General features: G+C 67.4%; 71 protein-coding genes and 1 tRNA gene (1 of these 72 cut by a window edge). 32 read left to right on the forward strand and 40 right to left on the reverse strand.

The window, feature by feature from the left end:
* Window positions 1–371: 371 nt before the first annotated feature.
* On the forward strand, window positions 372–797 hold the full coding sequence (locus tag ACFQQC_RS00005) for an OmpA family protein (RefSeq protein WP_376858465.1): 426 nt from the start codon (window positions 372–374) through the stop codon (window positions 795–797).
* A gap of 184 nt (window positions 798–981) precedes the next feature.
* On the opposite strand, the gene ACFQQC_RS00010 is transcribed toward ACFQQC_RS00005, so the two are convergent.
* The gene (locus ACFQQC_RS00010; RefSeq protein WP_376858467.1) at window positions 982–1,401 is read right to left on the reverse strand and encodes a hypothetical protein; all 420 of its coding nucleotides are present in this window, start codon (window positions 1,399–1,401) and stop codon (window positions 982–984) included.
* Between the two features lie 575 nt (window positions 1,402–1,976).
* Here ACFQQC_RS00010 and ACFQQC_RS00015 point away from each other — a divergent pair.
* Window positions 1,977–2,444, forward strand: a complete 468-nt coding sequence (locus ACFQQC_RS00015) for a hypothetical protein (protein WP_376858469.1) — start codon at window positions 1,977–1,979, stop codon at window positions 2,442–2,444.
* Window positions 2,445–3,189: 745 nt separating this feature from the next.
* Here ACFQQC_RS00015 and ACFQQC_RS00020 read toward each other — a convergent pair.
* The gene (locus tag ACFQQC_RS00020; RefSeq protein ID WP_376858471.1) at window positions 3,190–3,624 is read right to left on the reverse strand and encodes a hypothetical protein; all 435 of its coding nucleotides are present in this window, start codon (window positions 3,622–3,624) and stop codon (window positions 3,190–3,192) included.
* A 40-nt stretch (window positions 3,625–3,664) separates the two neighbouring features.
* On the opposite strand from ACFQQC_RS00020, the gene ACFQQC_RS00025 reads away from it, so the two are divergent.
* Window positions 3,665–4,111, forward strand: a complete 447-nt coding sequence (locus tag ACFQQC_RS00025) for a hypothetical protein (protein WP_376858473.1) — start codon at window positions 3,665–3,667, stop codon at window positions 4,109–4,111.
* Between the two features lie 193 nt (window positions 4,112–4,304).
* On the opposite strand, the gene ACFQQC_RS00030 is transcribed toward ACFQQC_RS00025, so the two are convergent.
* The 6 genes from ACFQQC_RS00030 to ACFQQC_RS00055 form a co-directional block, all read right to left on the reverse strand.
* On the reverse strand, window positions 4,305–5,093 hold the full coding sequence (locus ACFQQC_RS00030) for a phytanoyl-CoA dioxygenase family protein (protein WP_376858475.1): 789 nt from the start codon (window positions 5,091–5,093) through the stop codon (window positions 4,305–4,307).
* A 326-nt stretch (window positions 5,094–5,419) separates the two neighbouring features.
* Window positions 5,420–5,770: a hypothetical protein gene (locus ACFQQC_RS00035; RefSeq protein ID WP_376858477.1), complete on the reverse strand. Its 351-nt coding sequence runs from the start codon at window positions 5,768–5,770 to the stop codon at window positions 5,420–5,422.
* Window positions 5,771–6,004: 234 nt separating this feature from the next.
* On the reverse strand, window positions 6,005–7,198 hold the full coding sequence (gene chrA, locus ACFQQC_RS00040) for a chromate efflux transporter (protein WP_376858479.1): 1,194 nt from the start codon (window positions 7,196–7,198) through the stop codon (window positions 6,005–6,007).
* 246 nt (window positions 7,199–7,444) lie between these two features.
* On the reverse strand, window positions 7,445–7,846 hold the full coding sequence (gene arsC / locus ACFQQC_RS00045) for an arsenate reductase (glutaredoxin) (RefSeq protein ID WP_376858481.1): 402 nt from the start codon (window positions 7,844–7,846) through the stop codon (window positions 7,445–7,447).
* A complete protein-coding gene (gene arsB, locus ACFQQC_RS00050) occupies window positions 7,843–8,895 on the reverse strand; it encodes an ACR3 family arsenite efflux transporter (protein ID WP_376858483.1) in 1,053 nt (350 codons plus the stop codon). Before arsB ends, arsC begins: the two co-directional genes overlap by 4 nt.
* 9 nt (window positions 8,896–8,904) lie before the next feature.
* The gene (locus ACFQQC_RS00055) at window positions 8,905–9,261 is read right to left on the reverse strand and encodes an ArsR/SmtB family transcription factor (RefSeq protein WP_376858485.1); all 357 of its coding nucleotides are present in this window, start codon (window positions 9,259–9,261) and stop codon (window positions 8,905–8,907) included.
* Between the two features lie 38 nt (window positions 9,262–9,299).
* Between ACFQQC_RS00055 and arsH the strand changes: the two genes are divergently transcribed.
* Together arsH and ACFQQC_RS00065 are read left to right on the forward strand one after the other, a co-directional pair.
* A complete protein-coding gene (arsH, locus tag ACFQQC_RS00060; protein WP_376858487.1) occupies window positions 9,300–10,025 on the forward strand; it encodes an arsenical resistance protein ArsH in 726 nt (241 codons plus the stop codon).
* Window positions 10,026–10,228: 203 nt separating this feature from the next.
* The gene (locus ACFQQC_RS00065; protein WP_376858489.1) at window positions 10,229–10,954 is read left to right on the forward strand and encodes a hypothetical protein; all 726 of its coding nucleotides are present in this window, start codon (window positions 10,229–10,231) and stop codon (window positions 10,952–10,954) included.
* A gap of 20 nt (window positions 10,955–10,974) precedes the next feature.
* Here ACFQQC_RS00065 and ACFQQC_RS00070 read toward each other — a convergent pair whose 3' ends face one another.
* From ACFQQC_RS00070 to ACFQQC_RS00110, 9 genes are all read right to left on the reverse strand, one after another.
* Entirely contained in the window at window positions 10,975–11,355 is a 381-nt protein-coding gene (locus ACFQQC_RS00070) for a helix-turn-helix transcriptional regulator (protein WP_376858491.1), read from the reverse strand.
* Complete coding sequence (locus ACFQQC_RS00075; protein WP_376858493.1) at window positions 11,345–11,530, reverse strand: hypothetical protein; 186 nt, start codon at window positions 11,528–11,530, stop codon at window positions 11,345–11,347. Before ACFQQC_RS00075 ends, ACFQQC_RS00070 begins: the two co-directional genes overlap by 11 nt.
* Complete coding sequence (locus ACFQQC_RS00080; RefSeq protein ID WP_376858495.1) at window positions 11,527–11,838, reverse strand: hypothetical protein; 312 nt, start codon at window positions 11,836–11,838, stop codon at window positions 11,527–11,529. The genes ACFQQC_RS00075 and ACFQQC_RS00080 overlap by 4 nt, the downstream gene beginning before the upstream one ends.
* The gene (locus ACFQQC_RS00085; RefSeq protein WP_376858497.1) at window positions 11,835–12,896 is read right to left on the reverse strand and encodes a hypothetical protein; all 1,062 of its coding nucleotides are present in this window, start codon (window positions 12,894–12,896) and stop codon (window positions 11,835–11,837) included. Before ACFQQC_RS00085 ends, ACFQQC_RS00080 begins: the two co-directional genes overlap by 4 nt.
* A 9-nt stretch (window positions 12,897–12,905) precedes the next feature.
* Entirely contained in the window at window positions 12,906–13,184 is a 279-nt protein-coding gene (locus tag ACFQQC_RS00090; protein WP_376858499.1) for a VirB3 family type IV secretion system protein, read from the reverse strand.
* Window positions 13,184–13,504, reverse strand: a complete 321-nt coding sequence (locus tag ACFQQC_RS00095) for a TrbC/VirB2 family protein (protein ID WP_292060178.1) — start codon at window positions 13,502–13,504, stop codon at window positions 13,184–13,186. Before ACFQQC_RS00095 ends, ACFQQC_RS00090 begins: the two co-directional genes overlap by 1 nt.
* Window positions 13,505–14,334: 830 nt before the next feature.
* Complete coding sequence (locus tag ACFQQC_RS00100) at window positions 14,335–15,381, reverse strand: macro domain-containing protein (protein WP_376858501.1); 1,047 nt, start codon at window positions 15,379–15,381, stop codon at window positions 14,335–14,337.
* An 8-nt stretch (window positions 15,382–15,389) separates the two neighbouring features.
* Window positions 15,390–16,031 (reverse strand): DUF4433 domain-containing protein, encoded by a 642-nt coding sequence (locus ACFQQC_RS00105; RefSeq protein ID WP_376858503.1) that lies wholly within the window; start codon window positions 16,029–16,031, stop codon window positions 15,390–15,392.
* 261 nt (window positions 16,032–16,292) lie between these two features.
* Window positions 16,293–16,568 (reverse strand): ATPase, T2SS/T4P/T4SS family, encoded by a 276-nt coding sequence (locus tag ACFQQC_RS00110; protein ID WP_376858505.1) that lies wholly within the window; start codon window positions 16,566–16,568, stop codon window positions 16,293–16,295.
* Window positions 16,569–16,596: 28 nt separating this feature from the next.
* Here ACFQQC_RS00110 and ACFQQC_RS00115 point away from each other — a divergent pair, with 28 nt between their 5' ends.
* The 4 genes from ACFQQC_RS00115 (at window position 16,597) to ACFQQC_RS00130 (ending at window position 20,432) form a co-directional block, all read left to right on the forward strand.
* The gene (locus ACFQQC_RS00115) at window positions 16,597–17,598 is read left to right on the forward strand and encodes a DUF3363 domain-containing protein (protein ID WP_376858507.1); all 1,002 of its coding nucleotides are present in this window, start codon (window positions 16,597–16,599) and stop codon (window positions 17,596–17,598) included.
* 343 nt (window positions 17,599–17,941) lie between these two features.
* Window positions 17,942–18,127, forward strand: coding sequence for a hypothetical protein (locus ACFQQC_RS00120; protein WP_376858509.1), 186 nt, complete (start codon window positions 17,942–17,944; stop codon window positions 18,125–18,127).
* Between the two features lie 473 nt (window positions 18,128–18,600).
* The gene (locus ACFQQC_RS00125; protein WP_376858511.1) at window positions 18,601–19,680 is read left to right on the forward strand and encodes a DUF3182 family protein; all 1,080 of its coding nucleotides are present in this window, start codon (window positions 18,601–18,603) and stop codon (window positions 19,678–19,680) included.
* Window positions 19,677–20,432 (forward strand): alpha/beta hydrolase family protein, encoded by a 756-nt coding sequence (locus ACFQQC_RS00130; protein ID WP_376858512.1) that lies wholly within the window; start codon window positions 19,677–19,679, stop codon window positions 20,430–20,432. The genes ACFQQC_RS00125 and ACFQQC_RS00130 overlap by 4 nt, the downstream gene beginning before the upstream one ends.
* Window positions 20,433–20,466: 34 nt before the next feature.
* Here ACFQQC_RS00130 and ACFQQC_RS00135 read toward each other — a convergent pair whose 3' ends face one another.
* The 6 genes from ACFQQC_RS00135 to ACFQQC_RS00160 all read right to left on the reverse strand — a co-directional run bounded on the left by ACFQQC_RS00135 (window position 20,467) and on the right by ACFQQC_RS00160 (window position 23,260).
* Complete coding sequence (locus tag ACFQQC_RS00135) at window positions 20,467–20,661, reverse strand: hypothetical protein (RefSeq protein WP_376858514.1); 195 nt, start codon at window positions 20,659–20,661, stop codon at window positions 20,467–20,469.
* Between the two features lie 82 nt (window positions 20,662–20,743).
* Window positions 20,744–21,460, reverse strand: a complete 717-nt coding sequence (locus ACFQQC_RS00140) for a RadC family protein (protein WP_376858515.1) — start codon at window positions 21,458–21,460, stop codon at window positions 20,744–20,746.
* Window positions 21,461–21,480: 20 nt separating this feature from the next.
* Complete coding sequence (locus ACFQQC_RS00145) at window positions 21,481–21,906, reverse strand: hypothetical protein (protein WP_376858517.1); 426 nt, start codon at window positions 21,904–21,906, stop codon at window positions 21,481–21,483.
* A gap of 13 nt (window positions 21,907–21,919) precedes the next feature.
* Entirely contained in the window at window positions 21,920–22,252 is a 333-nt protein-coding gene (locus ACFQQC_RS00150) for a hypothetical protein (protein WP_376858519.1), read from the reverse strand.
* Complete coding sequence (locus ACFQQC_RS00155) at window positions 22,249–22,746, reverse strand: helix-turn-helix transcriptional regulator (protein WP_376858521.1); 498 nt, start codon at window positions 22,744–22,746, stop codon at window positions 22,249–22,251. The genes ACFQQC_RS00150 and ACFQQC_RS00155 overlap by 4 nt, the downstream gene beginning before the upstream one ends.
* 97 nt (window positions 22,747–22,843) lie before the next feature.
* Window positions 22,844–23,260 carry a helix-turn-helix domain-containing protein gene (locus ACFQQC_RS00160; protein ID WP_376858523.1) on the reverse strand — a complete coding sequence of 139 codons (417 nt, stop codon included), beginning with the start codon at window positions 23,258–23,260 and terminating at the stop codon, window positions 22,844–22,846.
* 260 nt (window positions 23,261–23,520) lie between these two features.
* Between ACFQQC_RS00160 and ACFQQC_RS00165 the strand changes: the two genes are divergently transcribed.
* Entirely contained in the window at window positions 23,521–23,763 is a 243-nt protein-coding gene (locus ACFQQC_RS00165; protein WP_376858525.1) for a hypothetical protein, read from the forward strand.
* A 118-nt stretch (window positions 23,764–23,881) separates the two neighbouring features.
* On the opposite strand, the gene ACFQQC_RS00170 is transcribed toward ACFQQC_RS00165, so the two are convergent.
* The 3 genes from ACFQQC_RS00170 to ACFQQC_RS00180 form a co-directional block, all read right to left on the reverse strand.
* Window positions 23,882–24,790: an NAD(P)H-hydrate dehydratase gene (locus tag ACFQQC_RS00170; protein ID WP_376858527.1), complete on the reverse strand. Its 909-nt coding sequence runs from the start codon at window positions 24,788–24,790 to the stop codon at window positions 23,882–23,884.
* On the reverse strand, window positions 24,787–25,545 hold the full coding sequence (locus ACFQQC_RS00175) for a histidine phosphatase family protein (RefSeq protein ID WP_376858529.1): 759 nt from the start codon (window positions 25,543–25,545) through the stop codon (window positions 24,787–24,789). The genes ACFQQC_RS00170 and ACFQQC_RS00175 overlap by 4 nt, the downstream gene beginning before the upstream one ends.
* A gap of 294 nt (window positions 25,546–25,839) precedes the next feature.
* Window positions 25,840–27,573, reverse strand: coding sequence for an ATP-binding protein (locus tag ACFQQC_RS00180; RefSeq protein ID WP_376858531.1), 1,734 nt, complete (start codon window positions 27,571–27,573; stop codon window positions 25,840–25,842).
* Window positions 27,574–27,905: 332 nt separating this feature from the next.
* Between ACFQQC_RS00180 and ACFQQC_RS00185 the strand changes: the two genes are divergently transcribed.
* From ACFQQC_RS00185 to ACFQQC_RS00225, 9 genes are all read left to right on the forward strand, one after another.
* Window positions 27,906–28,337 carry a DUF488 family protein gene (locus tag ACFQQC_RS00185; protein WP_376858533.1) on the forward strand — a complete coding sequence of 144 codons (432 nt, stop codon included), beginning with the start codon at window positions 27,906–27,908 and terminating at the stop codon, window positions 28,335–28,337.
* A gap of 98 nt (window positions 28,338–28,435) precedes the next feature.
* Entirely contained in the window at window positions 28,436–29,137 is a 702-nt protein-coding gene (locus ACFQQC_RS00190) for a Crp/Fnr family transcriptional regulator (RefSeq protein WP_376858535.1), read from the forward strand.
* A gap of 22 nt (window positions 29,138–29,159) precedes the next feature.
* Window positions 29,160–29,393 carry a DUF6894 family protein gene (locus ACFQQC_RS00195; protein ID WP_376858537.1) on the forward strand — a complete coding sequence of 78 codons (234 nt, stop codon included), beginning with the start codon at window positions 29,160–29,162 and terminating at the stop codon, window positions 29,391–29,393.
* 67 nt (window positions 29,394–29,460) lie between these two features.
* Window positions 29,461–29,874 carry a BLUF domain-containing protein gene (locus ACFQQC_RS00200; RefSeq protein ID WP_376858539.1) on the forward strand — a complete coding sequence of 138 codons (414 nt, stop codon included), beginning with the start codon at window positions 29,461–29,463 and terminating at the stop codon, window positions 29,872–29,874.
* Window positions 29,871–30,194 (forward strand): hypothetical protein, encoded by a 324-nt coding sequence (locus tag ACFQQC_RS00205; protein ID WP_376858541.1) that lies wholly within the window; start codon window positions 29,871–29,873, stop codon window positions 30,192–30,194. The genes ACFQQC_RS00200 and ACFQQC_RS00205 overlap by 4 nt, the downstream gene beginning before the upstream one ends.
* Window positions 30,195–30,421: 227 nt before the next feature.
* Entirely contained in the window at window positions 30,422–31,033 is a 612-nt protein-coding gene (locus tag ACFQQC_RS00210; RefSeq protein ID WP_376858542.1) for a peptidase S14, read from the forward strand.
* A gap of 51 nt (window positions 31,034–31,084) precedes the next feature.
* Entirely contained in the window at window positions 31,085–31,345 is a 261-nt protein-coding gene (locus ACFQQC_RS00215) for a DUF3606 domain-containing protein (protein WP_376858544.1), read from the forward strand.
* Window positions 31,342–31,545, forward strand: coding sequence for a hypothetical protein (locus tag ACFQQC_RS00220; protein ID WP_376858546.1), 204 nt, complete (start codon window positions 31,342–31,344; stop codon window positions 31,543–31,545). The genes ACFQQC_RS00215 and ACFQQC_RS00220 overlap by 4 nt, the downstream gene beginning before the upstream one ends.
* A 105-nt stretch (window positions 31,546–31,650) precedes the next feature.
* Window positions 31,651–31,956, forward strand: coding sequence for a hypothetical protein (locus tag ACFQQC_RS00225; RefSeq protein ID WP_376858548.1), 306 nt, complete (start codon window positions 31,651–31,653; stop codon window positions 31,954–31,956).
* 40 nt (window positions 31,957–31,996) lie between these two features.
* On the opposite strand, the gene ACFQQC_RS00230 is transcribed toward ACFQQC_RS00225, so the two are convergent.
* Entirely contained in the window at window positions 31,997–32,215 is a 219-nt protein-coding gene (locus ACFQQC_RS00230; RefSeq protein ID WP_376858550.1) for a hypothetical protein, read from the reverse strand.
* Complete coding sequence (locus ACFQQC_RS00235) at window positions 32,212–32,397, reverse strand: hypothetical protein (protein WP_376858552.1); 186 nt, start codon at window positions 32,395–32,397, stop codon at window positions 32,212–32,214. The genes ACFQQC_RS00230 and ACFQQC_RS00235 overlap by 4 nt, the downstream gene beginning before the upstream one ends.
* 199 nt (window positions 32,398–32,596) lie before the next feature.
* On the opposite strand from ACFQQC_RS00235, the gene ACFQQC_RS00240 reads away from it, so the two are divergent.
* Entirely contained in the window at window positions 32,597–33,403 is an 807-nt protein-coding gene (locus ACFQQC_RS00240; RefSeq protein ID WP_376858554.1) for an SDR family NAD(P)-dependent oxidoreductase, read from the forward strand.
* A gap of 117 nt (window positions 33,404–33,520) precedes the next feature.
* Here ACFQQC_RS00240 and ACFQQC_RS00245 read toward each other — a convergent pair whose 3' ends face one another.
* Entirely contained in the window at window positions 33,521–33,979 is a 459-nt protein-coding gene (locus tag ACFQQC_RS00245) for a hypothetical protein (protein ID WP_376858556.1), read from the reverse strand.
* Between the two features lie 169 nt (window positions 33,980–34,148).
* Here ACFQQC_RS00245 and ACFQQC_RS00250 point away from each other — a divergent pair, with 169 nt between their 5' ends.
* Entirely contained in the window at window positions 34,149–34,649 is a 501-nt protein-coding gene (locus ACFQQC_RS00250; protein WP_376858558.1) for a ferritin-like domain-containing protein, read from the forward strand.
* 4 nt (window positions 34,650–34,653) lie between these two features.
* Window positions 34,654–35,256 carry a cysteine hydrolase family protein gene (locus ACFQQC_RS00255; protein WP_376858560.1) on the forward strand — a complete coding sequence of 201 codons (603 nt, stop codon included), beginning with the start codon at window positions 34,654–34,656 and terminating at the stop codon, window positions 35,254–35,256.
* A 64-nt stretch (window positions 35,257–35,320) separates the two neighbouring features.
* On the opposite strand, the gene ACFQQC_RS00260 is transcribed toward ACFQQC_RS00255, so the two are convergent.
* Window positions 35,321–35,533 (reverse strand): hypothetical protein, encoded by a 213-nt coding sequence (locus tag ACFQQC_RS00260; protein WP_376858561.1) that lies wholly within the window; start codon window positions 35,531–35,533, stop codon window positions 35,321–35,323.
* Between the two features lie 110 nt (window positions 35,534–35,643).
* Between ACFQQC_RS00260 and ACFQQC_RS00265 the strand changes: the two genes are divergently transcribed.
* Window positions 35,644–36,246: a DUF4142 domain-containing protein gene (locus tag ACFQQC_RS00265; RefSeq protein ID WP_376858563.1), complete on the forward strand. Its 603-nt coding sequence runs from the start codon at window positions 35,644–35,646 to the stop codon at window positions 36,244–36,246.
* Between the two features lie 36 nt (window positions 36,247–36,282).
* Here ACFQQC_RS00265 and ACFQQC_RS00270 read toward each other — a convergent pair whose 3' ends face one another.
* From ACFQQC_RS00270 to ACFQQC_RS00280, 3 genes are all read right to left on the reverse strand, one after another.
* A complete protein-coding gene (locus ACFQQC_RS00270) occupies window positions 36,283–36,480 on the reverse strand; it encodes a hypothetical protein (protein WP_376858565.1) in 198 nt (65 codons plus the stop codon).
* Between the two features lie 270 nt (window positions 36,481–36,750).
* Window positions 36,751–36,942, reverse strand: a complete 192-nt coding sequence (locus ACFQQC_RS00275; protein WP_376858567.1) for a hypothetical protein — start codon at window positions 36,940–36,942, stop codon at window positions 36,751–36,753.
* A 180-nt stretch (window positions 36,943–37,122) separates the two neighbouring features.
* Window positions 37,123–37,290, reverse strand: a complete 168-nt coding sequence (locus tag ACFQQC_RS00280; RefSeq protein ID WP_376858569.1) for a hypothetical protein — start codon at window positions 37,288–37,290, stop codon at window positions 37,123–37,125.
* Window positions 37,291–37,504: 214 nt separating this feature from the next.
* Here ACFQQC_RS00280 and ACFQQC_RS00285 point away from each other — a divergent pair, with 214 nt between their 5' ends.
* Entirely contained in the window at window positions 37,505–37,804 is a 300-nt protein-coding gene (locus tag ACFQQC_RS00285) for a TonB family protein (protein WP_376858571.1), read from the forward strand.
* Between the two features lie 113 nt (window positions 37,805–37,917).
* Entirely contained in the window at window positions 37,918–38,811 is an 894-nt protein-coding gene (locus tag ACFQQC_RS00290; RefSeq protein ID WP_376858573.1) for an SDR family oxidoreductase, read from the forward strand.
* 34 nt (window positions 38,812–38,845) lie between these two features.
* Here ACFQQC_RS00290 and ACFQQC_RS00295 read toward each other — a convergent pair whose 3' ends face one another.
* Window positions 38,846–40,630, reverse strand: a complete 1,785-nt coding sequence (locus ACFQQC_RS00295; protein ID WP_376858574.1) for a glycoside hydrolase family 15 protein — start codon at window positions 40,628–40,630, stop codon at window positions 38,846–38,848.
* Window positions 40,631–40,807: 177 nt separating this feature from the next.
* Here ACFQQC_RS00295 and ACFQQC_RS00300 point away from each other — a divergent pair, with 177 nt between their 5' ends.
* On the forward strand, window positions 40,808–41,179 hold the full coding sequence (locus ACFQQC_RS00300; RefSeq protein ID WP_376858576.1) for a sensory rhodopsin transducer: 372 nt from the start codon (window positions 40,808–40,810) through the stop codon (window positions 41,177–41,179).
* Between the two features lie 7 nt (window positions 41,180–41,186).
* On the opposite strand, the gene ACFQQC_RS00305 is transcribed toward ACFQQC_RS00300, so the two are convergent.
* The 4 genes from ACFQQC_RS00305 to ACFQQC_RS00320 form a co-directional block, all read right to left on the reverse strand.
* On the reverse strand, window positions 41,187–41,633 hold the full coding sequence (locus tag ACFQQC_RS00305; protein ID WP_376858578.1) for a DUF421 domain-containing protein: 447 nt from the start codon (window positions 41,631–41,633) through the stop codon (window positions 41,187–41,189).
* Window positions 41,634–41,642: 9 nt separating this feature from the next.
* Window positions 41,643–42,125, reverse strand: a complete 483-nt coding sequence (locus ACFQQC_RS00310; RefSeq protein ID WP_376858580.1) for a hypothetical protein — start codon at window positions 42,123–42,125, stop codon at window positions 41,643–41,645.
* A 199-nt stretch (window positions 42,126–42,324) separates the two neighbouring features.
* On the reverse strand, window positions 42,325–43,440 hold the full coding sequence (locus tag ACFQQC_RS00315; protein WP_376858582.1) for an SDR family oxidoreductase: 1,116 nt from the start codon (window positions 43,438–43,440) through the stop codon (window positions 42,325–42,327).
* A 356-nt stretch (window positions 43,441–43,796) separates the two neighbouring features.
* Window positions 43,797–43,873 (reverse strand) — tRNA-Arg (locus ACFQQC_RS00320).
* A gap of 299 nt (window positions 43,874–44,172) precedes the next feature.
* Here ACFQQC_RS00320 and ACFQQC_RS00325 point away from each other — a divergent pair.
* The 3 genes from ACFQQC_RS00325 to ACFQQC_RS00335 are packed head-to-tail and all read left to right on the forward strand — an operon-like array spanning window position 44,173 to window position 48,268.
* Window positions 44,173–46,665: a helicase-related protein gene (locus tag ACFQQC_RS00325; RefSeq protein WP_376860811.1), complete on the forward strand. Its 2,493-nt coding sequence runs from the start codon at window positions 44,173–44,175 to the stop codon at window positions 46,663–46,665.
* The gene (locus ACFQQC_RS00330; RefSeq protein WP_376858584.1) at window positions 46,662–47,990 is read left to right on the forward strand and encodes an MFS transporter; all 1,329 of its coding nucleotides are present in this window, start codon (window positions 46,662–46,664) and stop codon (window positions 47,988–47,990) included. Before ACFQQC_RS00325 ends, ACFQQC_RS00330 begins: the two co-directional genes overlap by 4 nt.
* Window positions 47,987–48,268, forward strand: a complete 282-nt coding sequence (locus ACFQQC_RS00335; protein ID WP_376858586.1) for an RNA-binding S4 domain-containing protein — start codon at window positions 47,987–47,989, stop codon at window positions 48,266–48,268. Before ACFQQC_RS00330 ends, ACFQQC_RS00335 begins: the two co-directional genes overlap by 4 nt.
* Here the strand turns inward: ACFQQC_RS00335 and ACFQQC_RS00340 are convergent.
* Complete coding sequence (locus ACFQQC_RS00340; protein ID WP_376858588.1) at window positions 48,252–48,881, reverse strand: YceI family protein; 630 nt, start codon at window positions 48,879–48,881, stop codon at window positions 48,252–48,254. The two genes, ACFQQC_RS00335 and ACFQQC_RS00340, sit on opposite strands and share 17 nt — an antisense overlap.
* Window positions 48,882–49,034: 153 nt before the next feature.
* On the opposite strand from ACFQQC_RS00340, the gene fdxA reads away from it, so the two are divergent.
* Both fdxA and ACFQQC_RS00350 read left to right on the forward strand, forming a co-directional pair.
* The gene (gene fdxA, locus ACFQQC_RS00345; RefSeq protein ID WP_376858590.1) at window positions 49,035–49,376 is read left to right on the forward strand and encodes a ferredoxin FdxA; all 342 of its coding nucleotides are present in this window, start codon (window positions 49,035–49,037) and stop codon (window positions 49,374–49,376) included.
* A gap of 340 nt (window positions 49,377–49,716) precedes the next feature.
* On the forward strand, window positions 49,717–50,256 hold the full coding sequence (locus tag ACFQQC_RS00350; protein WP_376858592.1) for a CarD family transcriptional regulator: 540 nt from the start codon (window positions 49,717–49,719) through the stop codon (window positions 50,254–50,256).
* A 66-nt stretch (window positions 50,257–50,322) separates the two neighbouring features.
* Here the strand turns inward: ACFQQC_RS00350 and ACFQQC_RS00355 are convergent, their stop codons facing one another.
* Entirely contained in the window at window positions 50,323–50,544 is a 222-nt protein-coding gene (locus tag ACFQQC_RS00355; protein WP_376858594.1) for a LysR substrate-binding domain-containing protein, read from the reverse strand.
* Between ACFQQC_RS00355 and ACFQQC_RS00360 the strand changes: the two genes are divergently transcribed.
* On the forward strand, window positions 50,545–50,605 hold the start of the coding sequence (locus ACFQQC_RS00360; protein ID WP_376858595.1) for a VOC family protein. 335 nt of this gene lie beyond the right edge of the window; the window shows 61 of its 396 coding nt (coding positions 1–61); the start codon lies at window positions 50,545–50,547; its stop codon lies off the right edge, out of view.

Raw genomic sequence — 50,605 nt, forward strand, 5'->3', positions numbered from 1 at the left:
ACCTCGGGAGGCTACCCTAATTCGCTCGAACCGAAGGCGTTTTCACACAGCCTCGACTCTTTGGCGACTTTCGGAGAGTCCGCTTCGTGCCGGTTTGCCAGCGTGAGCCTCTGGCGCTTCGAAGCTGCCCGCACCACCGAAGACCGGAGTTCATTGGTGGCCATTTGGAGTCCGCTTTAATCTTCTGCATGTCCGGGTGATCTGGCGACCACTCGGCAAAATGAACGCATCGTCGGACTAATCGAAGGTCGACCGCTCGCTCAACTCTGACAGCCCGAGCAGGGCCGGATAGGGTTAGGCCTGTGGCTTGGCAGGAGCGGGCTTCGGAGCATAGAATTGGGCACGAGGCGCAGAACTCATACGAGGGACGAATGAAGTCGATCATGCTGGCGATGGCCGTCATCGCTGTGGCCGCATCCCCGGTCGGGGCCGGACAGGCTCAGAACCGCATCGTCGTGGAATTCGCCGCAGACAGCGACGAGGTCTCGACTCAGAGCATGGTGGCTCTCTCTCGCTTCGCGCGGGCACATCCGGACAAGGACCTCCTGATCGAGGGCCATGCGACGCTGGCGGAGTCGGAGAACAGTCCAGACTATGCGACCGGACTCTCGCATCGACGCTCGGCCAAGGTGCGGATGGCGATTTGGGAAGACGATGTGGCACGACGGCAGTTGTCAGGCCAGCGAACGATGACGTCGTCAGGGTACGGAGCCAGTCGCCCTCTCAACGGGATAGCCCCGGACCATCGGCGCAATCGCCGGGTCGAGGTTTCGCTTCGGGGACCGGACGCCGGCTAGTAGCCGCGCGACCCAATGTAGTACCTCTGCTGGGGCCCTGCAGTCGGTATCGGCCATCTGAATAGTCACAGTCCGGTGCCGTGCGAGTACCAATCGCTCCTAAACGCAAACACAGTGTGCTCGACGGACGCGAGCAGGGTGAAGTGGCCCGCCGAGCGTTTGGGATCTGCGGGCGTTCAGACGGCTATGGCGATTTGAAAGCCATCAGGAATTCGAGCAGGTCCGAGCCATCGGTCGCTTCGAGCCTGTAGTCCTGAGCCTGCACTCTTGGCAGGGCGTCGAAGCGGGTCCGTATCGACTGGGCGTGGCCAGCGCTGGTGAGCGTCACGGTGGCGGAGCAAATTATTTGGATCCGGTCCGGGTGTTCGAATTCGATGCGTTGGTCGGAAAAGGAGACAATCATCGCATCGCGTTGGGCGGTGGTGAACTTCCAAGTCGGTAGAAGTCCCTTCACGACAACGCCCGCGCGCGCCCATACGTCAGGGTGAGCGCAGAACCGCGCATCCTCGCGGTCCAGCAGCTCGCGTGCGGACTGGGCGTTCGCAGGGCTTGAGAACAGGGTGAGGTATAGGCCGACGGCCGTTGCGGTAACGATGCGGTGCATTGGAAATCCCGAACTTGGTCCATCGAGACTAAGGGGAGGTGATGAACAATCAACCCTCAGCAACCCGGTTGCCAAGACCCCTGTCGTCAGATGTGATCAGGGGACCAGCTATGGCTCAGCGAAGGCAATCGGGTACTAAGGGGTGATGGCGATGAGGATGATGACGGGTCTGGTCATTTGCGCGGCGCTTGCTTCACCGGATGCGGCGAGCGCCTGTCGGCGATCGCCCGACCCTGGGACACTCATGTCGCGTGAGTACACGACCGTCGCCGTCGTGAGAATCGAGGACGTGATCCCGACATCGCCGTCGAATCCAGAAAACGAGTGGCGGGCAATGGCGACCCGAGTGAGCGTTGTGGAGGGCGCGGAACCCGCCTTGAACCTGCTTCTCGGACATGCGGAAATCCCGAACTGCCGGGAACGTCGGCCGGCTCCGCGCGCCGGCGAGTATTGGGTTGCGTACATGGACGGTGTCGGCGACCCCGATAGTGTCGTGTACAATGCGTGGCCGCTCGATTTCGCCCGTAGTCTCGATCCAAGATTTAGCGGAGCGCCGGCGCGATGAGGAACCGAGCATGATGATATACGCGTCGATCTTCGCCGCCTTGACGGTGCAGTTGGGCCCGCCGCCGCCCCTGATTTCGGTCGTCCAGCTCGCCGACGAAAGCACAACGGCAGACGGCCGCGCCGCTACTCAGACGATTATCGAGAAGCTGCAGCCCGGTTACGTCCGCATCAGACCCAGTGAAGTGTCAGCGGAGGCCCTCGAGGCCTGTCGGACCGACCCGTCGCCCGTTGAAGTGTGTTTGTCAGAGGCGTTGGGCAGGGCGGGTGCAGCCTCGGGACATGTCGTTCTGATGACCCAGGAAAAGGATGGCGTCCTGCACTGGCTGTGCGTCGGGAGGAATGCGGGTCCGTTCACTGCCGCGCGCCAGTCCGTAGAGCTTGGGCCTTTGGCGGATCTGTATTCCGATGGCGAGAGCGAACTTCTCCATCGGGCGGCCGCCTGCCTGACCTATGCCGGCAACCAGAGCGGCTGGTAGGCGTCGAGGGTTTTCTCGGCTGCTGTATTGGAGTTTGGCGTCACGGGGTTGTCGCAGACGATGCCCCGCAAGCTGTCCGCGACGGGGTGGCTGGGTCGGGAAAAACATTGGCGAACAGGGGCGCATTCGATCCGTCACGCCGATCCTCGACACGCCATCGTCCGCGCTCCCCCGGCCGGTCAGAGGTTATGCGCAGCGTATAGGCGCGGGACTCGCCGCTCGACGACGGTTCGCCGGCGGCCTTGAAGAAGGCTCCTGTCTGTTCACCGCCGCGTTGATCGGAGATTCGGGCAGCGACCTGCCCTGCAGGATCGACGACTTCGAGGACGGCGTCGAAATCGGGCGACGAGATGCTCAGCCAGATTTGCTGAGCCGGGGCGAGGCTCGTTCCACTGCGGTGCGACCATCGGCCCGTAGCGTCGCGTACATCATTACAGTCTTCGCCGAGCACGCCTCGCAGACCCGTGCCTGCCGCCAAAGGCGGGGGGCGTCCCGGCATGGGCGGAGGGGTGGGATCCTGTAGTGGAATCGTCAGTCCAAAGGATAGGACTATCGGTATGATGGGAAGCGCCATGAGATTGAAAGCTCCACCGACTGCTGTTTGCCTTGCGTCCAGGGCCTGAACTTATCGACGGGCCGAACAAGCCATCAATACTCAAGTTCGCTAGACCGCTGGAGGTGCTGACGCCCCGATCCAACAGATGGTCACGGCAGCGAGCATCTCTCGGTGACGGTCGACATCCCGCTATCCGACGCCCGCCAACCCGTTGCGCTCGCTGTATTCGGTTCGCGCTGAGCCGGCGAGGCTCGCCATTCGAACCTGCTCCACGATCCAGCGGTCTAGGTCCTTGCCGTCCTCACGCTTGAGTTCGACACCCGCGTTGCGAAGACGCGTCAGGTGAACAGCCGCTCCATAGTTCGCCGCCGACAGCCATTGAAGGCTCTCCAGCACAGCTTCATGGCTCATGGTGACACCAGGCTCCGGGGGCGGCTCAAGCCACCTGTCAAGATGCGCCATGATGGTCTGAAGGGCCTCGTCCAACGCCGGCGTCATCGTCCTCACCGATTGTTCATAGCAGCCGACATCCTGGCCGAAATTACCAAGTCGGCAAAGGTCGCAAACCAGCGACGGCGTCCGGACGGGCGCCCCGTTTGCCCTGCTGGCGTTTCGTCGGCTCACCCTCCATCTTCTTGAGCCTGGGTGGGAGGGGGCAACGTTGATGATCTCCGGTTTTCTGGCCCGCTTCGGCATCGGGCGCGCGCCGTGCGGGGCTTTATCAGTCGCCACGCTGGCGACATTTCATGGCTATCTGAGGATGGAGATCGCTTACGCCTGCGCCGACTTGGATGAACCGGTCATGCTGGAGATCGTCGTCCGCAAGCCGAAGCGGATATTCGTCGTCTGCGAGTCTCTAAAGGGCTGGACTACGGACGGGGCCCGTGGTTGGCGGGCTGTCGCGAAGGCGGACATGGATCGAGCCCGGCAAGTCAGAACTCCGCTGTTGCGCAACGAAGCTTCGGCGCAGGCGACGACCACGGCCTATTTGGCTGATTTTGGCGAAGGGTACCGCCACCGGGTCCCGTTTGGCGAAGTGACTTTCCGGGTGATCGGTGCCACATCCGGCTGGCGCCTGCTGTCTCGGCGGATGACGATCCTGCCGGCTTAGCGAGCCTCAAAATGACTCTGGTAAGCCGAGTTCAGAGCCGTCCGTTCCAAAACCTTCCGGATGTCTGCTTCCGGTCGGCAACTCATCGTCCGCTGATGGCGCTTCTCCGACGGATCGCGGCTTCCGCATGTGTTGGAGAAGGCGAAATCAGGCTCGATGCGCCCGAGGCGAAGATCGCCCCGGGCGCGGCCAGTCACAGGGTCAATCCGCAGGCTCGGCGAATAGCGATCTGGACGGGCGAGGGTGGCGATGCCGGGTCGAACTCGGCCCGAGGAAGCAGGGGTGGCTGGGCCATAAAGCGCGGTTCAGTTCCTCGGTGCGCCTGCGCCGCATGAACGAGGAAAGGATGGCACAGGAACACCGTGCCGGCAGGGCCTGTCGCCAAGCTGACCGGGCAATCGCAGGTGGAAGCAAAGCCGTCTGCCGCCAGCTGCCGCAGGGATGCGCCTCGCTCGCCGTAAGGCAGGAGCTCGCGAGCGATCACGGAGTGCGATCCTCGGCGTATGCGGGTCGGCGCGTCATCGTCACCGACGTCGGACAGCAGGAAGAGCATCAGGAGCGCCCGTCCGCTGCTCTTGATGTTGGCCCTCCATTCCATGAAGTCGGACGAGTCGCCGAAGCTCACGTCGACGTGCCAGCCATCGTCCCCCGCCGATAGCGGCGATGGAAAGCGTATCGGAAAGGTTCCGAGACCGAGTGGGGCAAGCCAGCGCTCATTGCCGACCAACTGATCATAGGCCTTATGCAGCCGTGGGGTATTGGCCGCCTGGACAAAGGGCTCGGACGATTTGGACGCGACCCGGATCACAGGTTGCGTCCACTCTGTGGGGTCATCGGGGGACAGTCCGATCTCCGACCACAATTCGTCACGGCACCGGGCCGCGATATCGGCGCTGAATGCGTTGTCGAGCCTGACGAAGCCGTTGCTGATGAAGTCTTGGATCTGACCCTCGGTCAGACCCTCATGCTCATTATGAGGCACAGTTACTCTCCCTGGCCCTCTCCGGGCCGAATAATGATCTGAGCGGCGCCTACAGGCGCCGGGGCGAACACGCCTCAGATCAGCGGGAAGAAGGTGGCCTTCATCATCATCCCTCGACTATGCCAGCGTTTGAAAGCGGGCGGCAAGCCGAGTGGGAGAGCGGCCTGTTCACAGCGTCTGCCAAGGGACGGGAATGGGCCCTCAAACAGAAGCCCACCTGAACTTCCGGTTCTCGGCGGCAGGTCAATGTCCGCATCTGGCGCAGGGCTGACACCGGCTCGGATATCGCTCGGGAAGTCCGCAATGGGTGGAAAGCAGACCTTCGTTCAGAAGCCATCCGTGGGCGAAGCTGGCGCTGGTGGGGTGTCATTCATTAGGTAGCCTTTCGGCTTAATCCAGAAAAACCAGGCGCAGCCGTTCTGGCTGTAAACGGTCTTCCACTCCGCCCCTTCAAGGAGTTGCAGGTTGCAGCTTCTGCCTCCGGTCACGGCGACCCGGCCATTTCCTTCGATCCAGGAGCCGACAATTCGCTCGAACAGATCAGCGTGGTTGGGAAATGGGAAAAAGTAGGTCCAAAGATCGCCCACTCCAAAGTTCAATTCGTCGAGGTTTTGAAGGCCAAGCGTGATGGGGCGGGAGAGATGTGGCTGAACTGGAAACGTCCAGCAGACCTCCATCGGAACGTCCCCCTCAACTACGAACTTTAAGCCGTAGCGCGTTGCCAAGCGCCCAAAGAGTGCCTCAGCTTCTGGAGTGTAGTCTCTGTCTCTCACTCCTCATTGTGCGGGCCGGATGGGACGTCCGCAATGGGTCGAAAGCGGACCTGAACACGCCGGCCAGCGAGACGTCGGCTTTCGGGCAGTCAGGGATGACCGCTTCTGGCGCTGTCCTGACATGGTTTGCACCAGCGATCATCTGAACACCGCCCATCCGGCCAGAGCCGCCCCCAAGAGGACGACGGCTGGGGCGTAGCGGCTTTTCCAGGACCAGACCGTCGCCAAGGCGAGGCCGAAGATCGCCAATGCGGTCGGCGCCGACGGCACGCGCTGCAGCGTGGCCCAACCCAGCTGAACGCAGGTCGCCGCGATGATGCCTACGACCGCGGCGGCGACGCCCGCCAGTATGCGGTGCAGTCTCTCGTCGGCGACGACCCGTTCGAGCCGCTCGTAAAGGATCATCGAGAAGGCGAACGCGGGCAGAAAGACGCCGGCCGTCATTGCGAGGGCGCCGCTCCAGCCGCCGACAATGAAGCCGACGAATGTGCAGAAGATGACGAGCGGGGCGGGAATGACGCCTGCGAACGCGACGCCGTCGAGGAACTGCCCGTCATCTATCAGGCCGCGTCCGACAGTGTCGGTTCGGACGTAGGGGATGGCCGTATAGGCTCCGCCGAACGTCAGGAGCCCGGCCTTCAGTCCCGTCCAGAACATCGCCAGCGCGCCGACTCCGGCGTCCCCGGCATGGATCACGGCGCCATCGAGCGGGTTGCGGGCCACGGCGACAAGAACGCAGAAGGTCACTGCGGCCATGCCGGCGATGAGGTATCGACCGCCCTTGATCAGGGCATAGGTCGTCCCACCCGCCAGAAGCACGAGCCAAAAGCTCACTCCCGCAAGCGTCGCGACGAAGCCGACCAGGGCGACGCCCCAAAGCCAGCCGTCCTCAAGAATGTGTGAGCCGATCTTGTGCACGGCTCTGGCGATGACGGCGATGACGGCCGACTGAACGCCAAGAAGGGCGCCTGCAAGTACGGTCATCAGCGGAGCAAACTCGACGTAGGCCCAGCCGATCGCCAGCATGATCAGCATTCCCGGTGTCAAGAAAGCCAGCCCCGCGAGAAACCCGCCGAGGCGACCCTTCGCCCGGATCCCGAGATGCACGCAGAGTTCATGGGCTTCCGGCCCCGGCAGAATCTGGAGCACGGCCAGAAGGCGGTTGAAATGCGCGCTGGAAATCCAGCGCTCATCGTCCACCAGATCGCGTCGGATCATGGCGATCTGTGCGACGGGGCCTCCGAAGGCGAGCAGTCCAAAGCGCAGAAAGCGCAGGAAGAGCGCGAGATGGCTCAGTGCGGGCGGTGTCGGTTCACCGTCAATGTTCGTCACAGGCATTGCTCCGGCCCACGCGGGTTAGGCGTGGAAAAAGGAGCGGAGCTTGAACGATCAGGTGTCGGGTCGGGCGTCCGCGTGTGCCCGCCAGCATAGCCTAGTTTCGGCCGGGTCGGCTGCCAAGTCCTGGAAGACGCTCGCCGGCGGGTTGAGACCGATTACAGTTGGCCGAAGCCACATCTACTTTCCGCCGAAGCGACCAGGTCCGCTATTGGCGCTGGTCTGACATCAGGCAAGCGCCCGTCAGCCCGGCCCGACAACCTCTCCGTCTTCCTTGGTGAAAGTCGTCGGCGGGGTGTCGAGCAATCCGAGAACGACTTCCGACGGGCGACAAAGCCGCGTCCCTTTCGGTGCCGCGACAATTGGGCGGTTCACGATGATCGGGTGATCGACCATCGCCGCGATGATCGCCTCGTCGGATACCGCGTCCTCAAGCAGGCCGAGTTCGCGAGCGGGCGTGCCTTTCTCGCGGATGAGGTTGCGTAGCGGCACGCCAATCTCGTTCGACAGGCGCCGCAGCAGTTCCGGGGTCCAGCCTGTGTGGAGATACTCGACCACCACCGGCTCTTCCCCCGACGCCCGGATCATCGCGAGCGTGTTGCGCGACGTGCCGCAGTTGGGATTGTGATAGATGGTGACAGTCACTGGACAACTCCGTTCCGCGCGCGTCGGACGCTCGCGCCGCTTTCGTACCAAGCCTTCGAGCGGTTCACGAAGGCGACCACCGTCAGCATGACGGGGACTTCGACCAGCACCCCGACCACGGTTGCGAGCGCCGCTCCAGAGTGGATGCCGAACAGGGTGATCGCCGCCGCCACGGACAGCTCGAAAAAGTTGCTTGCGCCAATGAGGGCGGACGGTCCCGCCACCGAGTGCTTTTCGCCTGTTGCCCGGTTCAGCACGTAAGCCAGTCCGGCGTTGAAATAGACCTGAATGAGGATCGGCACGGCAAGGAGAGCGATAACGATGGGCTGCCCCAGCAACTTCTCCCCCTGAAAGCCGAACAGCAGCACCAGCATCGCAAGGAGGGCTACCAGAGAGACGGGTTGAAGGATCGCCAATGTGCGATCCAGTCCCCGTCCCGACCGGCCCAGCCACGCACGCAGTCCCTGAGCGATAACGACGGGAACGACGATGTAGAGCAGGACCGACAGCGCCAGCGTGGACCAGGGCACGGTGATGGCCGACACACCGAGGAGAAGCGCCACGATGGGCGCGAACGCCACGATCATGATGGCGTCGTTGAGGGCGACTTGGGACAAGGTGAAGTTCGCATCGCCCTTGGTCAGGTTGCTCCACACGAACACCATCGCCGTACAGGGCGCTGCGGCGAGCAGGATGAGGCCGGCGATGTAGTTGCTGGCTTCGCCTTCCGGGAGCCACGGGCTGAAGATCACCGACAGGAAGAGCCAAGCGAGCAACGCCATCGAAAACGGCTTCACCGCCCAGTTGATGAACAGGGTCACGCTGATGCCCCGCCAGTGTCGCCCGATCTGGCGCATGGCGCTGAAGTCCACCTTCAACAGCATGGGGACGATCATCAGCCAGATCAGGACGGCGACCGGGAGATTGATCGAGGCGGTTTCAATGCGGCTCAGCGTTTCAAATGCGCCGGGAACCCAGGCGCCGAGGGCGACACCGACCGCGATACAAAGCAGAACCCAGAGGGTGAGGTAGCGTTCGAATACCGACATCGACGGGACCTACTGACGTATCGCGGGCGGGCAGCAGATGGCCTTGGAGATGACCTCGCCAAGCGGTGCGCAGACATCCGGCGACCCCTGACAGCAATCTTCCATGAGGAAGGCCAGCAGCGCGGTCATGTGCGCATAGTCGGCGGCGTAGATGATCGACCGACCGTCGCGGTTCGATGTCGTCAGACCTGACCGTGTCAGGATCGCGAGGTTGTTCGACAGGGTGCTGGCGACCATCCCCACAGCCTCGCCCAGCTTCCCGGCAGGCATCCCCTCCGGTCCCGCCCGTACGAGCGTGCGGAAGATGTTCAGGCGTCCCTCGTGAGCGAGTGCGCCGAGAGCGTCGATGGCTGATGACGTTTCCATACTTCACAAATAATCGAAATATGTGGCAAGGGGAAGCCATGACCGATTTCCCCGCCCTGTCCCCTGAGTTCATCGACCAGCCGACCTTGGCGCGGTTACAGCCCGTTGCGTTCGATCATCCGCCGCGTTTCCTTCTGCTGTACGGCTCTCTGCGCGAGCGGTCGTTCAGTCGCTTCCTCATAGAAGAAGCGGATCGCCTCCTCCGGTCGTTCGGGGCCGAGACCCGGATTTACGATCCTCGCGGATTGCCGCAGCCGGATGGGGCCGATCCAAGCCATCCCAAGGTTCAGGAACTGCGTGAGGCGTCGATCTGGTCGGAGGGGCATGTCTGGTGCAGTCCCGAACGCCACGGCGCCATGACGGGCATTTTCAAGTCGCAGATCGACTGGCTGCCGCTGGAGAGTGGCGGCGTCCGGCCCACCCAAGGCCGCACGCTCGCTGTCATGCAGGTCAACGCCGGATCGCAGTCCTTCAACACGGTCAATCAGCTTCGCGTACTGGGGCGATGGATGCGGATGATCACGATCCCCAATCAGTCTTCCGTCGCCAAGGCATACAACGAGTTCGACGACGACGGTCGGATGCTGCCGTCCCCCTATTACGACCGGCTCGTTGACGTGATGGAGGAGCTTTGCAAGTTCACGCTCCTGACCCGAGGCCGGGCCGACTACCTTGTCGACCGCTACAGCGAGCGGAAAGACGAGGGGGGTCCCGTGGCGGGGGCTGAACATCTCGCTTCAATTTCCGTGAAGCCGACGCTCTGAAGGTTTGCAACGGGGCGGAGTCCAAACCGTTTAGCTGTCAGAGTGTCCTTCGCTCCTGGCGCAAAGCTGGCGTGCCCAGCCGGCTTGAAGCGAATGGCGGGATTGCCGCTCAAGCGGTCCCGCCTGGGTCATCTTACAGACCCTGAGATAGTCCTGCTTGCCGCCATGGGCGATAACCCTCAGTTTCGATGCGGGGGGCGGCCATGGATCAGTTCGAGTTCTTTTTTGCGTTTTTCGGGCTGCTTTTGGGGCTTGCCCTAGCGGAGCTCCTGAACGGGTTTGCTGCAATCCTGCGGGAGAAGGTCAGGCCTCGGTGGGGCGTGATCACACCGTTGCTCGGCGTGCTCGTCGTTATCGAGATCGCAGCCACGTTTGTGGACGCCTGGCTTAAGCTGAAAAGCGTCGAGATCAATCTGGTAGGGTTCGCCATCCCCGGCTTGATCGGGATCGCATACTACGTCGCGGCCGTGATGGCCGTCCCCCGGCACACTGAGGACTGGGTCTGTTTAGACGACTATTTCTACGCCCGCCGCCACTGGATCGTTGGACTTCTGATCGTCGCCAATATCGGACACGTAGCGCTTGAGTTGCCGACCTTGGCCCCACGGTTCCAGACGGAAGACCTGCTCCTTGTCCGGTATGTGGTCTTCAACAGCGTCCTGTTCGGATCCTACATCGCTCTTCTCGTGGCCAAGAAGCGCTACTCTATTTCGCGAACTCCTACGGTCTCAAGATCGTCTGATCCTGCTCGGAAGTCCGGTTACACTCGTCCGACACCCGAGCGATGTTCGGATGCCGCGCGTCCTCCGACGTCCGCTTATGGCGCTGTGCTGACATCGACCGAGCAGGGCGGCTGTCAGATCCTTCTCACGGACGTAGGGTGTGCTGCCGTTGAGCGACTTCGAGTAAGTTCGCCATGGCTTCCTTGAGACCGTCTCTCCCGGTCGCATCAGAAGTCGAAGCCGAGTTGTCCCTCTGCGACGGGGATCGTCTTTCGCTTACGCCCGGACGTCCTGGCCCGCGGCTCAGTGATCGACATGTCCTCTATGGCGGGTCGGGGTTCCACACGCTCCGGGACGCTGCGGTCCTCAGGCCGCCGTGCGGGCGCGCGCGGGGGGCGGGGCGGCCGGGAGTGGAGGGGGGCGCCGCGGCTCTCGTTCCAGGCGACGATGTCGCGTTCGCGCCAGGCCACCCGTCCGGGCGAAATCGACACCGGCTCGGGGAAGTCTCCGGCCTGCCGCATGCGCCAGGCCGTCGTGCGACCGAGGCCCGTCAGGTCCCGGATCTGCCGCCAGCCCAGGAAGCGCTCGAGTCCGTCCTCATGGGCCATGACGCTGCTCCAGAAGCGCCGTCGCGCGGTCCCCCAGGACCGAGGCGAGCGCCGCCGCATCGTTGGCCGCGTCCAGAGGATCCCGGCTCCACCAGACCAGCAGCACGGCCTTGAGCGGATAACTGACCGTCGGGTCGTTCATCAGGGTCTCGAGGCTGGGGCGGTCGGGGGTCATGAGCTCGCCTCCCGGGGCCGGGCCTCCCGCCGCAGGCGCTGGCGTTCGCTGGACGAGGCGGCGGGCGCCGTGATCTGGGTCTCGGCCCAGGTCTCCAGCAGGTCCAGCGGATAGTAGGGTTTGTTGCGGATGTGCCGGCAGGGCGGACCGCCCGATCCGGTCGAATAGGCGCGCGCCAGGGTCGTCGGCTTCATCCGGATGCCCTTGCCCTCCAGGAAGACCGAAGCCTCCGCGCGGGTCAGGAGCGTCTCCCGGAGCGACGGGTCGGCCGCCTCCGCGCCGTCATGGGGGGCCGTCGCGAAGGTCACGACCCGGCCTCCGCCGGCGCGCAGTCCCGCGATGACCGCACCCCCTGCCCCGCCGTGAGCGCGAGGTAGCCGTAGGCGCAGGCATCCGAGCCGAGGGCTTCGAGCGCCCCGTCGCACTCGTCGGTCTTGGCCGCCGCATCCGTATCGAGGAGCGGCACCTCCTCCTTGGTGATGGCCTCGCGCAGCAGGACCCCGACGCCCTTGCGCTTGGCGAACCATCGCTTGCGCAGCTTGACCAGCTCGACCTCGGCGTCCGCCTTGTCCAGACCGATCCAGCGCGCGCTCCAGCGATAGGGGAACGGCAGGGCCCCGAGGGCGTCGAGCAGTCCCGGTCGCGTGCTCGCCGGAAGTCCCCGGACCGAGACCACCTTGAGCGTCTGGCCGTCCAGGGTCGGCGACACGCCGCCGAGCAGGGGCGCGTCCGCCAGCCAGGCGTCGAGGAACATCGGCGTCGCGGGCAGTGCGAGCTGGACCGACCTCGGAGACACGCAGTCGTGCAGCCAGGTCAGGATCTCTGCGTCGTCCAGCATCGCGACCTGCGGAAGGGCGTCGGCCAGAAGGTCGACGATCTGCGCGGTCTCGCGGTCGAAGGCGTCCAGGGCGGTGCGCCAGTCCCGGCTCGCCGGATCGGCGCCGTCGAACAGGGCGCGCTCCACCCGGCGTGTCCGGTCCGCCGGCGGAAGCCAGGTCAGGGCCGCCCGATAATCGGTCTCATAGGCCGGCTCGCTGGTCTCGAAGAGCGAGCGGCGCTCGGCGTCGACCAGCCAGGCCGCAGCATTCTCGAAATCGCTCGCGGGATAGGGCTGGGCGGGGCGGCGACGCGCCTCGACATGCAGGCACCATCCGCTGCCCAGACGCTTCAGGGCGTTGTTAAGCCGCGCTCGAACCGACATCAGCTCCAGGTCGGAGGCCGACTCCAGATCCGGTCCCCGGAACCTCAGACCGCAGGTGAACGAACCGTCCTTGTTCAGCACCACCCCGGGGGCGACCATGGCCGCCCAGGGCAGATGATCGGCCAAGAGCGCGGGCCGTCGGCGATGTTCATCCAGAAAGCGCATGATCAGCTCTCACGCATCGAGATGGCCCGGCAGGGCCAGGTGGCGGCGAAGGACGTCGAAGAACCGCTTGTCAGCCCGCGCGGCGTACAGGCCGATTGCGTGGGCGACCGCCCACCACAGGAGGCCCAGCCACCAGATCCGCAGCGCCAGCCCCAACACCACCGCCACGGTGCCCATCAGGACGGCGTAGTCGCGCGGCATCCCCGCCAGGGTGACGGGCTCGGTCAGCGCGCCCGCGACCGGAAGATCCCAGCCGGGCGGACGGTGATCTGAGGACATCTCGGACATCAGGCGATCTCCGCCCCGCCGGCGAAGCCGAAGAACTGCAGGAAGAAGGTCGAGGCGGCGAAGGCGATCGACAGGCCGAAGAGAATCCCGAGGCCTCGCCGCATGGACGAACCGTTCTCGCTCATGGCGACCCCGGCGCCGAACAACACCACCGCCACGACGGCGGCGGCCTGGACGACCGGGCCGGTGATCGATTCCACGATCTGCTGGAGGGGTCCCTCCCAGGGCATCCCGGATCCGCCCGCCAGGGCCTGGCCGGCGAAGAACAGGCCGCAAGTCGCCGTCGCGGCCGAAAGGCCACGTTGAAGTAAACGTCGCATGGTTTGAGTTCCCGTGGTCTTGCCCGAATTTCGGTGCTGACGATCTACAGCAAGCAAAACCATCCACAGGCTGTCAACGCACTCCCCGAATATATTCCTGCGGCGCTGTACTCGTTGATTCGACTTGCGATGACTGAGGTCGATTCCGGCTGTCTGAGAGTTTTTGGGAAGTCGTGGGGGGAGCTCGCCTTTTCCCGCTGCGACGGGATTTCAGGTCTGACGGGTCCGAAGTCGGCCACAATCCCGATCCGTCGCTTCCGCAGTCGTTGGAACACCGCCGCTCCCCAAATGGCGGCCGCCTGTATTCCCGGACCTGAGGCTCCGGCGGAAACCACGACAGCTTTAGCAATCCGCAACGGGCGCCGTGGGCTCGTATGCGCTTGGCGAATTGGACATCCTTGAGTACCTCGCCGACGAGGAGCTCAGCCACGACCAAACCCGACAGCGTCGTTCATCGAGTCGTTAGACGCCGTCGGATTCAGCCCCAGCGCTCGGTGTGGAGCGGAGCCGCTACGCGCCAACAGCCGCCGAAGCGAACTGTTGGGCTCACTCAGCGATATGACGCCTGATCTCTCCACGGACGTCCTTGACGGTGAGCGTCGCGCCGCTGGCGAGGGTTCTCCTGAACCTGGTCCCCACCGCTCCGTGCCCATCCGCTGGGTTGGGGCGTGGCCGCGAGTATTGGCGCGGGCCATCGTCAGACGCGTCCAAGTCAACACCTTGGCCGCGGACCTGCGCAAGTCCGGCGCCTGGATCTTCCCGGATTGGGAAGCCCGTAAACGGGTTCTAGGCGACGGCTACCGCCTTTTCCGAACTCGAGATCCTTGCCGTCAGGCGGCCTGTTCGCTGATCCAGCCGTGGGAGCGCAAATGGTTGAGCGCCGTGCGGATATGGGGCTCGCGCAAGGTCGCCGCCTTGCGCGGGCTCCAGGACCGGATAGCCTCCACCACCCGATCCGGCTCGCGAGCCGCCTCGGCGTCATGGGTCGCGATCCAGTGCACGGTCGACAGCAGTTCCAGACCGTATGGGGTCTCGAACCCTTCGATCAGCTCGGCAACCCGATCCAGCCGCGCTTGGGCGGTCTGGTCGGCGCCGAGGAAGGCCTCGGCCTCTTGCCGTCCGTCGTCGAGCACGGCGATCTCGGCCGCTTGGCTGCGATCGCCATAACCGCGGATGAAATGTCCTTCGATCCGTTGCAACACATGGTTCAAGTTCTCGGCATAAGGGCCGTAGTGATGCTTGTGAAACCCCAGCTTGAGGTCCTCGCCCGACTCTTGGAGGAAATAGGTCAGCTTCTGAATCTCAAGCAGGCTGTGTCGATATCCGGCGGCGCCATAGAGTCCAAGAAGGCTCAGCACCAAGGCCCTGCCCCGGCTCATGTTGGGCCGCGCCGTATTGACCCGCATGCTGTCGACCTTGGGCGCTCCGGAAGGCGGGAATAGCATTACTTCGACATCGTCCAGATCGCCTAAGGCCCTTCGGATCATGGGCTCGACGTCGGCCCAGTCCAAGCCTCCATTGCCGCAACCCAGCGGCGGAACGGCGATGGATCGCACACCAAGAGTCTCGATCACTCGTCTGAGCTCCTTCAAACCCGACGCGACATCCTCGACCCGGGACTTGGCCTTCCAGTGCCCCTTGGTCGGAAAGTTGATGATCCAGCGCGGGTTGATCATGCTGCCGGTGTCAAACACGAACATCTCGCCCAGGCGCACCTCGCCCGCATCGCAGGCGCGCCGGTAGGCTTCATAGTTTCCGGGAAACTCCTGCTTGAACTGCAGGGCGATGCCCTTGCCCATCACACCGACGCAGTTGACGGTATTGATAATGGCTTCAGCGCCGGACTGCAGGAGATCGCCATGGGCGAGTCTAATCATGGCGCGCCTCAATAGTACCAGTCGGGGCGAACGACCACCCGCAACGGCTGCCCGACGCTCGCAGCCATCGCGGTCACCTGATCGGCGCGAGCCTGTGTCTGAACCACGGCTCCTTGGAGCAAAGCGATGGGAAACCGGTCCCTCACGAGGAACTCGGCCTGTTTGCGTCGCTTGCGATCCCCATCTTCAACCGTATCCGCCCATTGACTGGCCGCGATAACGTCCCAGTCGATCTCACCCAGCTGCGCCAGGTCATCGTAAAAACTGGAGTAGGCCATGATTCCATGGCCGTCGCTAAAGGCGAACCCCAGACCGGCCGCCGCGACCGCCTGGGCGTTTGAAACTAGGTGGACGAGTGCACCCTGCCCACCTTCACACGGCACGTTGCCGCGGTTGATCGTGTAGAGCATCGGGCTGCGACGGGTGAAGTAGAACGGCACATAGTCGTGGAGCGACCCGCCAGGCCCGCAAGTGACGACCTTGCCCGCGCGTTGTGCTTGGATGGAGCTGTAAGCGATATTTGTGAAGGCGGCGCCTTGCGCGTTCAGCCGCGCCGTCGCCCGCAACTCCCCGGCAGTCAGGATCGTCTGCAGATTTCCGACATGGGTCATGTGGATAATCGGCGTCGGCTGAGGAATGGTTCCCGGCATCACGATCCCTGATGGCGTCAGCCAGTCCTAACACCTCCGCCGGACGGTTGAAGCCAGGAAATCTACAGCGGCGCACGAAACAAATCAAGAACGATAGGCTGCCTCGACCATCGCCTACTCCACGGCGGGCCTCGGCCGGATAGCTGAAAGCGCGCTTTCGCTTGCCGAGCTCAATGCACCACCAAGCGGCCGTTTCGAACCGCCGCATAGGTCAGTTCCGGTCTCGTCGCGCGGCGCCTCGAGAAGGCGAAGCTACGGAGCTCAGACGCTCCGAGTGGCGTACCCGTCCGCGGAAACACCCATGACCTCCAGGATAGGATCAAGGTGACGTCCGTCCGTCCGCCTGCGGATATGGACGATAAGATTGACCGCATTGGCGATCACGCGATGGCCCAGGGGGGATCCAACCTCCGCCAGTAAATCCTCCAGTCGCGTCACCGCTTCCCCTGCCGAATTGGCGTGGATGGTGGAGAGGCCGCCGGGATGACCGGTGTTCCAGGCCTTGAGGGTTTCGAGCGCCGCCGATCCCTCGCGCATTTCTCCCACGACGATCCGATCCCGACACATGGGCAAGGGGTTCGCGCGGGGCACCGCGCTCGCCGCCCACATCGCCTATCTCGGCCGCATGGGCGCCGGGGCGGACGGCGAGCAGGCGGCCTTCTTCGGACCGGTGCGTGAAGGGGTCGGCGCGGCCGGCGCCACCGAGGGCTGGGCAAAGGACCGGCACCATTTCCGCTTCATCATTTCACCCGAGCACGGCGATCGGATTTCGGACCTCGAGAGCTTCACCAGGACGGTCATGTCGAGGGTCGCCGATGACCTTGGAGAACCGGGTCTGACCTGGATCGCCGTCTGCCATTTCGACACCGACCAGCCGCACGCCCACGTGCTGGTTCGGGGGCGAAGAGGCGATGGTCGCGACCTCGTAATCCCGCGCCACTACATCGGCTACGGCTTTCGCGCCCGCGCTCAGGAAGTCGCTCAGGAGCGGCTGGGGGACCTCAGCCGCCAGGATGCCGAACGACGGGTCTGGCGTGAGACAGAGGCGGACCGGTTCACCGCTTTCGACCGGCGTCTGGTCGCGGCGGCCGACGCCCAGGGCCGGGTGGAGGACGGGGTGGGCGGAACCAACGCCTGGACGGCCCTGACCCGGGGTCGGCTCCGGCATCTTGAGACCCTCGGCCTGGCGACGCGGGAGGGACGACGGTTCCGGCTCTCCCCGGACCTTGAGGCGCGCCTACGCCGTCTGCAACGGTCGAAAGACGTCATTCGCACCCTGAACCAGCGACGACTTGAGGGAGCCCGGAGCATCCATCAGCTCGAGAAAGGGTCAGTACGGGGCTGCGTGGTGAAATCCGGCTTCCACGATGAACTTGGCGGTTCAGCCTACGCGGTGATCCGGGCGTCGGACGGCGCCGAGCACTACGCCCGGTTTGAGGTGGGGCAGGCGCCGCCCCCGGTGGGCAAGACCCTCACCCTCTCGCTGGATTCGCGTGGCTTCGCCCGGATCGTCTCGTCCGTCCAGAAGGGCCTTTCCGAAGATCTTTCGGATCCGGGAAATCGGTGATCAAAATCCGAGCAAACGATCGGCGACCCTGTAGGGTCGCCGGTCTTCCGGTCAGATCGGGCGATGACCCACACCCGCCCGGCGAAGCGACCGGCGGCGATGTCCCGCTCAAGGAGGAGCGCGCCAGCGGGCGCTGCCATCGCCAACCCACCGGCCAAAGCGCAGGACGCCGCCCCGGAGCGAGCAGTGTTCGGAACGGCGCCCGCAGGTTGGGCTCTACCGGAGCCCGGACCCTGTGGTCATTTTATCGAACGTCGGCGGCCGCTGCAAAGGGTTGGGAAGCCGGGCGTCAGACATCGCCCGGCCTCACGAAACCATGCGGCGCTCCCGTGGTTTGTCTCGCATGACCCTTCGCACCTCCAAACCCCGTGTCCTGCGCAGCAAGCGCGGCGTGGCCCTTCTTCTGTTCGCGATCATCGCGCTGTTCGCCGTCCTCTATGTGGCGGTCGGCGCGACGGCGTTCTTGCGGACGCAGGAGCAGGAGCCGACCCACCAGACGCAGACGGCCCCGGACGCACCGCCCCGGTAATGTCGGAGAGAGGCTGCAGCGACGGTCCGCCGGCTGATCGGTCCCGGAGTTGATCGGCGACCGCGCACCGAGATGACCTCTGCAGACGACGCGCACGAAGGCGGTACAGGCGAGGATCGATCGACAGTCGTCAGGTGAGGACGCCCGCACGGAACCTCGGTGAAACGCGTCCGTTCTAGCGCCCGGAGAAGTTCGCATGTCTCCGCCTCGAAGCCCCGGCGCCTTCACCCCTGTCGCGCGCCGGGGCTTCTTCAATTTCAGGGCCTGCTCGGAACGGGATCTCCGCGGCCCTGCCGGTGGAGCGTTGTCCAGGGCCCCTCGACTTCACTCCGCCCTTTATCATCGGCCCGGTTCCTCGCCCGCGCCCCGCCCTCTGCGGCGGCCTGACCCGCCGTTCGGGGGGCAGATCGTCGCTCAAGCGGGAGCCAACCCGCAGACCACGAGTTGCAGTCTGGAACAGCCCAGGTCCGCCCATGACACCGAGTGCGCCCCGCCGACGCGTCGTTCTTCACTCCGGCGAGGACGACCTCCTGTCGGCGGCGCACGACCGCGCCTCCCGCAATGGTCAGGCCGAACGGATCGCCGCCCTGCTGACCGAACCGTCGGAGGCTCACAAGCCTTTTGTCGTGCCCTCCGACACCCTGTCCCTCGAGACGGCGGCCACCCTCGGGGTCGAGCGCGCGGAGGACTTCTTCGGGGGCGCTGTGCCCCTGCCGTTTGTCGGCACCAAGGCCGTCAGCCATGGTCTCGCCTACCGGGGCGCAAAGGCCCCGATCGGGTGGAAGCCTGACCTGGGCGAGGCGCTGGCGGAAGTGACGCTTCCGGGCTTTACCGCGTTCAGCGTGGCGGATGCGCGGGAGGCCGGCTTTCGCCTTCTGGCCTCAGGTCCGGTCCGACTGAAGGACGTTCACGCCGTGGCCGGCCTGGGCCAGACCGCCGTGTCCACGCCGGCCGAGCTGATCTCGGCGCTGGCGGCCAGGGATCCGGAGGCGATCGCCCGGCACGGGTTGGTGCTTGAAGAGAACCTGATGGATCACGAGACCCTGAGCGTGGGATTGGTGCAGGTCGGACACCGGCGCGTCGCCTATTGGGGCGTTCAGCGCACGGTCGTCCGCCCCGATGGCCGGGAAGTCTACGGGGGGTCGGACCTCCATGCTGCAGCCGGCGGCTATGAAGACCTGCTGAGCTTCGATCTTCCCGATTCCGCGCGGGTCGCCGTCACCCTGGCGCGGGCATGGGAGACCGCCGTGTTCGACGCCTATCCCGGCGTTATCGCCTCGCGACGCAACTACGATGTGATTTTCGGCGCCAACCACCGGGGCGACCGGCGCGCGGGCGTTCTGGAACAGTCCTGGCGGATCGGCGGGGCGAGCGGGGCAGAGATCGCCGCGCTGGAGGTCTTCAGCAAGGATCGAAGCGCGGGGCTCGTGCGTACTAGCACCATGGAGATTCCTTCAGTTGAAGCCCGGGTTCCGGCGCATGCGGTGATCTACTTCCGCGGTGTCGACGAGCGCGCGGGCCCGCTCACCAAATACGCCGTGGTCCACCCTTGAGCGCCGCCACGCCGCTGAGCTTCCGCGTCGACGACCAGACGCTGGACGGCACCATCCTGACGCCGGCCCGCCTGATACCGGGCGTGCTGTTTGTCCACGGATGGGGCGGATCGCAGGAAGAGGACATGAAACGGGCCGAGGACATCGCCCAGCTCGGCTGCGTGTGTTTCACCTTCGACCTGCGCGGCCATGCGAAGACGGCGCCCCAGCGTCAGGCGGTCACCCGCGATGATGGGCTGGCGGATGTGATCGCCGCCTACGATCTCCTGCTCAGCCAGCCCATGGTCGACAAGTCCGCCATCGCCGTGGTGGGCACCAGTTACGGCGGGTATCTGGCGAGCCTGCTGACCGCCCACCGACCCGTGCATTGGCTGGCCTTGCGCGTGCCGGCCCTCTACCCGGACAGCGACTGGAAGACGCCCAAGGCTCTGCTCGACCGGAAGAAGATCTCGGCCTACCGGAACCGGTTCCGCAGCGCGCGAACCAACCAGGCCCTGCAGGCCTGCGCCCGGTTCCAGGGCGACGTGCTGATCGTGGAATCCGAGCATGACGATCTGGTCCCGCATCCGACGATCGCCTCCTTCATCTCGGCGTTCACCTCGGCGCATTCCCTGAGCTATCGCGTGATCCAGGGGGGGGATCACGCCCTGCGGGAGGCGGGCGTGCGCAAGACCTACCATGACCTGCTGATCGGCTGGCTGAGCGAGATGGTCCGCGCCGCCCGGCGCGCGGCGACGCCCATGGCCGGGTGACGGGTTCGCGGGCCTGACCCTGCCGGTCGGTGGCTCAGGACCGGTCTGCGCGAGTTTTCGCCTCGTGTTCGCGGGCCGCCTGGTCCTGAAGGCTGTCCTCGCCCTCGGCGGGCCCGGCGGTCTTGGCCGCCTCGGCCAGGTGAGCGCGTTGTTCCGGGTTTTCGTCCGGTTGCGGACTGGAGCCGAAGCGATCGGGATTGGACGGGGCGGGGGTCTTGGCGTTGGTCATGAGGGCTCCTTTTCCGAACAAGAAAGCGCCGGGGACGCGCGCCTGTTCCCGGCTCCCGCTCCGGGCGCCCGCCGCCTCAGGTCTACCCGCTGTGCATGGCGCTGGGCGAGTCCGTCGCCGACGCGGAGCGGCGCGCGACCACGGCGCGCCGGCCTTGACCGCCCGGTCGACCGAGCGCCCGGACCTCGGCCGCCCCGTTCAGCGGGCCGATCAGGCCCGCATCATGGAAGCTGAACACCCGCTTCTGGCCCACCACGAGATGATCGTGGACCGGGATGCCGAACACGGCGCCGGCGGCGACGATGCGCACAGTAGTCTGGATGTCTTCAGCCGACGGCGTGGGATCACCGGAGGGATGGTTGTGGACCAGGATCAGGGCGCTGGCCGACAGCTCCAGGGCCCGGCGGATGATTTCGCGCGGATAAACCGGCGCGTGATCGCGGGTCCCCACGCCCGCCAGTTCTTCGTGGATCAGGCCGTTGCGGCTGTCGAGGTAGAGAACCCGGAACTGCTCCCGCTTCTCTCCCGCCAACGCCGTGGACAGATAGTGTCTGAGCGCCGCCCGACTGCCGAGCAGCGGGCGCGACATGGCCTTCCGACGGACCACCGCCAGAACGAGGCCGTGCAGGTCGGACAGACGCGCGGCGCAGGCCTCGCCGCTCTCGTTGAGGAGCCGCGCCACCTCGTCCTTGGGCGCGACAATGGCCCCGCCGACATCTCCGAACCGGGCGACCAGGGCGTCGACACAGTGAGGGGCGCGCTCGCCGCCGACGACCGGCTCCAGAAGCCGACCGAGCATGGCCCTCTCCTCCGGCCCCGTCACGGCTGCACCGCCGCGCGGGCATAGGGCGCCCGACGCGCCTCGACGAGGCCGAACAGCGCCAGCGCCATCAACTCCATCCAGACGATGATGCGAAAGGTGACGGTAGCCCAGATCTGGGCGTCGGGGTTCATGAACTGGTAGATCCAGGACGCCAGCGAGATGAGCTGGACGCCCGCGGCCGCCAGCAGCCACCAGCGCCGACCGAACAGCGCCAGAGCGGTCAGGGCGGCGGCGAGGGCGAGGCTGATCCCCGCGACGCCCACCCGCACGCCTCCGAGTTCCAGAGGCGCGACGAGCGGGGTCACCGTCTGGGCGATCACCAGCGCCAGACCCGCCAGGCGCTCAGGCCCCCGGCCCTTCCACAGAAGGACCGCCAGGGTGGCGTAGGTGACAAGGGTCAGGCCCCACTGAAGCATCGACATGGGGGAGCCGACGTCAGGCGGCGACGACCGTCAGGCGGCCGGTCGGCGTCGTGATCTTGGGCTCCATGGTGCCCTCCATCCGATAGGGTATGCCGGCGGCGTCCGCGACAGACTTGAGCACGTCATGGCCCGCGATCACGTCGCCACGCACCTGGTTGAGTCGCGCGAGGCCTTCAACGGCGTGATTCAGCGCCTCATGGCCGGTCTGGGCGGCGACCCCGGCTTCGAGGCGACCCTCAACCATCGTCTGGATCATGGCGCTCACCGCGATGATGGCGTGGTCGATGGCGTGCTCGCTGTCCTGGATTTTGCGCGCGATGCGAACGCCGGTCCGGATGTGGTTCATTTATGGGTCCCCGCTGGGTCTGTTGGTTCCAGCGCCGGGGCGGCGGACGGCGCGACCTCCGAGAGGCGAGACACCCCGCCTGCCGTCAGCTGGACCAATCCGGCCGTGAGAACTCCTCCGATGGCGGCGAAAGCGAGGATAAGAGCCAGGAGCTGGACCGGCCGGCGTGGTGGCGCGGGCAGGACCCAGCTCGACGGCGTCCCCGTTTCGCGCCCCGGGGCGAGATCCTCGCCTGGCGCCCCGTCATCCACCTCGTCGGACCGAGGGCGGGCTATGGGAGTGGGGGCGAATTGGGAGATATCTGGGTAGTCGCGCAGGGCGATGGCCGCCGCGACCCGTCGATCCGATGTCTCGAGCTTGGCGTAGGCGTTGGTGAAGTGGTTCTCGACGGTGCTCGGGGAGATGCCCAGCCTGGCTGCGATATCCTTGTTGCTCAGCTCCTGCGCGGCAAGCCTGAGGCACTGGAGTTCGCGGCGACTGAGTCGATTGGACATGTGGTTAACCCCTCGGGCCACACGTACAGCAGGCGGCGCCGGGCGCAAGGCGGGGAACGACGAACCGGCGCGGACGCGGTCTCACGCGCCGGGGACCTCAGCGCTCGAGCGTGTCGGCCCCGGCCATGTCGCGGAGGATGTCACAGGCGAGCTTCTGCCGATCAGGAGACAGGCGCGGAGCCAGCCGTTCGATTTCCACCGTGTAGCGCGTCGCCGTCCGTCCGTAATCAAAGGGCGCGCTTTCTTCGGCCATGCCCGCCGCCTCTTCGCCATAGCCGGCGAAGAGCGACGCGACCTCCACTCTCAGGACCTCCGCGATACGCCAGAGCCGGGAGGCGGAAATCCGGTTCGCGCCCTTTTCGTACTTCTGCACCTGCTGGAAGGTGATGCCGAGCGCCTGGGCGAGGTCGCCCTGGCTGAACCCGAGGGCCAACCGCCGTGCGCAGACCTGGCGCCCCACGTGGCGGTCAACGGGGTGCGGCCCGTTCTGCTGTCCTCTCGGCGTCCTGCTCATGCGCCTTCATGAACGCGTCAACCCCTTCGATCAACAGCCAAGCTGGCGCCGCCCACCCGGTTCGACCTCGCGACCCTCAAAATGAGCCTGTCGACGGATCGATGCACCCGCCTTCGGGCAATCGTGGTTGCACCCGGGCTGGCCCGGACAAACGTTCGACAGGGATCAGCCAGGTCACGCAGGAGGGAACCGGCTGACGAGCCTCCGGTTGGACGGGCGAGGGGCTTCAGCCCGAGGCCCCGTCTGCCGGAGGCCGGGCCATGATCTTCTTTCTCTTTGTTCCCGTCGAGAGCGCCGCTCCCGAGATGGCGGCGTTGACCGCGACCGGGCTGGATGAGGCGATCAAGGAGGCGGAAGCGCTGCCCTTCGCGGGGCGGACAGGCTATCTGTTCGAAGGCGACCGGTTTGTTCAGGAGATCCGCACCGCCGACACCCTTCGGGAGGTCCCCGCTTTCGCCGATCCGTACAGGTCGCCGCCCGCCGCCGCGCTCCGCCCCGGTTAGACAAAGGCCTGGTTCAACACCCCCACGGCGCTTCGGCGACGGCGAGCCCCCGCCCTGATGGTCGGGGGCTTCTTCTGTCTGACGGCGTCGAAGGCGCCCAAGGCCCCTTCTGATCTTTTCAGGCCTCGGCCGTTCCGGTCGATCCCGCCTCCAGCCGACAGAGCACGCCCGGAAGAACGGCGAGGAGATCGGACGCCAGGAAGCCGGTCGGCCCGATGGTCTGCGAGAGCCACTCGCCGGCGGCGGCATGGAGCCGAACGCCCCAGAGCGCGGCCGTCGTGGGGGGCGCGCCCCGGGCAAGCAGGCCGCCGATGATGCCCGCCAGAACATCGCCCGAGCCGGAGGTGGCGAGGCCGGCGACACCGCCGGCGTGTCGCCACAGGCCGCCTGAGGGGCTGGCGACGTGGGTGGTCGCCCCCTTCATTACCACGACGGACCGGAACCGGGCGGCCGCCCATCGGGCGTGTTCGACCGGATCGGCGACCACCGCCGTCTTCTTCACGCCGCGCATTCGCGCCATCTCTCCGGCGTGGGGAGTCAGGATGGCGCGGTCGCGCGCCAGAGCCGAGAACCGTTCGGCTGTTCCCTCGTCCGGGAGGGCCGCTGCGTCGATCACGACGCCGACCTCAGATTGGGTCTCCATCAGTGCGAGCGACAGGCGAACGGCGTCGTCGGCCGCCAGGAGCCCCGGGCCGATGACCAGCGCATCGGCGTCGCGGGCGAAGGCGGCCAGAGCGCGACCGGCCCGACCGGCCAGTTCACCGTCCGGCGTCGACGCCGCGAGAACGATCCGCGCTTCCGGAAGAGCCTGCCCGAGCGCCGTTCCCAACGACCGCGGCGCTGCCAGGGTCACCCGCCCGGCGCCCACGCGAAGCGCGGCTTCGCCGGTCAGCCGCGCCGCCCCCGGCACCGCTGCGCCGCCTGCAACGACGAAAGCCGTGCCGCGGTCGTGCTTGTCCTGTTGTTCCGACGCCGACGGCAAGGGCAGGGCCGCCACGGCCGCGTCGTCGAGCGTCAGGACCGTCACCGCGCGGCCACCGGGGCGTCCGGCGCGGTCGTGACCGCGGCGCCCTCCTCTCTCAGGGGAGCGACGAAATTGTAGCGGACCAAGGTCATGCCGCGCCCATCCGCCGAGGCTTCATATTCGGTGACCCCGCAATTGGCGACGTCGCCCTCTGCGTCGATGGCGAGCAGTTGCGCCTCGTCCAGCCCCTCCAGCAGATAGCGGAAGCACAACACCACCACCTGGTGGGCCACAATCAGCACGTTCTGGCCGCAGTGGTGGAGGCTGAGGGTGTCTAGGGCGCTGCGCAGCCGCAGGATGACGTCACACCAACTCTCGCCCCCCGGCGGCCGATGATAGAATTTCCCCAACAGGGCCCGTGCTTCCGCCTGATCCGGATAGAGGGCCCGAATGCCGGCCGTCGTCAGACGGTCCAGCTGACCGAACTCGCGTTCGCGCAGCCGCTCGTCAAGGCAGGGTCTAACCTCCTCGGCCGTCCCGCCGCCGACCACCACCGCGTCTGCCGTCTGTCGCGCGCGCGTGTATGGGGAGGTCAGGATGACCTGGGGCCGCAGGCCTGGATCGAAGCCTGCGAACCAGTGCGCCAGGGCGGCGGACTGCGCCTCCCCAAGCCCGCTGAGGGGCACGTCGGCGTCGCGCAGGTTCAGGTCTATGCGGGCGTCACCTGCGGCGTGGGCGGCGTCTCGCGCCACATTCCCGGCGCTCTGGCCATGTCGCACCAGCCAGAGTCGGCTGGGCCAGCGATCCGTCTGCGGCATCGGTCCTCCTGCACTGGAAGAAGCGCGCCGGGGTCGGACGGTTCCGACCGGCAGGACCGTCGAGCGCCCGGGCCGCGCTGCGAACGGTGCCTGTAGCGCCTCGTCCATGCGTCCCCTTCGGGCCGGGGCTGCTCCTCCTCGCCTCTCCCGGAGGGCGTCACCGCCGCCGAGGCGGATGCAGCCCAAGGCGTGGCGGAGCCTTGCGAGTGGAACCGTCGGCAAGGCCAAGATCCGGCTCTGCTGGAGCCGGATATGGGCGGCAAGCTTGCACGCGCAGGGGGCCTTGGTCGCAGGTCAGGCTGCCGCGGCGCCGGGCCGACGCAGGACCGGAAGCCGCGACACCATCTCTGCCAGGGCGCCGAAGTCGATGGGCTTGTTCAGATAGGCGTCCGCGCCTGCAGCGAGGCCAACCTCGTGATCCTGGGGGCGCGCCGAGGCCGACAGGATCACAACCGGCGTGTCAGCGTTGGGGCCGGGGTGTGCGCGGATCTGGCGCGTGGCGGTCAGTCCGTCCATGCCGGGCATGTTCACATCCATCAGGATCAGGTCGAACCCCTCCTGCCGGGCCGCAGCCAACCCGTCTTCTCCATCATTCGCTGTCGCCACCGCGTGCCCTTGGGCGCCCAGCCAGGCTTCGATGATCATGCGGTTCACCGGATGATCCTCCACCACCAGCACGCGCAGACGCCCGTCGCCCCCGTCCTCCCCGGGCGCCGCCGATGGAGCGGCCTCGATGTCCCCGAGAGGCTCGACCAGGGCGGTGAAGGTGAAGACCGATCCGACGCCCGGCGTGGAGCGGACCTCGACGTCCCCGCCCATCTGAAGGGCGATGCGACGCGCGATGGTCAGGCCCAGCCCCGTCCCGCCGAAGCGCCGCGTGGAAGAGTCGTCCAGCTGCTGGAACGGCTGGAACAGCTGCGCCTGGCCTTCCGCGCTGATGCCGGGTCCGGTGTCTTCCACGCAGAAGGACAGGCGGGTCGCGCCGCCGTCGGTGTGACAGCCGATCCGCAGCGTCACGCGGCCCTCCTCGGTGAATTTGATCGCGTTGCTCAGAAGGTTCTGCACCACCTGCCCCAGGCGCACCGGGTCCGCGAGAATCCGCGGAGGGAGGCAGGACGCGCAGTCGACGATCAGCTCGAGCCCCTTGGCTTCGGCCTGTGTCTGACAGGGACCGACGAGCCGCGCCTGAAAATCCCGGGTCTCGATCGGTCGCGGGTGCAGTTCAAGCTTCCCCGCCTCCATCTTGCTGACGTCGAGCAGGTCATTGAGCAGGTCCAGCAGCCCCTCGCCGGAGCCCCGGATGATCCGCACATAGTCGCGGTCGCGGGCCGTGAGACCGTCGTGATCCAGCAACTGGGCGGCGCCGAGCACGCCGTTCATCGGCGTGCGCAGCTCGTGGGAGATGACAGCGAGGAAGTTGGACTTCGCCTCCGAGGCGGCATGGGCGCGATCGCGCGCCTGCTCGAGTTCCGCGATCAGCTCCCTCTGGCGATCGGCGACCGCGCTGAGCTCGCGGTCCTTGAGCTGGGTGATCAGCACCTTGATCAGCAGTGCGATGGCCAGAATTGGCAGGGTGGCGAGCACGGTCCAGAACTCGGGCTCCCCGACCATGTCGACGAGGATGATGGCTGTCGCCACGCTGTAGGGGGAAGAGACGACGATCGCTTCGCGCGGCGCCGCGCGCATCTGGGTGAAGACGAGGAAGTAGCCGGCGCAGAGCAGGACCGCGGCCAGGGTGTCGCCGTGCGATCCGCCAAAGAACCAGGCGATCAGGGGCGCTGCCGCCCAGGCCAGACAGGCGAGGGTCGCGACGGCCGTGGCGCTGCCCGCTGGCAGCCGGTCACGGCGCTGATCCACCAGGCCTCGCAACACGCCAGAGACCATGGTGACGCCATACCAGACGGCGACCCAGACGATCGGGATCACGGTCGCCAGGGCGAGCGCCCAGCTGCTGATGATCCAGTACCGGAGCCGTCCGGCGACGACGAACCGTTGCAGCCGAGACAGCTGGGGGGTCGACCCGGTCATGAGCGTTCGCCTCAACGGCCGCTCGATACGGCGACCTCTGAACGCTAGTCCGCAATCGCTAAAAGGCCGTAAAGCACTGATATCTCGCAAAGTCTGGTTACGGACACTGTCCGGTTCCGGACAGTCGGACCGTTTGGTTTCGAACCGCGTGGAGCGACTTGCGCCTTCCGACCAACCGCCAGGCGGGTGTGCTGTTGGACCAAGGGCGCGGCTCATGTTCAACCGCGCGCTCGCCCTGCAACGGGCAGCCAGTCCGAAGCCCTGCGGGCGCCAGAGCCGTTCACGGACGTCAGCGCCCGAGAACCTTGAAGGGCGTTGGCCGTTGCTCCCGAATGGACCTGTGCACCATCGGCTATGAGGGCGCCGCCCAGCCGGATGTCATCGACCGGCTCAAGGCCGCCGGGGTCGACACCCTCGTCGACGTGCGGGCGGTCGCCGCATCCCGACGCGCGGGTTTCTCCAAAACCCTGCTGCGGGAGAGCCTCGCCGCCGAAGGCATCGACTATGTTCATCTGCGGGGGCTCGGCACCCCCAAGGCGGGCCGGGAGGCCGCCCGAAAAGGTCGTATCGGCGAGATGCGGGCCCTGTTCTCCGCTCATCTGCGAGACCCCCAGGCCGTGGTGGAGTTCGAGGCCTTGCGAACCCTGGCGTCAAGCCGGCGGGTCGCCCTGCTGTGTTTTGAAGGCGATCCCCGAGGCTGCCATCGGACGGTTCTGTCCGATCGCCTGGCGCAGGCGGCGGGCTTCACCGTCATCCACCTCTAGGGCCGCCCCGGCCGACGCGCGGCACAACCGCCTATGTCGGCTATTGGACAATCACATCCTCAACTTGGCGCTACACGCTGGAGGGGAAAGGATGCCCGATGACCGGAAACTACTTCCTGGACGCTTTGGAGCCGGAGGATCGTGACGCGGTCGTGCGGCTCCTGAGGCCTGTCGATCTTGCGGACGGCGAGGTGCTCATCCGGCAGGATGCTGCGGTCACCCTCGTCCATTTTCCGGTCCGGGCCCAGTTGGCCAACGTCATCGCCGCGCCGGAAGGCCAGCATCTCGAGACCGCGGTGATCGGCAAGGAAGGTCTGTCCGGCCTGGCGCCCTTCATGGCGGCGGCGCCGAGCGCCTGGCAGGTGGTCTGCACTGTGGGGGGAGACGCCTATGTCATCCCGGCGGAGGCCCTGCGGACGCTATCGGACCGACGGCCGGGTCTGCGTCACCGGCTTCTGGCCCTCACCCATTTCTACCAGGCCCAGGCGAACCAGCTGGCGCTGTGCAACACCTATCACCGCGCCACGGCGCGGCTGGCGCGGTGGCTTCTCACCACCAGCGACCTGACCGGAGCCGCCGAGCTGCGGCTGACCCAGGAGCAGGTCGCCAATTCGCTGGGCGTTCAGCGTACCTCCATGGTGGAAGCGTTCGGCGCGCTGAAGTCGGAGCGTCTCATCCGGCACACCCGGTCGCGGATGGAAATCCTCGATCGGGCGGGCCTCAAGCGGCGGGCCTGCGGCTGCTACGACCAGCTCCACCGGCTGGCGATCGAACTGAAGGTGCTGCCCGGGAACCGCTGACGGGGCGCACGGTTGAGCCCCCATGGACCGCTATTTCATACATATCGTGGATGGGACGATTGTCCGGGACGAGGACGGAGAAGCGCTGCCCGACGTGGCGGCGGCGCGCACCGCGGCCCTTCGAACCCTCGGGGAAATCCTGAGATCGCGCGAGGAGCGGTTCTGGGAAGACGGTCATGTGCGCGTCTTCGTCGAGAACGCCGCCGGCGAGGTCGTCGTGAACGTAGAAACCCGCGACCTTCTCGCTTCGGCGTGAGCGCGCCCAGGGCCCGGTGTCGGAACCTTTGCCATTCCCGGACGCTGCGCCGGGCCGAGGAGCCGTCATGAACCTGGACCTGCAACGCGTCGCCTATTGCAGTCACGCCCTCCGACCGGAACTGGCGTTGCAGACACTGGCGGAGATTCTCGCCGTTTCCGATCGCAACAACGCCCGCGACCGGCTTTCGGGCGTGCTGCTCATCAGCCGCGGGCGGTTCTTCCAGGTGCTCGAGGGCGCCCGGCAGGATCTCGACCGCACGCTGCGGCGCATTGAGGCCGACCCTCGCCACCGGGACATCCGCTTCGTCTCGCGGCAAGACATCCAGACGCGCCTGTTCGACCAGTGGGGGATGGTCGCCGCCCGCATCACGCCCTCCCGGCAGCCGGAGATCGACGGCGTGATCGACCGCTGCCATACCGATCCCGAGGCCGCGATCCAGGCGGCGCGCGCCCTGCTGGACGATCAGCGGGCGGCGTGAGCGCGACCTATCCGGTCACGCCGGACGGCCGCTATTTCGTTGTCCGCGGCCGATTATGGCGGACAACGAATCCGGCGCTGGATGAGGCCGAGCGGATCGCCCTGGTCCGCGACCTCGGATCGGCGCGAAGCGCTGTGCGCCGCGCCCTGCGGGAGGGCCACGGGCTGGCCGCGGCGCGGGGACGGGTCAACGCGGCCAAGATCGCCCTTGGCGAGCGCGGGCCCGTGTGGTGGACGGACGGCGCGCCGGACTACAACCGGCGCCTCGCCCGAAACACCCCTTACGCCGACTGGTTCTCGACGCTGACACCCGGGTCCTGATCGGTTCGGATCGCCGGAACCCGAGGCGACCTCCCGTGTTTGCGCCTCCCATGTCGAGATTCGCCCCCTCATCCCGTTTCGCGTCGAACGTCCGATCACCGGACCATCCAGTGGCTTGAGTGCGAGTTGCACGATGACGAGGGGGTGACGCGCGACGCCATGCGCCCCTTCTTCAGCGCGGAGGCGGCGCGCGCCTGGGCGGTCTCACGCGGCTACCCGGTGCAGGAATGACGACGACGCCCTTGTCCCAGTCCACGCCGGACACCCGACCCTTGAACGGCCCGCTGGACGCCAAGGCGTTCGATGCGCCGCGGATCCAGCTGGCTGGCGTCGTCGACTACGCCATGTACGACCGGTTCCGGCTGCAGCTGGACCAGGCGCCCGCCACCGGTCTTGTGGTGGTCGAGCTGTCCACCCTGGGCGGCGATCCTGAAGTCGCGCGCATGATGGGTGAGGACATCCGCTTTCACAGCGACCTGAATCCGGCCCGGCGCTTCGTCTTCCTGGGGAAGGCCGCCATCTACTCCGCCGGCGCCACCTTCATGAGCTTCTTCGCCATTCCGAACCGCTATCTCACCCGCGGCACGCGGGTGATGATCCACGAGCGCAAGATGGACAAGATGCTGCATGTGGCCGGTCCCCTGACCACCTGCGTCGCCTCGGTGCGCGCCGTGCTGCACGAGCTTGAACACTCGATCGCGATCCAGAACGAAGGCTTCGAAAACCTGGTTCGCGGTTCGCAGATCACCATGGAAGACGTCCTGCGCCGCGCGCCCGAGAACTGGTATCTCGAGGCGCGGGAGGCGAAGGCCAAGGGGATCGTGCACGACGTCCTCTGAGAGTGAAGGGCCGCGACGCACTGGGGCGGACAATCGGAGCTTACCCCGCCAATGTCCAAAACCGACTTAGGAACACAGGCTTGCGGCCAGGTGTTTGATCCGGGCAACGACAGTGTGGAGGCTCTGGACATGCTCAAGGACGCCTGGACGGCCGGGATGGATGGCCGACAGCGCATATCCCTGGAGGGGGCGCATGAGGTTCGGGAATGGGCGACGCGCTTCGGCGTCACCGAAGGCGCCTTACGTCGCGCGGTCGAACGCGTGGGCGATCGGGCGTCGGACGTGCAGCGTGAGTTGGGAGGCCGTCGATGAGCTCCGGTCCCCGTCCCAACGTCATCGAGCGCGCTCTGGCCCTTGCGGCGACAGGCGCCTTTCCGGCGCGCTGGGCGATCGGTCGGGCGTTGGAGAAGGAAGGCTACACCATCGCGGAAGTCAGCCAGTTGGAGAGATCGACGATCAGCCGCAAGCTGACCGCCCTGTGCCGGGCGTCGCGCGCAAAGGCGGCGGCGTGATGGGGCCGGACCCGTCCTGGCTGGCGACGGCGGCGGCGGTCGCCGCGGTGTTCGCCCTGGCGCTTCTGGCGGGTCGGGGCGCACGCGCATCCGACCGGCGCGCAGATGACTGAGCCCGCTGCGCAAACCCATCGCCTCGTCGTCGCGCCGGCGGACACGGGCTGGATCCTGAAGGTGGATGGCGCGGCAAATCCGATGGTGTTCGCCAGTGGTCGCGTGGCGGAGAAGGCCGGGCGGGACCTCGCCTTGCGCCTGGCCTCCGCGGGTGCCGAGGTGCAGCTCGACCTGCGGCTCAAGGGCGGCGCCATCGCCGCGCGGTTCATCTGCTTCCCGCCGACCGAGGGCGAGAACGCGCCCCTGATGTTCGAAACCCCGCCCGCGCCGTTTCGCATGGACCGGACGGCCGCCTGAGACACCGCCCGGAGCGGGGCTCGAGCCGGACGAACGCGACCTAAATCGGCTGGTCGGGATGCGTCTGCGTGCCGGCCGGGAGCCCATCGACCTGCTGAAGCGGGTCCTGGGTCTCCCGGATGCCTGTGATCGCTTCGCCGGACCGGGCCAGGGCGACGGCGGCGTCGCCCGCCTGGACGCCGGTCTTGGAGGGAACCTTGACCGTTCGCTCGCCGCCATCGCGCGCGCGCAGAGTGACCTCGAAGATGCGCATCGTCATGTGCCGAACCCACCGGATCCGCCCGCGCCCGCGGCGCCCTCTCCGCCGGTCGCGGGATCAGCCCGGGTCTTGCCCGGGGCGTCGGTGTCGTTCTGGTCCGGGCGGTTGGCCCCGGCGCTCCGGTTTGTGTCGTCGGCGTCTTCGGGGCGGGTCGCCGGGCCGGGTTTGGGGGTGTCCGTCATGGTCGTCTCCTTCTCAAAAGACCAACCGGAGGCGACGCGGTCTGTTCCCCGTGTCGGCGAACGCCCGCCGCCGGCGTCCAGATCGGGCTCCCGTGTGTCGAGCTCGGCCAACCGGAGCGCTGTCGCTTCGTTCCCTTCCGGTTGTCCGGAACCGGCAGACCGCCCCCCCGGTTGGCTGCTCACCTCAAAGGAGCGCCTCATGACTGACCTCGACTCCACCGCTGCCCAGACCGTCCGCCCGCTCGCCGTCGTCACCGGCGCCTCCTCCGGGATCGGCTACGAGCTGGCGCGACTGTTCGCCGAAGACGGCTACGATCTGGTGGTCGCGGCCGACACCGCCCTGGCCGAAGCCGTGCAGGGCCTTGAGCAACTGGGCGCGCGCGTCGAGGCGGTCCAGGCCGATCTGGCGACCGAACAGGGCGTGCAGATGCTGGTGGACCGGATCGGCGATCGTCCGGTGGACGCCCTCGCCGCCAACGCCGGCCACGGCCTCGGCCAGGGGTTTCTCGACGAGGCCTTTGACGACATCCTGCACGTCATCAACACCAACATCACCGGCACAATCCGTCTGGCCTGGCTGCTGGGTCGGCGGATGCGGGATCGCGGCCAGGGGCGGATCCTCTTCACCGGCTCGATCGCCGGCCTGATGCCCGGCAGCTTCCAGGCCGTCTACAACGCCTCCAAGGCCTTCGTGGACAGCTTTTCCTTCGCCCTGCGCAACGAATTGAAGGACACCGGCGTCAGCGTCACCGTCCTGATGCCCGGCGTGACCGACACCGCCTTCTTCGAACGGGCGGGCCTGTTGGACACCCGGGTGGGGCAGGACGACCACAAGATGGATCCGGCCGACGTGGCGAAGGCCGGTTACCAGGCCCTGATGCGCGGCGACGGCGACGTGGTGGCCGGCCTGGGCAACAAGGTGCAGGCGGCGATGGCGGCGGTCACGCCGCAGTCGATGCTGGCGGAGCAGCATCGCAAGATGGCGGAGCCGGGCGGCGGCGCCTGACCGGGGAGAGGGAACCGTCGCCCCGCCCCAGGGTTGGGGCGCCGGGCGCGTTTCCATCCGCTCCCCAGAAGCTCCGGCGCACATGCCCCCCCATTGCGCCGGAGCTTCCACCCTCCGCTATCCGCCACGCGCCCGGCGCGCCGCCGACAGCCTTCGCCGCAGCGCAGCCCTGTCGCGGTCATGACGCGCGCGCGCGTCGCGCGCCTCGCGCTCCAATCGCGCGAGCGCCTGCGCCCGGTCCGCCTCCTCCACCTGCCAGGCCGCGTCCAGCGCCTCGAGCTCGGCGTCCAGCGCCGCGACCCGGGCGACCTGCGCCGGCGTGGGCCCGCGTCGGCGCGGTTTGGGCGCGCGGGTGATCTTGCCGATGTCGATCGCTTCCCCCCGCCGCATCACCTCGCCCGGTGACGCCATGGCCGCCTCGAAGTCCGGGCCCGACGTCACCTCGCGGGCATATCCCGATTTGAAGAGATCCTGTTCGGCGCCCCAGGCCGCCAGCGCCTTGGCGCGCGAACTGACGGCGACCGGATGGGCGTGAAACCCGTCCGACCAGGTGAACACCTTCAGTCTCGGCGCCATCGCTCGCCTCCCGAATAACCAGAGCCTCGGATCTTGGGCCGCAGGGTCCAGCGAAACAGCGGCGCAGCGGTTCCCACCGGCGACGGGACGTCGAAATCCGACACAGGAACGGGACGCAAGGCGGCGGGTTGTCGGGGCGCCCCTCAACCCCAGGCAGCGGAGACGCCCCATGGCCGACAAGACGCTCGACACCCTGTTCCACGACACCCTGCGCGACATCTATTACGCGGAGCGCAAAATCCTGAAGTCCCTTCCGAAGATGGCCCGGGCCGCCCAGGCGCCCGAGCTGAAGGCGGCTTTCGAGAAACACCAGGCCGAGACCGAAGGCCAGATCGAACGCCTTCAGCAGGTGTTCGAGATCATCGGCAAGGCCCCGCGCGGCAAGACCTGCGACGCGATCGAAGGGATCCTCGCGGAAGGCGAGGAGATCATGGAGGAGTACAAGGACAATCCGGCCCTGGACGCCGGTCTCCTGGCCGCCGCGCAGGCGGTCGAGCACTATGAGATCACCCGTTACGGCACGCTGAAGCGCTGGGCCACGGTGCTCGGTCTCGATGACGCCGCCCGCCTGCTGGACGAAACCCTCGCGGAAGAATCCAGGACCGACGAGGACCTGACGACCATCGCCGACGCCGCCATCAACGCCGAGGCGATGCGGCCGGCGGCCTGACGCCATGGGGGACGGTCTGCGTGACCGCGTCCCGGCCAGCGCGGTCCACCTGTGCGTGGACATGCAGCGGCTGTTCCTGGACGACACGCCCTGGCGCACGCCGTGGGCGAACCGGGTGCTTCCCGGCATCGTCCGCCTGTGCGACGCGCACGCAGACCGGACCTGCTTCACCCGGTTCATCCCGCCCGCCGTCCCCGAAGCGGCGCGCGGAGCCTGGGTTCGCTACTGGACCCACTGGGCGGCGCTGACGGGAGCGCAGATCGACCCCGCGCTGCTTGAACTGCCGTCCGATCTTCAGCGGTATGTCCCGCCCGCCCGCGTGTTCGACAAGGGCGTCTACTCTCCGTGGTTCCACGGCGCCCTGCAGCAGGCGCTCCAGACGGCCGGCGTAGACACCCTGATCGTGACGGGCGGGGAGACCGACGTCTGCGTGCTCGCCACCGTGCTCGGCGCCGTCGATCTGGGCTTCCGCGTGATTATCGTCACCGACGCCCTGTGCAGTTCGGCGGACAGCGTCCATGACGCGGTCCTGGAACTCTACCGGGATCGGTTCAGCCTGCAGATCGAGACCGCCGACCTGGACGAGGTGCTGGACGGCTGGCGCTAGGCGAGACGCGAAGGGGCGCTCCCCCTTTGGGCCGCATCGCGCACGGGGCCATCAGGACGGGCGATCATTTTGCGGCGACGTCCGGGTCCGCCGGTTTCTCCCCGGCCCGCGCCGTTCCAGGCTCCAGGCGTTTGGAATCGCCGGTCTCCATCCCCTGCTCGGTCGAGGGTTTTGTACTCGAGGGCGTCGGCCCGGGGGCGCGCGCGGCGCCCGGATTTACATAAACGCCAGCCAGCGCATAGGCGGCGTCGGCAGGCGTGTCGGCATTGGTCAGCATGATCTCCTCCGGCCGCCCAACCGGCTTCGATGCGCCCGGTTCCTGTGTCGTGAGGCGGATGCAACCGGACGCGCCCGCTGCGGTTGGGTCGGGGTCCACAGGAGGATTCCATGAAAACCCTTTCGTTACTCGGCGCGAGCGCCCTCGTCCTGGCGCTCGGCGCCTGCCAGCAGGAGACCGGCGGCGCCCCCGACCAGCAGAACCAGGCGGTCAACGCCGCCCAGGACCACGCCGCGGGCGTGACCGGCGCTGTCGCGGGCCCGGCGGGGGCCATGACCAGCGCCATGTTCGTCACCAATGCGGCGGTCGGCGGAATGTATGAGGTCGAGGCCGGCCGCATCGCCGCCCAGCGCTCCACCAATCCGCGCATCAAGGCCTTCGGCGAACAGATGGTCGCCGATCACGGCAAGGCCAACGACGAGCTGAAGCCGATCGCCGCCGCCGCCAGCCTCGCGGTTCCCGCGGCGCTGGATCAGCGCCACCAAGGCCTGATCGACAACCTGCGCGGCGCGACCGACCAGGACTTCGACCGCGTCTATCTGCAACAGCAGGAAGCCGCGCATAATGAGACGGTCGCCCTGCTTGAGACCTACGGGCGCGCTGGCGACCACGAGGCCCTCAAGGCCTGGGCCGCCAAGACCCTTCCGGTTGTCCGTCACCATCAGCAGATGGTCGACCAGCTGGATGAAGCCAACGCCGACGCGCCGCGATAGGCGGGGACGGCCGGGACCCGGCGCAGCGTCGGGTCCCTAGCGGTCCGGCGCTTCGCCGCCGCGCGTCAGGTGGGCGATCCGCCGACCGTCGGCGGTCAGCACCTCCGCCTCGCACAGATCTAGGGACGCCTCGAACAGCAGGGCGAGCACGCGCGTCGCCTCGTCATCATCGATCGCCGGAAACCGATCTTCGACGTCCAGACCGTCGTGATAGCGAAGGCGGAGGCGATGCATCGCGCCGATCACAGCACGGCGCGGCCCTCGCCGCGACCGGATGGCCGACATAGCGGCCGGCGCGACCGCCTCGCCTCAGGCAGGCCGCGTCGCCGGCCCGGGCGCAGGCGCTGCACGGCTCTGCAGGGCCGCGATCCAGTGGTCCGCAGTATTCAGCAACGCGAGGCGCCGCACGGCGTCTGGCTCCGCAACAGCGTCGCGGATCGCGGTGTTCGCCGGCCGGGACGTTTGTGAGGCGGATCGGCCCTGGCGCGCGTGCGAGGCTCCCGATCAGGCCGCGGGGTCCGGCTTCCGCTTGAAGGTGTCGCCGACCTCACGAGCATCGGGGCCATCCGGCCCCGCCTTGCGTCGGGATTGCCGCCCGACCTTGAGGATGGCGTCCTCGGGGGTGGTCTCGTCCGGACGGCCGCCGGGCACGGCGCCGTTACGACGACGGCCTTCGGTCTGCTTCTGATCTGTCATCGCCGACATCCTCTCGAAGGGGGAAGGTCGCGTCGGGAGCGACAAGGGCCTGTCGAGCGCGGCGCGGAGAGCGGGGCTGGGCAAGGCGCCCAGGACCCCGCGGTGGAGACGACGACACCCAGCCCGGCGTCGCCGCCCCTGCCCTCACGGGCCAACCGCGCGATGCGCCGCATCCCTATGTCAGTCCGGCGGGGTTTGCACAATGTCTCCGGCCTGATCCGGCCCGGGTCGGTCGGGGGCGTCCGGCGATGTCTCCGGATCCAGCGGACGGCGTTCAGGCCGGGCCGGATCGGGGAAGCGGGCGTCGTCTTCACCGGGAACGGGGTCGGGACCTTGGGCATCCGTCATGGCGGGTCTCCTTTCCGGGCTCAACCGGTGGCCGCCCTCCCTGTTCCCTTCGCGGCCGCCCCGTCGAGGACACGCCTCGCAACCTGTCGAGCGGGCGGGGCGTGGGTCCCACGCGGTCTCTTGGGCGCAGGATCGTGGGGTCCTGCGGACGATCACCAGGCCGGAACGGAAGCGGACGGGCTCCATTAACACCTGTGAACAGGACGTTACGCCCATGATCGCCCTTCTCCTCGCCGCCGCCCTGATGGACCCCGGCGCCCTCCCGCGCCCGACGGTCGTTCCTCCCCCGGAGATGCAGCGCGTTCGGGATCCGGCCCCGATGTTGCAGGCCGTCGCCGTGACGCTGGAGTGCACCGCGCGAGCGGACGGACGCGTCGAGCAGTGCAAGGTCCTGGGCGAGACCCACCCGGGGCTGGGGTTCGGCGAGGCGGCCATCGCCCTCATGCGCGACGCCCGCGTGGCGCCCGGGCCGCGGGACATCCAGTTCGCCCGCACCCTCCAGTTCACCCCCTGACGGATCAGGGACGGCGCCCTGCGGCTGTGTCGCAGGGTCCTGTCGGCGGACCGACGGAACAGGGCGGTCCGGGTCGTGTTGTCTGGCTCCACCCCTCAACCGAAGGAGACGTCATGGCTGACCGCCTGACCCTGCAGGATCCGCGCGAGCAATATCCCAAACCGCCGTTTCCGAAACAGCCGCAGCCGGTCCCGGGCCTGGCCGCAAAGATGGACCCCGAGCCGGATCACGGCGAAACCAGCTACAAGGGCGCCGGGAAGCTGACCGGGCGCAAGGCGCTGGTCACCGGCGGCGATTCCGGCATCGGCCGCGCCGCCGCCATCGCCTATGCCCGCGAGGGCGCCGACGTGGCCATCTCCTACCTGCCGTCCGAGGAGAAGGACGCGGCGGAGGTGATCGCCCTGATCGAGGCCGAGGGCCGCAAGGCGCTCGCCCTGCCCGGCGACATCACCGATGAAGCCTGGTGCCGGGCGCTGGTCGAGAAGACGGTGTCGGACCTCGGCGGCCTCGACATCCTCGTCATCAACGCCGGACGGCAGCAATATCGCGAGGCGATCGACGAGGTCTCGACCGAGGATTTCGACCGGACGATGAAGACCAATCTGTATGCGATGCACTGGATCGCCCAGGCCGCCGTCCCGCACCTGCCCGCCGGCGCATCGGTCATCACCACCGCCTCGATCCAGGCCTATGATCCGTCCGCCATCCTGCTCGACTACGCGACCACCAAGGCCGGCATCGTCGCCTACACCAAGGCCCTGGCCAAACAGCTGATCGAGAAGGGCGTACGCGCCAATGTCGTGGCTCCCGGTCCGTTCTGGACCGCCCTGCAGTCTTCGGGCGGCCAGCCGCAGGAGGCGGTGAGCAAGTTCGGCGAGCAGAGCGACTTCGGCCGCCCGGGCCAACCGGTGGAGATCGCCCCGGTCTATGTGCTGCTGGCGTCGCAGGAAGGCAGCTACCTCACCGGCGAGGTGTATGGCGTCACGGGCGGGTCCGGCGACGCCTGACGCGAGGAAAGGGCCGGCTCGCCGCCGGCCCTTTTCACGTCGCGCGGCGCGCCTCGCCCAGGGTGACCGCGCAGTGCACGATGGCGAGGTGGGTCAGGCCCTGCGGCAGGTTGCCGAGCCAGTCGCCGGTCCCGGGATCGATCATCTCCGGATAGACGCCCTCCTGGTCCAGGGCGCCGATGGCGGCCTCGAACAGGGCTTCGGCCGCCTCGACCTGACCCAGAAGCGCCCGGGCCTCCGCGATCCAGAAGGTGCAGGCCAGGAAGCAGCCCTCCTCGTCGCGCAGGTCGGTCTGCCGGTAGTGCCAGTCGCCCGCGCCGAGCGCCGCCTGCACCGCGTCCAGGGTCGTCGCCAGACGCGCCCGGTCCGGGAAGCCGAAGCGGACCGCGAGCGCCACGGATGCGTCCAGTTCGTCCGAGCCGGCCCAGGCGACATAGGCCTGTCGATCCTCGGACCAGCAGTGGGCGTTGATCCAGTCCCGGACCCGCTGCGCCTCGCGCGACCAGCGGTCCCGGCAGGTCGTCGGCAGGTGCCCGCCGTCCGCGAGTTCGACGGCGCGGCTCAGCGCCTGCCGGCAGCTGATCTTGGACATGGTGTACTGGCGCGGCGCCTGCAGTTCCCAGATGCCCGCGTCCGGCTGCCGCCAGTGGTCGGCGCACCGGTCGGCGAGTCTGGACAGGACGTCGGCGGTGCGGTCGTCCAGGACATTGCCGGCCTCGACAAACCGCCAGGCCACCTCGAACAGGTCGCCATAGACCCCGTGCTGATGCTGGTGGGCGGCGTCATTGCCGACCCGGACCGGCCGCGATCCGCGATAGCCGGGCACGTCGATCTCCCGGACCGGATCGACGAGCCCCCCGTTGAGCGTGAACAGGACGCGGCAGCCATGCTCGCCGACGCGCGCGATCAACCAGGTGAAGGCCGCCTTGGCCTCGGCCTGGGCGCCCAGCGCAAGGAACGCCTTGATGGTGTAGCCGGCGTCCCGCACCCAGGCGAACCGGTAGTCCCAATTCTTGTCGCCGCCGATCCGCTCCGGCAGCGAACTGGTCGGCGCGGCGACGATGGCGCCGGTGGGCGAGTAGAGCAGCAGCTTCAAGGCCAGGGCGCTGCGCAGGATCGTCTCGTGATACGCCTCGCCCATCGCCAGCCGCTCCCCCCAGACCCGCCACTCCGCGTCCGAGACGTCGATCCGCTCGTCGATGTCCGCGAGGGCGGGCGAGACGAGCGGTTCATCGGCGCCCGCCACGATCGCCAGCACCGCCCGCTGCCCCGCCCGCACCGTGACCGTCGCCTCGATCTCGCGATCGTCCCTGCGGGTGACCCGCACCGTGTCGCTGAACCGAAGGAGGCCCAGCACGGCCCCGACATGGAAGAGGACGCCGTTGGCGTTCTCCTTCAGAAACGGGCTGACCGTGTCCGCGCGGTCGCCGAACCGGATGCGGACGGCGAACTCGACCTCGCCCTCCAGCCCCTCCAGTCGTCGGGCCAGCTCGGCCCAGGGCAGGCGCCCGGCGGTGCCGCTGTTCAGCGATTCCGTCAGCCGCGCCCGGCCGCCGTCGGTGATGAACACCGTCTCATGGACGTTGCTGCCCGCCCGGTACCGGCGCTCGACGCGGAACCGGCCCGTCGGCGTGATGGAGAACCGGCCGCCCGCCTCCGGGCTCAGCAGGCGATCGAACAGCGGGGGCGAATCCATATTGGGCACGCACCACCAGTCGATGGAGCCGTCGGCGCCGCACAGGGCCACGGCGCGTCCATCGCCGATCGCGGAATAGGCGTTCAACGGCAGGAAGCCGTCGCGCCGCAGGAGGTCTGTCATTCAGGCTCGCGGATTGAGCCCGTCCAGACGCGCTCGGGGTCATTGAAAGGCGCAGGCGCGCTCCGGTCTAACGCCGCAGGCGGGATCGTGTTCGACGCCAGCGGCGCTTTTTACCAGGACGGAACCTTGGGCAGCCGGCGCCCTTACGGAACGACCCGTCCTTGAGGAGATCACGGCATGAGCGGCATCGGACGCCAGACCTGGGCCATTGCCGAAGGCTATATCCCCGGCGGCAGCCACGGTCCCGAACCGGCCATGACCAGCCATGAAACCGCCTGTCTGCTCAACACCGGCGACGAGACGGCGGCGGTCGAGATCACCCTCTACTTCACCGACCGGGAGCCGGCCGGCCCCTACCGGGTCAGCGTCGAGGCGCGGCGCACGCAGCATGTGCGGTTCAACGACCTGGTCGATCCCGAGCCGGTGCCCCGGGACACCGACTACGCCTCGGTGATCCGCTCCGATCGCCCCATCGTGGTCCAGCACAGCCGCCTGGATTCCCGGCAAGCGGAAAACGCCCTGATGACCACCGTGGCCTGGAGCGCCTGACGGCGGATCAGTCCTTCTGCGGAATGATGCTGATCTCGCCGGTGGTCTCGAGCACGGCGAAGCGGATCTGGTCTAGCCGTTCTAGGCCCTGACGCGAGCGCGCGGCCTCGAGGATGTCGTCGGTGGACAGGCGGGCGCGGGAGAGGGTTCGCGCGTCCGGCTCGCCGTGGCTCAGCAGCAGCGTCGGCTGGCCGTCGAGCCATTTCTCCAGGGTCCCGAAGCGCTGCTTGACGAAGGACAGTCCGATGTCGATCGCGAACAGGGTCAGGATCAGCACGACGGAGTTGACCAGGGAGAAGTCGTCGCCGAGCAGCGCCTGCTGGGTGGTCTCCGCCACGATCAGCAAAAGGACGAGGTCGAAGGGCGTCATCTGCGCGAGGGTCCTCCGGCCGGACAGCCGGATGATGATCAGCAGGACGGCGTAGATCGCGGCGCCGCGGATGACGGCTTCCATGGCAGGGCCTCAGGGCAGGATGACGGAGGTTACGGCGACGGGCGCGCCGCCGTTCAGGCGGACGTCGAAGCGCGCCAGCCCGGGGTTCTCGGCGGTCACGTGAAGAACCACCGTCGAGCGCGCTGAATCCGGCGCGATGAAGATCAGGGCCTGCCCGTCGTCCGTGGCCTCGGTGCGATCCGGCGCGGGCTGGATGTCGTGGACCTGGAAATGGGCGGCGAACCGGTCGGACAGATCGACGCGCGCCAGTCCGTTCTGTCCGGAGAGTTCGAACCGCATCTCGTCGGCGGCGCTCCAGCGGCCGACCCGCGGGCTGTCCACCAGACCCTCGGGCGTGCGGACCTCGGCGCGGGACAGGGGACCGCCGGCCCCGGTGAGACCGGCCAGGGCGGCGACAACAAAGAGGGCGAACACGACCCAGGCGACCCGCTGCACCCGCCAGAACCGCTCCTGGAAGGCTGGATCCGTCTTGAGGGAAAGGGCGTCCGCCATCAGAGGACCTTCTCTCCAGCGGCCCACGACGACCGGACGGAGAGACCGACGCTCTCGTCCGGCCTGGACCCGGACGTCTCAAGGTTGGGCGAATACAGGGCGCAGGCCATCGGCGGTCTCCCGGAAGACACCGTCAACCAGCTGGGCAGGTAAAAGGTTCAGTCGGTCCCGGCGAGCCTCCGCCGCCGGCCCCTCCGGCTCAGCGGGTTGCGGCGCGGAGGCGACTCTCCAGGTGCTGCGGCGCCCTGGCGGCGCGCCTTGACCAGGTCTTCCATCCGGCCGCCACCACAGACGCCGCCGTCTTCGCGCGGCCACGGCGCAGCAACACGAGGCCGACCGCCCCGGCGCCGACAAGGGCGCCCAGTCCGACCAGGCTCACGCCGGGCCTGCGCGCCGCGGCCGTGTACAGGCTGAACCCGCGCCCCTTCTGGGCGCCGTCCGCCCGGCCATTGTCGCCCTGGGGCGCGTAGAGGTTGCCCTCCACCTTTGCGACTGGCGTGTCGCGATCGATGATGCTGCCCGACATCCGGCTGGCGATGCGGTCGAACAGCAGCGGAAAGACGGTCGCCCCGAAGACCTGGAAGCGACCCGCGGCGCCCACCGTGATCGCGCGGCGGGGATGGCGGGCGGCGAACAGGATGGCGTCGGCGACCAGGTCCGGGGCGTAGACCGGGTCGGGCAGGCGCGCCTTGAAGCCGGTGATGTTGCGGCCGTGCTCCGGGAAGGGCGTCCCGATGGCGCTGGGCTTGATCAGGGTCACGGACACGGGCTCGCCCTGCTGGATCAGTTCGATCCGCAGGGAGTCGGTGAAGCCCTTCACCGCGTGCTTCGAGGCATTGTACGAGCCGAGCAAGGCGCTGGGCATGTCCGAATTGACCGAGCCCACATTGATCAAGGCGCCGCCGCCCCTCGCCTTCAGGTGGCGGACGGCCGCCAGCGAGCCGAAGACCACGCCCCAGTAGTTGGTCTGGAAAATGCGCTGGTGGTCGTCGGTGGGCACCTCCAGCGCTTCACCGTACAGGCCGATCCCAGCGTTGTTGACCCAGGTGTCGAAGCCGCCGAAGCGGTCAATGGCGAAGGCCGCCGCCGCCTCGACCTGCGCCTCGTCGCCGACATCCGCGACCACGAAGTCCGCCGTGCCGCCCTGGGCCCGGATCTCATCGCGGACCCGCACGAGCGTCGCCTCGTCGCGGGCCACGAGAACGACGTTGGCGCCGGCCGCGGCGGCCTTCCGGGCCGTGGCCAGACCATGGCCCGAGGTGGCGCCGGTGATGACGAGGGTTTGTTCGCGGAGCGGTTTGAGGGACTGTTTCATGCAGACCCAACCGGCGCCTGCCGGCCCGGTTCGCGGGCGCATCGTCGCATGCCGTCCTGCCATGCGCGCCTTTTCATCCCGATCGCCGCGATCTGCGCGCGACAGGCGCAGCGCGGCTCCGGACTTCGCCCCGGGCGTGACCCGCCAGCTTTGAGGATGAACACTCTCGGCGGGGACCATGAGCTCGAAAGGGTGATCCGAAGGCCAAAACCACTCCCTCGAAACCCCCGGTTTGGCCTCTCACGAACCCGTCTGGACGGCGGTGAAACGCCTCGGGACGAAAAGGTTAATGTGTCCCCAGTGTGTCCCAACTCGGACCGTCAGCCACCTCGAGAGCAGCTAAGTCATTGAAAACATGGCGACCCCGGGAGGACTCCAACCTCCGACCTCGGCTTTAGGAAAGCCTTGCTCTATGCAGCTGAGCTACGGGGCCACGCGGGCCTGACCTAGCGGGTCGGACGCGCGGGGGGAAGCGGCTGCGGGCAGGAAATCAGACCTGTGGCGGTGAGGCCAAACCCTTACCCCCCAAGGCTTCGGTTTTTGGTTGTGGTTAATCGGCCTTAAGATACAATATCTTGTAGGGAACAAAGCCCGAATCGGGCCGAGTCGCCGATTCGGTCCTGATTCGTTTCGCGCCTGTTCCGCTCCTGCACAGCTTCGCATTTACTCCGGTCACGCCTGAGAGACTTCCGCTTGAGGAACCGGGCCGGAGAGGCCACCTTTATCGACAAGATGAGTGACCGCGGCACAGGCAAGACCCCCTCGCGCGTGACGGCGATCCTGGGGCCCACCAACACCGGCAAGACCCATCTGGCGGTCGAGCGGATGCTGGGTCATGCGTCCGGCATGATCGGCCTGCCGCTGCGGTTGCTGGCCCGCGAGATCTATGACCGCATCGTCAGACAGCGCGGCGCGTCCAAGGTCGCCCTTATCACCGGCGAGGAGAAGATCGTCCCCGCCCGGCCGCACTATTTCGTCTGCACCGTCGAGGCCATGCCGCTGGAGCGGACGGTCGAGTTCCTCGCCATCGACGAAATCCAGCTGGTCGCCGACCCGGAGCGCGGCCACGTCTTCACGCAGCGGCTGCTGCACGCGCGGGGTCGCGAGGAGACCATGTTCCTGGGGGCCGGGACCATGGCCCCGCTGATCCGCGCCCTCGTGCCGGATGTGGAGATCGTCTCGCGCGACCGGCTGTCGGTCCTGTCCTATGCGGGCTCCAAGAAGCTGACCCGCCTGCCCCGCCGCAGCGCCATCGTCGCCTTCTCGACCGAGCAGGTTTACGCCATCGCGGAGCTGATCCGGCGTCAGCGCGGCGGCGCCGCCGTGGTGATGGGCAGCCTCTCGCCGCGCACCCGCAACGCCCAGGTCGAGCTGTTCCAGTCCGGCGAGGTCGACTTCCTCGTCGCCACCGACGCCATCGGCATGGGGCTGAACATGGACGTGGACCATGTCGCCTTCGCCGGTCTGAGGAAGTTCGATGGCCGTCGCACCCGCTGGCTGCACGCCACCGAGATCGGCCAGATCGCCGGTCGCGCGGGACGTCACCTGCGCGACGGCACCTTCGGCGTCACGGGCGAGGCGCTGGAGCTGGACCCCGATCTGGTCGAACAGGTGGTCGAGCATCGCTTCGATCCGGTCGAGAGCGCCGAGTGGCGGAACGCCAGGCTGGACTTCGACACCCTGAACGACCTGTTGCGCTCGCTGGTGGTGACGCCGGGGGTGAAGGGGCTGAACCTGACCGCCCCGGCGCTGGACGAGACCCTGCTGCGCCGCCTGATCAAGGACGAGGAAGTGGCCCGCATCGGCCGCTCGCGAGGGGCGATAATGCGCCTGTGGGAGGCCTGCCAGCTGCCGGACTTCCAGAAGACCACGCTGGATGAGCATTCCCGGCTGGCCAAGGACATCTTCCAGGCCCTGACCGGCAAACGCGGTCGCCTGACCGAGGACTGGATCGCGCCGCGCTTCGCCGAGCTGGATCGCGACGACGGCCAGATCGACCAGATTTCCGCCCGGCTCAGCGGCGTGCGCACGCTAAGCTATATCGCCAACCGCCCCGACTGGCTGGATCAGGCGCAGGGCTGGCGCGACAGGACCAAGGCACTGGAGGAACGGCTGTCCGACGTCCTGCACGAGCGGCTGACCGCCCGTTTCGTCGATCGCCGGACCACCGCCCTGATGCAGGCCCTGAATGTGCGCGGCGATGCGATGGCGCAGGTGGAGGACGCGACCGGCGAAGTCATCGTCGAGGGTCATTCCGTCGGCCAGTTGTCCGGCATCGAGTTCCGGATCGACAAGGGCTCCTCGGCGCTGGAGGACCGCGCCCTGCGCCACGCCGCCCGCCAGGCGGTCACGCCCGAGATCGCCAAGCGACTGGGCCAGCTGGCCGCCGAGCCCGACGAGGCCTTTTCCGTCACGCCCGACGGCGCCGTGCTGTGGCGCGGGGTGCAGGCGGGCGTCATCACCGGCGGCGAGCCCTTCGCACCGAAGATCAGACTGCTGGGCGACCTCGGCGCCGTGGCCGCCCGCGAGCGGGCGACGAAGCGGCTGGAGGCCTGGCTCGCCGGCGAGTCCGGTCGCGCCCTGCGCCCCCTGCGTCGCCTGAAGACGGCCATCGAGAACGGTACGTTGAAGGGGCTGCCGCGCGGGATCGCCTTCAGGCTGGTCGAGGCCGGCGGGATCATTGATCGTCGCGAGGTCGAGCGCGATCTGGCCGCCCTGTCCCAGGTCGAGCGCCGCACCCTGAAGGAATTCGGGGTCCGCCTCGGCGCCCATTCGGTCTGGCAGCCTGCCCTGCTCAAGGACCGCGCCCGTGTTGTGGGACAGGCCTTCATGGCGCGCGAACCCTTCCGCCCCCGGGCGACCGGCCTCAGCATCCTGCCCGAGCCCCCGCCACCGCCGCGCCTGCTGTCCGCCTTCGGCCTGCGCGCGGTCGGCCGCTTCGCCGCGCCGGTAGAGTTGCTGGAAGCGTTGAGCGAACGCCGGGCGAAGGGCGAAGGCAAGCTGTCCGACCGCGACCTGCGCGACCTCGGCGTCACCGGCGAGGAGGCGAACGCCCTGCTGGCGGCGCTGAAGACCGTCCGCGCGCAGCAGCCGGACCGCCCGGGCAGGGCGCCGAAGCCGGTCAAGGATTCGCCCTTCGCGGCCCTCGCCGCCCTGACGGCGCCCAAGCCCGAGCCGAAGCCGGCCCGGCCCCGCCGGCCCCGACGCCGCAAGGAGGCCCGGTGACGCCCTTCCATCATTTGCTGGTGAACAACGCCGTCGCCAACATCACCAACTACACGGTGTGGTTCGCCCTCACTTTCTGGGTCTACATCGAGACGCAGTCGGTGTTCGCCACCGGCATGATCGCGGGCCTCTATCTGGTCCTGACCGCCGCCTTCGCCCTGTGGTTCGGCAGTCTGGTCGATCATCATCGCAAGAAGCGGGTGATGCTGGGCTCCAGCCTCGTCTCGATCGCCTTCTACGCCATCGCCTTCGCCGCCTATGTTCTGACGCCGGAGGCAGCCCTGTCCGATGTCGGCGGTGTGTCGCTGTGGCTGCTGATCGGCCTGATCATGCTGGGGGTTATCGCCGGCAATATCCGCGGCATCGCCCTGCCTACCCTGGTCACCGCCCTGATCCCGGAAGATCGGCGGGACAAGGCCAATGGCCTCGTCGGCATGGTCAGCGGCATCGGCTTCCTGACCACCTCGGTGATCAGCGGCTTTCTGGTCGCCTGGGGCGGGCTGGTCGCCACCCTCGCCTTCGGCCTGATCTTCACCGCCCTCGCCTTCGCCCATCTGATGACGGTCCGGCTGGACGAGCCGCCCCCGGCCACGGACGAAAGCGGCGAGCACGCGCCGAAGAAGATCGACCTGCCCGGCACGCTGAAGATCATCGGCGCCGTGCCTGGCCTGTTCGCCCTGATCCTGTTCGCCACGTTCAACAACTTCCTCGGCGGGGTCTTCATGGCGCTGATGGACGCCTATGGCCTGTCGCTGATGGCGGTGCAGCACTGGGGCCTGTTGTGGGGCGCCGTCTCGGTCGCCTTCATCCTCAGCGGCATCGTCATCGCGCGGACGGGTCTGGGCGCCAATCCGCTCCGGACCCTGATGATCGTCAATCTGATCGCCTGGACCACCGCCGCCCTGTTCACCCTCCAGCCGTGGATCGTCCTGCTGGGCGTCGGCTGCTTCATCTGGATGTTCGTCGGCCCCTTCGCCGAGGCGGCGGAGCAGACCACCCTGCAGAAGGTCGTGCCCTATGAGCGGCAGGGCCGCGTCTTCGGTTTCGCCCAGTCGGTCGAACTGGCGGCGGCGCCGCTGACCGCCTTCCTGATCGGCCCGCTGACCCAGTTCGTGGTCATTCCCTTCATGACCGACGGCGCCGGCGCCGCGGCGATCGGCGACTGGTTCGGGCGAGGTCCGGATCGCGGGATCGCCCTGGTCTTCACCATCGCGGGCGTGGTTGGCATCCTGCTGACAACCGCGGCGTTCAACTCGCCCTATTATCGCAGGCTCTCGGCGGCCTACGCCCGCGCGCCTGATACACAGCCCGACGCGACCGCATGACGGACGCCGCCTGTCGTATCGATGTCTGGCTGTGGCGCGCGCGGTTCGCGAAGACGCGGACCCTGGCGGCGACGATGGTGGAGAAGGGGACGATCCGCCTGACCCACAACGGCCAGCAGGTGCGCCTCGACAAGGCCAGCCGCTCGGTCCACCCCGGCGACCGTCTGGTGTTCGCCCTCGGCGGGCGGCTGTTCGACCTCGAGGTGCTGGCCCTCGGCGAACGGCGCGGACCTCCCGAGGAAGCCCGCGCCCTTTACGTACTTACTGCTGAAGGGTGAACTCGCCCTCGAGGTGCAGCTTGACCTCGTCGCCCAGGCCCATCGGGATGCCGTAGGTGATGCCGAAGTCCGAACGCTTGATCGTGGCCTCGCCGTCGAAACCGGCCTTGTAGGTATTGCCCATCGACGGACCGGCCTGGTTGAAGGTGACCTCGATGGTCACCGGCTTGGTCACGCCGCGCAGGGTCAGATCGCCGACCACCGTGGCCTCGTTGGCGTCATCGGCGTCCACCGTCACCGAGCGCGAGACGAAGGTCGCGGTCGGGTGGTTGGCGGTGTCGAAGAAGTCGGCGGTCTGCAGGTGGGCGTTCAGACCCTGGCTGCCCGTCAGCACATCGGCCAGCGGGATGGTCGCCGTCAGGGTCGAGGCCGACGGGTTCGAGGTGTTCAGACTCAGCTCGGCCTGCACGTTCACGAACTGGCCGGTGTAGGTCGAGAAGCCCATGTGATCGACCGACCAGGTGATGTTGCCGTGCGAGGAGTCCAGCTTGTAGGCGCCGGCGGTCACTTCCGACGGGGTCTTGGTCAGGGCGGCCTGGGCGACGACGGCGCCGCCGGTCAGCAGGGCGAGGGAGGCGACGCCGACGGCGGCGTAACGGGCAAAGGGACGCATGAGGAGTCTCCGGGAAAACTGTAATAGAGAAAGCTACAAATAGCGCCCGCAAGCGCCACCGCAACCCCCGAAACGTCCCGTCCGGTTGACAGTTCAGCCCCGCGGGGTCATCTGCGCGTCCCGCGCCCTCACCGAAACGCCTGCCTCCCGCCCATGACCTACATCGTCACCGACGCCTGCGTGCGCTGCAAATTCATGGACTGCGTCGAGGTGTGTCCGGTCGACTGCTTCTATGAGGGCGAGAATTTCCTCGTCATCGCGCCGGACGAATGCATCGATTGCGGCGTCTGCGAGCCCGAATGCCCGGTCGACGCCATCGTCCCGGACACCGAGGACGAGCCGGATGGCAAGTGGCTGCAGATCAACGCCGAATACGCCAAGGTCTGGCCGAACATCACCGTCAAGGGCACGCCGCCCGAGGACAAGGAACAGTTCGAACGAGAGACCGGCAAGTACGAGAAATATTTCTCGCCCAAGCCCGGCACGGGTACCTGAAAAGCTGGGCTGTTATAGTTAGCGCTGAATCATTTCGCGCTGCCCCGTTCCGGCGAGGATTTCCAGCCATTTCCACACGGACGCTGTGGACGTTTTGAAATTCCGCAGATTTGTGATAGGTTCCTGTCATTGGGTCGGGCGGTCTGCGAAAACCTCGCGCCGCCCGCGTTTGCGACAGAATCCCGTCCACGAAGACGGGATCGGCCAGAGGTTGGGTGATCCGTTTCCGCATTTGACGACCAGATCGACATCTCCGACGGGGCAAGCTTCCGGCGGTTGTTATTCTATTGTCCGTGCGCCTTCGCCTCTCCCCTCCCGCTGAGCCGGGAAAGGAAGTGACATGACGAGCAAGACTGGTCTGGAATTCAAGGTTGGCGATGCGGTCGTCTATCCGGCGCACGGCGTCGGCAAGGTGGCGGCCATCGAGACCCAGGAAGTCGCGGGCATGTCGCTGGAGGTCTACGTCGTGACCTTCGACCACGAAAAGATGACCCTGCGCGTCCCGACCAAGAAGGCGAAGACCGCCGGCCTGCGCTCGCTGGCCGCCGATGACGTGGTCACCAAGGCCCTGACCACCCTGAAGGGCCGCGCCCGCGTGAAGCGCACCATGTGGTCGCGTCGCGCCCAAGAATACGAAGCCAAGATCAACTCGGGCGACCTGATCTCGATCGCCGAAGTGGTCCGCGACCTGCACCGCGCCGACAGCCAGCCGGAACAGTCCTACTCGGAGCGTCAGCTGTACGAGTCGGCCCTGGACCGCATGGCCCGCGAAGTCGCCGCCGCCAACAAGATCGACAAGGATGCGGCCGTCGAACTGCTCGGCAAGTCGCTGAGCGCCAAGAAGGCCGTCGCTCCGGCCGCCGAGGCCGAAGCCGCCTGATCAGACGCGCATCGCTGAACAGACAGAAGGCCCGGGAGCGATCCCGGGCCTTTTGCTTTGCGCGCCTCAGGCCCGCATCGCCTCAATCACCGCCCTCAGGCCCGCCGAAATGTATTTCCGCGTCGGATAGTAGAGGTAGAGCCAGTCCTCCGGCTGGCACCAGTCGTTCAGACAGCGGATCAGGCGGCCGTCGGCGATTTCGCGGGCCGCACGGCCTTCCCAGACGTAGCCGAGACCGACGCCGTCCCCAACGCCGCCTCGCCCTTCGCCGACATGCGCGGGCACCATGTGGCGGTCCGCACCCCCAACCTGCAGGACGCGATCAACTTCTACGTCGGCAAGCTGGACT

The organism is Brevundimonas sp. GCM10030266, assembly GCF_042666595.1.
Lineage (GTDB): Bacteria > Pseudomonadota > Alphaproteobacteria > Caulobacterales > Caulobacteraceae > Brevundimonas.

Coding starts and splice junctions, on each gene's coding strand:
- ACFQQC_RS00140 (WP_376858515.1), bottom strand. CDS start 21,460: ATGCTCGGTCGGCTTCTGGAGCCGGTCGTCGGCGGCGAGCGCGCCCCT.
- ACFQQC_RS00225 (WP_376858548.1), top strand. CDS start 31,651: ATGACTGAGCCCGCTGCGCAAACCCATCGCCTCGTCGTCGCGCCGGCG.
- ACFQQC_RS00215 (WP_376858544.1), top strand. CDS start 31,085: ATGTCCAAAACCGACTTAGGAACACAGGCTTGCGGCCAGGTGTTTGAT.
- ACFQQC_RS00085 (WP_376858497.1), bottom strand. CDS start 12,896: ATGCGCTTTCTGGATGAACATCGCCGACGGCCCGCGCTCTTGGCCGAT.
- ACFQQC_RS00255 (WP_376858560.1), top strand. CDS start 34,654: ATGGGGGACGGTCTGCGTGACCGCGTCCCGGCCAGCGCGGTCCACCTG.
- ACFQQC_RS00355 (WP_376858594.1), bottom strand. CDS start 50,544: ATGGTGCCCGCGCATGTCGGCGAAGGGCGAGGCGGCGTTGGGGACGGC.
- ACFQQC_RS00175 (WP_376858529.1), bottom strand. CDS start 25,545: ATGCCGCAGACGGATCGCTGGCCCAGCCGACTCTGGCTGGTGCGACAT.
- ACFQQC_RS00110 (WP_376858505.1), bottom strand. CDS start 16,568: ATGCGCGAGGGATCGGCGGCGCTCGAAACCCTCAAGGCCTGGAACACC.
- ACFQQC_RS00325 (WP_376860811.1), top strand. CDS start 44,173: ATGAGTGACCGCGGCACAGGCAAGACCCCCTCGCGCGTGACGGCGATC.
- ACFQQC_RS00150 (WP_376858519.1), bottom strand. CDS start 22,252: ATGAACCACATCCGGACCGGCGTTCGCATCGCGCGCAAAATCCAGGAC.
- ACFQQC_RS00135 (WP_376858514.1), bottom strand. CDS start 20,661: ATGACCAACGCCAAGACCCCCGCCCCGTCCAATCCCGATCGCTTCGGC.
- ACFQQC_RS00115 (WP_376858507.1), top strand. CDS start 16,597: ATGGGCAAGGGGTTCGCGCGGGGCACCGCGCTCGCCGCCCACATCGCC.
- ACFQQC_RS00250 (WP_376858558.1), top strand. CDS start 34,149: ATGGCCGACAAGACGCTCGACACCCTGTTCCACGACACCCTGCGCGAC.
- ACFQQC_RS00075 (WP_376858493.1), bottom strand. CDS start 11,530: ATGACCCCCGACCGCCCCAGCCTCGAGACCCTGATGAACGACCCGACG.
- ACFQQC_RS00335 (WP_376858586.1), top strand. CDS start 47,987: ATGACGGACGCCGCCTGTCGTATCGATGTCTGGCTGTGGCGCGCGCGG.
- ACFQQC_RS00190 (WP_376858535.1), top strand. CDS start 28,436: ATGACCGGAAACTACTTCCTGGACGCTTTGGAGCCGGAGGATCGTGAC.
- fdxA (WP_376858590.1), top strand. CDS start 49,035: ATGACCTACATCGTCACCGACGCCTGCGTGCGCTGCAAATTCATGGAC.
- ACFQQC_RS00270 (WP_376858565.1), bottom strand. CDS start 36,480: ATGCATCGCCTCCGCCTTCGCTATCACGACGGTCTGGACGTCGAAGAT.
- ACFQQC_RS00285 (WP_376858571.1), top strand. CDS start 37,505: ATGATCGCCCTTCTCCTCGCCGCCGCCCTGATGGACCCCGGCGCCCTC.
- ACFQQC_RS00235 (WP_376858552.1), bottom strand. CDS start 32,397: ATGACGGACACCCCCAAACCCGGCCCGGCGACCCGCCCCGAAGACGCC.
- ACFQQC_RS00300 (WP_376858576.1), top strand. CDS start 40,808: ATGAGCGGCATCGGACGCCAGACCTGGGCCATTGCCGAAGGCTATATC.
- ACFQQC_RS00290 (WP_376858573.1), top strand. CDS start 37,918: ATGGCTGACCGCCTGACCCTGCAGGATCCGCGCGAGCAATATCCCAAA.
- ACFQQC_RS00015 (WP_376858469.1), top strand. CDS start 1,977: ATGATGATATACGCGTCGATCTTCGCCGCCTTGACGGTGCAGTTGGGC.
- ACFQQC_RS00100 (WP_376858501.1), bottom strand. CDS start 15,381: ATGATTAGACTCGCCCATGGCGATCTCCTGCAGTCCGGCGCTGAAGCC.
- ACFQQC_RS00010 (WP_376858467.1), bottom strand. CDS start 1,401: ATGCACCGCATCGTTACCGCAACGGCCGTCGGCCTATACCTCACCCTG.
- ACFQQC_RS00305 (WP_376858578.1), bottom strand. CDS start 41,633: ATGGAAGCCGTCATCCGCGGCGCCGCGATCTACGCCGTCCTGCTGATC.
- ACFQQC_RS00155 (WP_376858521.1), bottom strand. CDS start 22,746: ATGTCCAATCGACTCAGTCGCCGCGAACTCCAGTGCCTCAGGCTTGCC.
- ACFQQC_RS00295 (WP_376858574.1), bottom strand. CDS start 40,630: ATGACAGACCTCCTGCGGCGCGACGGCTTCCTGCCGTTGAACGCCTAT.
- ACFQQC_RS00200 (WP_376858539.1), top strand. CDS start 29,461: ATGAACCTGGACCTGCAACGCGTCGCCTATTGCAGTCACGCCCTCCGA.
- ACFQQC_RS00230 (WP_376858550.1), bottom strand. CDS start 32,215: ATGACGATGCGCATCTTCGAGGTCACTCTGCGCGCGCGCGATGGCGGC.
- ACFQQC_RS00035 (WP_376858477.1), bottom strand. CDS start 5,770: ATGGAGGTCTGCTGGACGTTTCCAGTTCAGCCACATCTCTCCCGCCCC.
- ACFQQC_RS00185 (WP_376858533.1), top strand. CDS start 27,906: ATGGACCTGTGCACCATCGGCTATGAGGGCGCCGCCCAGCCGGATGTC.
- ACFQQC_RS00260 (WP_376858561.1), bottom strand. CDS start 35,533: ATGCTGACCAATGCCGACACGCCTGCCGACGCCGCCTATGCGCTGGCT.
- ACFQQC_RS00310 (WP_376858580.1), bottom strand. CDS start 42,125: ATGGCGGACGCCCTTTCCCTCAAGACGGATCCAGCCTTCCAGGAGCGG.
- ACFQQC_RS00120 (WP_376858509.1), top strand. CDS start 17,942: ATGACCCTTCGCACCTCCAAACCCCGTGTCCTGCGCAGCAAGCGCGGC.
- ACFQQC_RS00240 (WP_376858554.1), top strand. CDS start 32,597: ATGACTGACCTCGACTCCACCGCTGCCCAGACCGTCCGCCCGCTCGCC.
- ACFQQC_RS00340 (WP_376858588.1), bottom strand. CDS start 48,881: ATGCGTCCCTTTGCCCGTTACGCCGCCGTCGGCGTCGCCTCCCTCGCC.
- ACFQQC_RS00065 (WP_376858489.1), top strand. CDS start 10,229: ATGGATCAGTTCGAGTTCTTTTTTGCGTTTTTCGGGCTGCTTTTGGGG.
- ACFQQC_RS00195 (WP_376858537.1), top strand. CDS start 29,160: ATGGACCGCTATTTCATACATATCGTGGATGGGACGATTGTCCGGGAC.
- ACFQQC_RS00315 (WP_376858582.1), bottom strand. CDS start 43,440: ATGAAACAGTCCCTCAAACCGCTCCGCGAACAAACCCTCGTCATCACC.
- ACFQQC_RS00105 (WP_376858503.1), bottom strand. CDS start 16,031: ATGCCGGGAACCATTCCTCAGCCGACGCCGATTATCCACATGACCCAT.
- ACFQQC_RS00025 (WP_376858473.1), top strand. CDS start 3,665: ATGATCTCCGGTTTTCTGGCCCGCTTCGGCATCGGGCGCGCGCCGTGC.
- arsB (WP_376858483.1), bottom strand. CDS start 8,895: ATGTCGGTATTCGAACGCTACCTCACCCTCTGGGTTCTGCTTTGTATC.
- ACFQQC_RS00005 (WP_376858465.1), top strand. CDS start 372: ATGAAGTCGATCATGCTGGCGATGGCCGTCATCGCTGTGGCCGCATCC.
- ACFQQC_RS00070 (WP_376858491.1), bottom strand. CDS start 11,355: ATGGCCCATGAGGACGGACTCGAGCGCTTCCTGGGCTGGCGGCAGATC.
- ACFQQC_RS00055 (WP_376858485.1), bottom strand. CDS start 9,261: ATGGAAACGTCATCAGCCATCGACGCTCTCGGCGCACTCGCTCACGAG.
- ACFQQC_RS00160 (WP_376858523.1), bottom strand. CDS start 23,260: ATGAGCAGGACGCCGAGAGGACAGCAGAACGGGCCGCACCCCGTTGAC.
- ACFQQC_RS00275 (WP_376858567.1), bottom strand. CDS start 36,942: ATGACAGATCAGAAGCAGACCGAAGGCCGTCGTCGTAACGGCGCCGTG.
- ACFQQC_RS00180 (WP_376858531.1), bottom strand. CDS start 27,573: ATGACCGGGTCGACCCCCCAGCTGTCTCGGCTGCAACGGTTCGTCGTC.
- arsH (WP_376858487.1), top strand. CDS start 9,300: ATGACCGATTTCCCCGCCCTGTCCCCTGAGTTCATCGACCAGCCGACC.
- ACFQQC_RS00090 (WP_376858499.1), bottom strand. CDS start 13,184: ATGTCCGAGATGTCCTCAGATCACCGTCCGCCCGGCTGGGATCTTCCG.
- ACFQQC_RS00145 (WP_376858517.1), bottom strand. CDS start 21,906: ATGTCGATGCTTCAGTGGGGCCTGACCCTTGTCACCTACGCCACCCTG.
- ACFQQC_RS00245 (WP_376858556.1), bottom strand. CDS start 33,979: ATGGCGCCGAGACTGAAGGTGTTCACCTGGTCGGACGGGTTTCACGCC.
- ACFQQC_RS00220 (WP_376858546.1), top strand. CDS start 31,342: ATGAGCTCCGGTCCCCGTCCCAACGTCATCGAGCGCGCTCTGGCCCTT.
- ACFQQC_RS00265 (WP_376858563.1), top strand. CDS start 35,644: ATGAAAACCCTTTCGTTACTCGGCGCGAGCGCCCTCGTCCTGGCGCTC.
- ACFQQC_RS00280 (WP_376858569.1), bottom strand. CDS start 37,290: ATGACGGATGCCCAAGGTCCCGACCCCGTTCCCGGTGAAGACGACGCC.
- ACFQQC_RS00125 (WP_376858511.1), top strand. CDS start 18,601: ATGACACCGAGTGCGCCCCGCCGACGCGTCGTTCTTCACTCCGGCGAG.
- ACFQQC_RS00350 (WP_376858592.1), top strand. CDS start 49,717: ATGACGAGCAAGACTGGTCTGGAATTCAAGGTTGGCGATGCGGTCGTC.
- ACFQQC_RS00095 (WP_292060178.1), bottom strand. CDS start 13,504: ATGCGACGTTTACTTCAACGTGGCCTTTCGGCCGCGACGGCGACTTGC.
- ACFQQC_RS00210 (WP_376858542.1), top strand. CDS start 30,422: ATGACGACGACGCCCTTGTCCCAGTCCACGCCGGACACCCGACCCTTG.
- ACFQQC_RS00165 (WP_376858525.1), top strand. CDS start 23,521: ATGATCTTCTTTCTCTTTGTTCCCGTCGAGAGCGCCGCTCCCGAGATG.